At 71.8% G+C, this 57671-nt stretch carries 37 protein-coding genes and 3 tRNA genes (1 of these 40 cut by a window edge); 14 read left to right on the forward strand and 26 right to left on the reverse strand.

The features are described from left to right. The 8 genes from ASE27_RS16025 to ASE27_RS16060 all read right to left on the reverse strand — a co-directional run. Nucleotides 1–552, reverse strand: partial view of a Na+/H+ antiporter subunit E gene (locus ASE27_RS16025; protein ID WP_082609021.1) — the 5' portion only. Its footprint begins 141 nt before the window's first position; only the first 552 of its 693 coding nucleotides appear in the window; it begins with the start codon at nt 550–552; the stop codon falls past the left edge of the window. Further along, entirely contained in the window at nt 549–2123 is a 1575-nt protein-coding gene (locus ASE27_RS16030) for a Na+/H+ antiporter subunit D (RefSeq protein WP_056652695.1), read from the reverse strand. The genes ASE27_RS16025 and ASE27_RS16030 overlap by 4 nt, the downstream gene beginning before the upstream one ends. Then, nucleotides 2120–2674, reverse strand: coding sequence for a Na(+)/H(+) antiporter subunit C (locus tag ASE27_RS16035; RefSeq protein ID WP_056653481.1), 555 nt, complete (start codon nt 2672–2674; stop codon nt 2120–2122). Before ASE27_RS16035 ends, ASE27_RS16030 begins: the two co-directional genes overlap by 4 nt. Nucleotides 2675–2763: 89 nt before the next feature. Further along, nucleotides 2764–5802, reverse strand: a complete 3039-nt coding sequence (locus ASE27_RS16040) for a Na+/H+ antiporter subunit A (protein WP_235535459.1) — start codon at nt 5800–5802, stop codon at nt 2764–2766. A gap of 285 nt (nt 5803–6087) precedes the next feature. Beyond that, nucleotides 6088–6732 (reverse strand): PadR family transcriptional regulator, encoded by a 645-nt coding sequence (locus tag ASE27_RS16045; RefSeq protein ID WP_082609022.1) that lies wholly within the window; start codon nt 6730–6732, stop codon nt 6088–6090. Nucleotides 6733–6856: 124 nt separating this feature from the next. Beyond that, the gene (locus ASE27_RS16050; RefSeq protein WP_056652704.1) at nt 6857–7948 is read right to left on the reverse strand and encodes a hypothetical protein; all 1092 of its coding nucleotides are present in this window, start codon (nt 7946–7948) and stop codon (nt 6857–6859) included. 65 nt (nt 7949–8013) lie between these two features. After that, nucleotides 8014–8589 (reverse strand): dCTP deaminase, encoded by a 576-nt coding sequence (gene dcd, locus ASE27_RS16055; RefSeq protein ID WP_056652708.1) that lies wholly within the window; start codon nt 8587–8589, stop codon nt 8014–8016. A 196-nt stretch (nt 8590–8785) separates the two neighbouring features. Beyond that, entirely contained in the window at nt 8786–9427 is a 642-nt protein-coding gene (locus ASE27_RS16060; protein WP_056652717.1) for a TM2 domain-containing protein, read from the reverse strand. 136 nt (nt 9428–9563) lie between these two features. Here ASE27_RS16060 and ASE27_RS16065 point away from each other — a divergent pair. After that, nucleotides 9564–9634 (forward strand) — tRNA-Gly (locus ASE27_RS16065). 65 nt (nt 9635–9699) lie between these two features. On the opposite strand, the gene ASE27_RS16070 is transcribed toward ASE27_RS16065, so the two are convergent. Further along, entirely contained in the window at nt 9700–9885 is a 186-nt protein-coding gene (locus ASE27_RS16070) for a hypothetical protein (RefSeq protein ID WP_056652720.1), read from the reverse strand. 155 nt (nt 9886–10040) lie between these two features. Between ASE27_RS16070 and ASE27_RS16075 the strand changes: the two genes are divergently transcribed. From ASE27_RS16075 to ASE27_RS21200, 3 genes are all read left to right on the forward strand, one after another. After that, entirely contained in the window at nt 10041–10448 is a 408-nt protein-coding gene (locus ASE27_RS16075) for a molybdopterin-binding protein (protein ID WP_056653484.1), read from the forward strand. After that, entirely contained in the window at nt 10445–11305 is an 861-nt protein-coding gene (gene modA / locus ASE27_RS16080) for a molybdate ABC transporter substrate-binding protein (RefSeq protein WP_082609023.1), read from the forward strand. The genes ASE27_RS16075 and modA overlap by 4 nt, the downstream gene beginning before the upstream one ends. Nucleotides 11306–11393: 88 nt before the next feature. Further along, nucleotides 11394–13664: an ABC transporter permease gene (locus ASE27_RS21200; protein ID WP_056652723.1), complete on the forward strand. Its 2271-nt coding sequence runs from the start codon at nt 11394–11396 to the stop codon at nt 13662–13664. Between the two features lie 74 nt (nt 13665–13738). Here the strand turns inward: ASE27_RS21200 and ASE27_RS16090 are convergent, their stop codons facing one another. The 6 genes from ASE27_RS16090 to ASE27_RS16115 all read right to left on the reverse strand — a co-directional run bounded on the left by ASE27_RS16090 (nt 13739) and on the right by ASE27_RS16115 (nt 25947). Further along, nucleotides 13739–14986 carry an AGE family epimerase/isomerase gene (locus tag ASE27_RS16090; RefSeq protein WP_056652726.1) on the reverse strand — a complete coding sequence of 416 codons (1248 nt, stop codon included), beginning with the start codon at nt 14984–14986 and terminating at the stop codon, nt 13739–13741. Between the two features lie 98 nt (nt 14987–15084). Next, a complete protein-coding gene (locus tag ASE27_RS16095; protein ID WP_056652731.1) occupies nt 15085–20553 on the reverse strand; it encodes a GH92 family glycosyl hydrolase in 5469 nt (1822 codons plus the stop codon). Nucleotides 20554–20839: 286 nt separating this feature from the next. After that, nucleotides 20840–21754 (reverse strand): carbohydrate ABC transporter permease, encoded by a 915-nt coding sequence (locus ASE27_RS16100; RefSeq protein ID WP_082609024.1) that lies wholly within the window; start codon nt 21752–21754, stop codon nt 20840–20842. Then, the gene (locus ASE27_RS16105; RefSeq protein WP_056652734.1) at nt 21751–22656 is read right to left on the reverse strand and encodes a carbohydrate ABC transporter permease; all 906 of its coding nucleotides are present in this window, start codon (nt 22654–22656) and stop codon (nt 21751–21753) included. Before ASE27_RS16105 ends, ASE27_RS16100 begins: the two co-directional genes overlap by 4 nt. Nucleotides 22657–22851: 195 nt before the next feature. Beyond that, nucleotides 22852–24141: an ABC transporter substrate-binding protein gene (locus ASE27_RS16110; RefSeq protein WP_056652737.1), complete on the reverse strand. Its 1290-nt coding sequence runs from the start codon at nt 24139–24141 to the stop codon at nt 22852–22854. 594 nt (nt 24142–24735) lie between these two features. After that, the gene (locus tag ASE27_RS16115) at nt 24736–25947 is read right to left on the reverse strand and encodes a LacI family DNA-binding transcriptional regulator (protein WP_082609025.1); all 1212 of its coding nucleotides are present in this window, start codon (nt 25945–25947) and stop codon (nt 24736–24738) included. A 205-nt stretch (nt 25948–26152) separates the two neighbouring features. Here ASE27_RS16115 and ASE27_RS16120 point away from each other — a divergent pair, with 205 nt between their 5' ends. The 5 genes from ASE27_RS16120 (at nt 26153) to ASE27_RS16140 (ending at nt 36407) form a co-directional block, all read left to right on the forward strand. After that, nucleotides 26153–29395 (forward strand): GH92 family glycosyl hydrolase, encoded by a 3243-nt coding sequence (locus tag ASE27_RS16120; protein ID WP_200955966.1) that lies wholly within the window; start codon nt 26153–26155, stop codon nt 29393–29395. Between the two features lie 86 nt (nt 29396–29481). Further along, nucleotides 29482–33480, forward strand: a complete 3999-nt coding sequence (locus ASE27_RS16125; RefSeq protein ID WP_056652740.1) for a discoidin domain-containing protein — start codon at nt 29482–29484, stop codon at nt 33478–33480. Nucleotides 33481–33547: 67 nt separating this feature from the next. Next, complete coding sequence (locus tag ASE27_RS16130) at nt 33548–33916, forward strand: helix-turn-helix transcriptional regulator (RefSeq protein ID WP_056652743.1); 369 nt, start codon at nt 33548–33550, stop codon at nt 33914–33916. 168 nt (nt 33917–34084) lie between these two features. After that, nucleotides 34085–35623, forward strand: a complete 1539-nt coding sequence (locus ASE27_RS16135) for a DUF1524 domain-containing protein (protein ID WP_056652746.1) — start codon at nt 34085–34087, stop codon at nt 35621–35623. A 76-nt stretch (nt 35624–35699) separates the two neighbouring features. After that, nucleotides 35700–36407 carry a hypothetical protein gene (locus ASE27_RS16140; protein WP_056652749.1) on the forward strand — a complete coding sequence of 236 codons (708 nt, stop codon included), beginning with the start codon at nt 35700–35702 and terminating at the stop codon, nt 36405–36407. A 486-nt stretch (nt 36408–36893) separates the two neighbouring features. Here ASE27_RS16140 and ASE27_RS20970 read toward each other — a convergent pair whose 3' ends face one another. From ASE27_RS20970 to ASE27_RS16155, 4 genes are all read right to left on the reverse strand, one after another. Continuing rightward, nucleotides 36894–37472, reverse strand: a complete 579-nt coding sequence (locus ASE27_RS20970) for a substrate-binding domain-containing protein (RefSeq protein ID WP_235535461.1) — start codon at nt 37470–37472, stop codon at nt 36894–36896. Beyond that, nucleotides 37430–37870 carry a substrate-binding domain-containing protein gene (locus ASE27_RS20975; protein WP_235535462.1) on the reverse strand — a complete coding sequence of 147 codons (441 nt, stop codon included), beginning with the start codon at nt 37868–37870 and terminating at the stop codon, nt 37430–37432. The genes ASE27_RS20970 and ASE27_RS20975 overlap by 43 nt, the downstream gene beginning before the upstream one ends. Nucleotides 37871–38312: 442 nt before the next feature. Further along, on the reverse strand, nt 38313–38939 hold the full coding sequence (locus tag ASE27_RS16150; protein WP_056652752.1) for a TetR/AcrR family transcriptional regulator: 627 nt from the start codon (nt 38937–38939) through the stop codon (nt 38313–38315). A gap of 85 nt (nt 38940–39024) precedes the next feature. Continuing rightward, entirely contained in the window at nt 39025–39918 is an 894-nt protein-coding gene (locus tag ASE27_RS16155; protein WP_056652756.1) for a sugar phosphate isomerase/epimerase, read from the reverse strand. A 254-nt stretch (nt 39919–40172) separates the two neighbouring features. On the opposite strand from ASE27_RS16155, the gene ASE27_RS16160 reads away from it, so the two are divergent. Next, nucleotides 40173–44087: a ThuA domain-containing protein gene (locus tag ASE27_RS16160; protein ID WP_082609029.1), complete on the forward strand. Its 3915-nt coding sequence runs from the start codon at nt 40173–40175 to the stop codon at nt 44085–44087. Nucleotides 44088–44357: 270 nt separating this feature from the next. Next, nucleotides 44358–46988: a family 20 glycosylhydrolase gene (locus tag ASE27_RS16165; RefSeq protein WP_162259237.1), complete on the forward strand. Its 2631-nt coding sequence runs from the start codon at nt 44358–44360 to the stop codon at nt 46986–46988. Nucleotides 46989–47050: 62 nt separating this feature from the next. Here ASE27_RS16165 and ASE27_RS16170 read toward each other — a convergent pair. Continuing rightward, a tRNA-Arg gene (locus ASE27_RS16170) sits at nt 47051–47123 on the reverse strand. A gap of 255 nt (nt 47124–47378) precedes the next feature. Here ASE27_RS16170 and ASE27_RS16175 point away from each other — a divergent pair. Then, nucleotides 47379–48122: a fumarylacetoacetate hydrolase family protein gene (locus tag ASE27_RS16175; RefSeq protein WP_056652765.1), complete on the forward strand. Its 744-nt coding sequence runs from the start codon at nt 47379–47381 to the stop codon at nt 48120–48122. A gap of 97 nt (nt 48123–48219) precedes the next feature. Here the strand turns inward: ASE27_RS16175 and ASE27_RS16180 are convergent, their stop codons facing one another. Further along, complete coding sequence (locus ASE27_RS16180; RefSeq protein WP_082609031.1) at nt 48220–49473, reverse strand: DUF418 domain-containing protein; 1254 nt, start codon at nt 49471–49473, stop codon at nt 48220–48222. After that, nucleotides 49470–50069, reverse strand: a complete 600-nt coding sequence (locus ASE27_RS16185) for a TetR/AcrR family transcriptional regulator (RefSeq protein ID WP_056652769.1) — start codon at nt 50067–50069, stop codon at nt 49470–49472. Before ASE27_RS16185 ends, ASE27_RS16180 begins: the two co-directional genes overlap by 4 nt. 177 nt (nt 50070–50246) lie before the next feature. On the opposite strand from ASE27_RS16185, the gene ASE27_RS16190 reads away from it, so the two are divergent. Both ASE27_RS16190 and ASE27_RS16195 read left to right on the forward strand, forming a co-directional pair. Beyond that, the gene (locus ASE27_RS16190) at nt 50247–51092 is read left to right on the forward strand and encodes an ABC transporter ATP-binding protein (RefSeq protein ID WP_157257671.1); all 846 of its coding nucleotides are present in this window, start codon (nt 50247–50249) and stop codon (nt 51090–51092) included. After that, nucleotides 51089–52453, forward strand: a complete 1365-nt coding sequence (locus tag ASE27_RS16195; protein ID WP_056652772.1) for an FtsX-like permease family protein — start codon at nt 51089–51091, stop codon at nt 52451–52453. Before ASE27_RS16190 ends, ASE27_RS16195 begins: the two co-directional genes overlap by 4 nt. Nucleotides 52454–52633: 180 nt before the next feature. On the opposite strand, the gene ASE27_RS16200 is transcribed toward ASE27_RS16195, so the two are convergent. The 4 genes from ASE27_RS16200 to ASE27_RS16215 all read right to left on the reverse strand — a co-directional run bounded on the left by ASE27_RS16200 (nt 52634) and on the right by ASE27_RS16215 (nt 57607). Beyond that, a tRNA-Ser gene (locus ASE27_RS16200) sits at nt 52634–52722 on the reverse strand. A 193-nt stretch (nt 52723–52915) separates the two neighbouring features. Beyond that, nucleotides 52916–55555 (reverse strand): MMPL family transporter, encoded by a 2640-nt coding sequence (locus tag ASE27_RS16205; RefSeq protein ID WP_056652776.1) that lies wholly within the window; start codon nt 55553–55555, stop codon nt 52916–52918. A gap of 41 nt (nt 55556–55596) precedes the next feature. After that, complete coding sequence (locus tag ASE27_RS16210) at nt 55597–56253, reverse strand: TetR/AcrR family transcriptional regulator (RefSeq protein ID WP_056652778.1); 657 nt, start codon at nt 56251–56253, stop codon at nt 55597–55599. Nucleotides 56254–56335: 82 nt separating this feature from the next. Next, on the reverse strand, nt 56336–57607 hold the full coding sequence (locus ASE27_RS16215; protein WP_082609033.1) for a threonine/serine exporter ThrE family protein: 1272 nt from the start codon (nt 57605–57607) through the stop codon (nt 56336–56338). Nucleotides 57608–57671: the final 64 nt, after the last annotated feature.

Raw genomic sequence — 57671 nt, forward strand, 5'->3', positions numbered from 1 at the left:
GGCCTTGAGCTCCTCGTTGGACGCGAACGCGCGCAGCACCCGCGCCTCGAGGTCGAGCGTGTCCTGGCGGACCTTGTCGGCGCCGCCCGCGGCGTCGAGGTCGAGCACGTGCAGGTAGAGCATGCCCGTGAGCCGGTGCGCCTCGATGACGAGCGATCCGGGCACGAGCGAGCTGAGCTCGGCCGTGATGGTCATGTAGATGTCCGAGGGGTTGCGGAGCCTGACACCGACCACGGCCCCGTGCGGGGTGTGGTGGAAGCGGAAGGCCTGCATGCTCACCTGGAACGAGGCGACCACGAGGTCGGCGACGAACCGGGAGACCAGCACGAGCAGGGGCCAAGGACGGACCGTCCCGCTCGTCGCGATCGACGGCAGCGGCATGAAGGTGATGAGCAGGCTCGCGATGATCACGCCCGCGATGAGGTTGCCCCACGAGAGGTCGCCCCAGAGCATGACCCACACGACCGTCAGCCAGGCAACGGTCCGCCACTGCGCGGTGAGCCGGCCGAACCAGCCGCCCGCGAGCGGTCCTCTCCGACGGTGCAGGCTCATGAGTCCTCACCTCCCTGCTGCTCTTCCTCGACGAGGTCGCTCGACACTCCCTGCCCACGCCCCGAGTCGTCGGGGAACACCGCGTCGACGTACGTCGAGGGCTGCATGAGATTCCCTGCAGCGCGCTCGGCGTACGAGTAGAGGGGGCCCGCGGCGAACGTGAGGGCCAGACCGAACGCGACGAGCGCCGTCGTGGGCCCGACCATGCCGCGCGGGGTGCCCGTCGACGGAAGCTCGACCGGTGCCGTCTGCCAGAACGCCTTGTTCCATGCCTTGACGATCGCGTAGAGCGTCAGGAGCGAGGTCACGACGCTGCCCACGACGAGCGCCCACGTGAGCGGCGTGCCCTGGGCGACGCCCTCCTGGAGGAGGCCGACCTTGCCGAGGAATCCGGACAGCGGCGGGATGCCCGCGAGGTTCATCGCGGGGACGAAGAACAGGATCGCGAGCCCCGGCGCGATCTTCGCGAGGCCGCCCAGCTTGTCGAGCGACGTGGATCCGCCCCGCCGCTCGATGAGCCCGACCACGAGGAACAACGTCGTCTGCACGGTGATGTGGTGCACGACGTAGAAGATCGACGCCGCCATCCCGGCCTCGGACGCCATCGCGATGCCGAAGATCATGTAGCCGATGTGGCTGACCAGGGTGAACGACAGCAGACGTTTGATGTCGTTCTGCGCCACGGCGCCCAGGATCCCGATCACCATGGTCAGCAGCGCGAGCCACATGAGCACGGTGTCGAGGCGGTTGTCGGGGAACAGGAGCGTCTGGGTGCGGATGATCGCGTAGACGCCGACCTTGGTGAGCAGCCCCGCGAACACCGCCGTGACCGGGGCGGGCGCCGTCGGGTACGAGTCGGGGAGCCAGGCCGAGAGCGGGAAGATCGCCGCCTTGATCCCGAACGCGAGCAGCAGCAGGAGCTGCAGCGTCATGCGGACCCCGGGGTCCACGTCCGGGAGCCTCTCGGCGAGCTGGGCCAGGTTGACCGTGCCCGTCGCGGCATAGGTCAGCGCGATCGCGACGAGGAAGATGACCGACGAGAGGAGCGCGACGACCACGTAGATGGACCCGGCGCGGATGCGCTCGCCCGTCCCGCCGAGCGTCAGCAGGACGTAGGACGCGGCGAGCAGGATCTCGAAGCCCACGTACAGGTTGAACAGGTCGCCCGAGAGGAACGCGTTGGCGACGCCCGCGGCCAGGACCAGGTAGGTCGGGTGGTAGATCGAGACGGGGGCCTTGTCGTGCCCGTCGGCCACGCCCTGCCCCAGCGAGTAGAGCAGGACGCACAGCAGCACGAAGCTCGAGACCGTGAGCATGAGCGCCGAGAGCCGGTCCGCGACCAGGTCGATGCCGACGGGCGCGGCCCACTCCCCGACGTCGACCACGATCGGGCCGCTGTCGGCGCCGATGAGCAGCCCGATCGAGGCGGCCAGGACCAGCGTCAGCGCGGCGACCGAGATGATGTGCTGGGCGCGCGGGTGACGCCACAGCGCAAGGGCGAGGCCCGCCGCGAAGAGCGGCAGGACGACGGGCAGCGGGACGAGGGTCGCGAAGCTGTCGGGGAAGGTCATCGGCCCTCACCTCCTCCGGTGCCCGGTCTGCCCTGTCTGCGTGCCGCCTTGTCCGGCCCAGGACGGTTCCCGTCGCGCGCGTCGGTCTCCCCGTCCCCGTCGCCGTCGGTCTCGTCGTAGACCTCGGCGGCCTCGTCGTCCAGGGTGGCTCCGCTCTCCTCGGTGTCGCTGTCCTCGAACGCCGGGGCGTTGCGCGCGGCGTGGCGCGCGACGCGGCGGTCCTCGAGGTCGTCCTGCACCTCGTCGTGGCCGTGCAGCTGCCACGACCGGTAGGCCATGGCGAGCACGAAGGCCGTGAGGCCCAGGGTGATGACGATCGCGGTCAGGACCATGGCCTGGACGAGCGGGTCGCTCATCTGGGCCGGCTCCGTCTTCCCGATGATCGGTGCGCCCCCGGCCCGCCCTCCGGCGACGAGGAACATGAGGTTCGCGCCGTTGCCGATGAGGATGAAGCCGATGAGCACGCGCGTCAGGCTGCGCTCGAGGAGCAGGTAGACACCCGTGGCGAACAGGACGCCGATCGCCAGGACCAGGACGAGGCTCGGGGTCATGTCGATGCTGTCGGTGGTCCGCGCGACCTCTGCGGGGTCGATGTCGGCTGCCGGCAGCAGGAGCGGCGCGAGCAGGTGGTTCGTCGGGTTCATCGTCGCCCCCCTCCGATCTGGTCCGGTTCCATCGCTTCCATGGGGCCCGCGTCCTCCCGGGCCGCGGCCTCACCGTGCCGGTCGATCTCGGCACCGAGCGTGCGCAGGATGTCGAGGACCAGGCCGACGACCACGAGGAACACCCCGATGTCGAAGAACAGCGACGTGACCAGGTGGATCGTCCCGACGAGCGGGAGGGTCAGGTCGATCGCGACGCTCTGCAGCACGCTCCCGCCCATGATCAGGCCGATCAACCCGACCCCGACGGACAGGAACAGCCCCGTGCCCAGCAGCAGACCGGGGTGGACCGGAGCGGCCTCGCCGAGCTCGTAGCGTCCGCCCGCGAGGTAGCGAACGATCAGCGCGATCCCGACCACGAGCCCGGCCGCGAAGCCGCCACCGGGGGCGTTGTGCCCCGAGAAGAGCAGGAAGATCGCGAACACGATCATCGAGTGGAAGAGCACGCGCGTGACGACCTCGAAGATGACCGAGCGTCGCTGCGGGGCGAGCGTGCGCCCCGCGCTCAGCCACACGAGCATGCGAGGCTGCTTGCCCTCCGCGGTCGCCTCGTCGACGCCTCGGCGGCGCAGCGCGGCGCCCGGGTCCTCCTCGTTGGCCCAGATCCCGGGGGTCGCGGCGCCCGACGACGTCGCGTTGCGCTCGCGCAGGATCTCGCCGCTGCGGGTCCGCAGGAAGACCAGGGACGCGACACCGGTCGCCGCGACGAGCAGCACCGAGATCTCGCCCATGGTGTCCCAGGCGCGGATGTCCACGAGGGTCACGTTGACGATGTTCTTGCCGTACCCGTGGATGAACGCCTCGGCCGGGAAGTCGAGCGAGATGGGGCTGGCCACGCGGGCGAGCGGGACCGTGAGGGCGAAGCCCATCATGACCACGCCCACCGCGACGCCCAGGACGAGCCGCACCCAGCGCGACGTCGCGAGCGGCCGGTTGGAGAAGTACGGAGGGAGCCTGCGGAGCACCAGGACCATGACCACGAGGGTGATGGTCTCGACGAGGACCTGCGTGAGCGCGAGGTCCGGGGCGCCGTGCAGCAGGAACAGCATGGCGTTGCCGTAGCCCGCGATGCCCACGAGGATCACGGCCTTGAGGCGACGGCGCGAGCGGGCCGCGAGGACGGACGCGACGCAGATGGCCGCGACCGCGGCGATCTGCGCCGGGCGGTCCCACGCCTTGACCTGCTCGGGCCACTGCCCGCCGATGAACATCAGGAGGCCGGGCCCGACGACGAGCACGACGAGGATCGCGCCGAGGTAGAACGGCAGCGAACCACGCTGCGTGACCGCGGTGACGTCGGCAGCGACGTCGTCGAGGCGGCGCATGATCCGGCGGTAGGTGCGGTCGGCCTCCGGGCCGGTCCAGAGCGAGGCCTGGAACCGCTCGACGGCCTTGCGCTGCCAGAACAGCAGCGCGCCGACGGCGAGGATCAGGACCGTGAGCCCCAGGGCCGGCGTGAACCCGGCCCAGAGCGTCAGGTGCCCGGGCTCGCCGGTCGGGTAGGTGTCGGCGTAGGGCGCGAGCAGGTTCTCGCCGAAGTGCGGGACGAGCGCGGCCGCGAGGCCGAGCAGCGCCAGGACGAGCGCAGGCCACACGAGGAGGACGGGCTGGCGGTGGATGCGGGCCGGGTCGATCGGGGCCTCGTCGGGCAGCGGCAGCCCCGCGCCGCGCTGGGCGACGAGCTGCTTGCCGGTCGCGTTGAGGCGGACGTGCTCGTTGGCCCGGGCCACGGCCGCCGCGACGTGCTTCTTGGTCGCGAACGCGCCCCAGAAGAAGCGGGCACCGTAGGCGACCGTGAACATCGAGCCCACGACGACGCCGATCAGCACCACGGCGTCGACCCAGGTGGGTCCCTCGCCGTGCAGGAGCGCCTCGAGCGCGGCCTCCTTGGCGACGTAGCCCGCGAGCGGGGGCAGGCCGATCATGGACGCGGTCGCGAGGCCGCCCGCGAGCGCGGTCAGCGGCAGCGCGCGCCCGACGCCCGTCAGCCGGCGCAGGTCACGGGTGCCCGTCGCGGCGTCGACCACGCCGACCACGAGGAAGAGCGAGGCCTTGAACATGGCGTGCGCGCCGATCATCGCCAGGCCCGCGAGGGCGGCGGACCGCGTCCCGAGCCCGACGAGCAGGACGATCAGGCCGAGCTGGCTCACGGTCCCGAACGCCAGGACGAGCTTGAGGTCGTGCTGGCGCAGCGCGCGGTAGCCGCCCACGAGCAGCGTGCCCACGCCCAGGACGATGACGATCGTGCGCCAGACCGTGGTGTCGGAGTAGGCGGGGGCGAACCGCGCCACGAGGTAGACGCCGGCCTTGACCATGGCCGCGGCGTGCAGGTAGGCGCTGACCGGGGTGGGCGCGGCCATGGCCGCGGGGAGCCAGAAGTGCAGCGGGATGAGGGCGGCCTTGCTGGCGGCCCCGGCCAGCAGGCACACGGTCGCGGCCGTCACGGCCCCGCCCGTCGGAGGGTCGGCGACGATCTCCGAGAGACGGAAGGTGCCGCCCTGGACCCCCAGGATCACGACGCCCACGAGCATCGCCAGACCGCCTGCGGTCGTGACGATGATGGCCTGCATCGCGGCTCGCCGGCTCGCCTTGCGATCGGCGTAGTGGCCGATCAGCAGGTAGGAGAAGACGGTCGTGAGCTCCCAGAAGATGAACAGGAGCAGCATGTCGTCGGCCGTGACCAGGCCGACCATGGCCCCCGCGAACGCCGTGAGCACGGCACCGAAGCGCCCGAGGCCGGACGCGGTGGGAGAGAAGTAGGCCGAGCAGTAGACGAGGACCAGGGCCCCCACGCCGCCGACGAGCAGCAGCATGAGCCAGGACAGGGTGTCCATGCGGAAGGCGAGCTCGAGCCCCAGCCCGGGCACCCACTGGGTGACCTCGGTGGGGTGCACGCCGTCCATGACGCGTGTGGTCCAGCTGAGGGCGTAGACAGCGGCGGAGGCGGGCGCGAGGGCCATCACCAAGAACGCCTTGCGGCCCAGCACCGACACGAGTGCGGGCGCGCCGAGTGCCATTGCCAGATGCGCAACGAGCAGATAGAGCACGTCCGCTCCGTCCTGGTCGGGGGCGGGTGGGCGAGAACGTGGACCAGGGGCTGCCGTCAGGACCGACCAGGACGACGCGACAGCGCGCATGCAGAGGACGGCCCGGAGACACACCGGGTCCGGTAGGTATTTTACCGTTCAACGAGGCCCTGGTGACCACTCGGCGCCCCGAGGATCGGTGGGTGATGTCACAGGTTCAGCGGGAACACACGAGCGGGCCACGACGTGGCGAGGCGTCGGTGCCCGCGGAGGGCGTCAGCGGACGGCCGACCGCCACGCCTCGATCCCCCCGAGGGTCCCGTCGACGATGCGTCGCGCCAGCACGTCGGTGTACGCGAGCTCGGCGCGCAGGATCGCGAGCTCGTACCGCGAACCCGCGACCGCGAGCTCGGACGTCTCGCCCCGCGCCCCGTCGGCGGCGTCGTCGTCGTCCAGGTCCTCCAGGTCGTCCTCGATCCTGCGGACCTTGACCCGCAGAGCGACGAGGCGGGTGCGCAGGAGGTCCGCGACGTCGTCGGGCTCCAGCAGCGGGAGGAAGCTGAGCGCCGCCATGAACTGCGGGTACTCCTTGACGGGCGCGCCCAGCAGGGCGCGCATCCAGTCGTCGAGCTCGGTGCGCCCCGCGGAAGTCAGCCGGTAGACGGTGCGCTGCGGGCGGTTCCCGTCCTGCTCGGTGCCCGCAGGCTCGATGAACCCGTCGCGCACGAGCGCCGTGATGACCGAGTAGAGCGAGCCGTAGTTGAGCCGCACGGACTCGTCCTTGCGGCGGTCCTTGAGCGTGCGGGCGATCTCGTACGGGTGCATGGGCCGCTCTGCGAGCTGCGCGAGGACCGCGAGCGCCAGGGCGTTCGCGCGGCGCCGCACTGTGGCCGCGTCGCCGGACGCTGCGTCGTCAACCATGTCCGCCTCGCCCGTTCTCGCCCGTCTTCGACTACTCGGCACAGAGTATTTCGCGGGCCCCTGGGAGCGCAACCACGCCCCCGGGCCGGCGGGTGCGGACCGCGGGCCGGCCCGCACCCGTCGCTCAGATGTCCTGCGGGTCGACGAGGAAGTCGGCCTCGTCGGCGATCTCGCCACCGACCGCGGCGTAGAGCGCCCGCGTGACGGTCGCGATGAGCTCGGCCGCACGCTTGCGCGCGATCTTCAGCTCGAACGACGGCGACTCCATCTGTGCCTCGACCAGGTCGCGCGGCTCCCAGCGCAACCGGTAGGCGACCGCGCCCTGCGAGGCCCACGGGAGGTTGCGCAGCAGGAGCGGGAGCTGCTCCTCGCCGCCGATCTCCACGGCCACCAGGCCGTCGACCCCCATGTCGAGGATCAGGCCGTAGCCGTCGAGCACCTTGCCGCTCGTCAGTGCGGCGATGTCGATGTCGTCGGCCTGGGCGTGCAGGGCGCGCCTCAGCTCGGGGTCCATCTTCTCGCCCCGGTACAGCGGCAGCTCGCCGATGCCCTGGGGCGGGCCCCCGTACGAGCGCCCCTCGGTCGCGAGCACCACGCGCGGGTGGACGTTCGAGACGACCGACAGCGCGGCCTCCGGGTCGAGCCACACGTCCGAGAACACCGACATGTCGACCGCGACGCCCGGGTCCGGGGTGAGCACGACCGCAGGTGCGGCCGGGTTGCCCGCGTCCACCCGGATCGAGCCGCCCAGGCGGCGCGCGACCTCGACGAGCCACGCGATGACGCGCTCCTCCTCGCGCGTGGGCAGGCCCGCGGGGAAAGCTCGCCCGACGCCGTCGCGGTCCCCACCACCGGGGAACGGGACGTCGCCTCGCTCGCGCGGGCACACGACGTCGTACACCTGCTCCGTGCCGGGCGGCAGGCCCGGGTTGGTGCCGTCCGCCGACCACGGCGAGTACGGCCCCGTGAGCGTCGAGTGGCGCGAGGTGCGCAGGACCCCGGGTTCGCCCGGCTTGGCCGTGCGGGGCGCCGGGGTCAGGGGATCCGTGCCCGACGGCGCCACGTCCCACCGCGCCCCGGCGAACCTGGACACGGCGAGGGTCTCGACCTCGTCGATCTCGACGTCCCCCGGCAGCGCGAGCAGGTGCCGCGCCTGGTGGCCCTGCGCCGACGACGCGGGGAACGGCTGGAGGGTCGAGCTGGGCGCCTGGGACACGGTGGTGTCAGCCTCTCTGCGGTGAGAACGTCCGATCTGGCGGGCTCGGGTGAGCCGGCTGGGGATCACACGTCGGTGCGGTGGAAGTTCTGCCAGGAGCGCGAGGCCGTCGGGCCCCGCTGACCCTGGTACCGAGAACCATAGATCGACGAGCCGTACGGGTGCTCCGACGCCGACGACAGCCGGAAGAAGCACAGCTGGCCGATCTTCATCCCGGGCCACAGCGTGATGGGGAGCGTCGCGACGTTGCTCAGCTCGAGCGTCACGTGGCCGCTGAACCCGGGGTCGATGAAGCCGGCGGTCGAGTGGGTGAGGAGCCCGAGGCGCCCCAGGGAGGACTTGCCCTCGAGGCGGGCCGCGACGTCGTCGGGCAGCGAGACCTGCTCGTAGGTGGCGCCCAGGACGAACTCGCCCGGGTGCAGGATGAACGGCTCGCCCGGCTCGACCTCGACGAGGCGCGTCAGGTCCGGCTGGTCCGTCGACGGGTCGATGAACGGGTACTTGTGGTTGTCGAACAGCCGGAAGAACTTGTCCAGGCGCACGTCGATGCTCGACGGCTGGAGCATCGCGGGGTCGTAGGGGTCGAGGCGGACCCGCTGGGCGTCGATCTCGGCAGTGATGTCGCGGTCGGAGAGGAGCACGGGGCAACGGTACTCCGCGCCGGGTCGCCGCCGGGAGGCGGTCCGGGGCGGCCTGCGGGAGCACTGCCTCCGCGGCGGTTGCCCCCGCGAGCCGGGCGTGAGCCGGTGTCCCGAGGCGCCGGTCCCGAGGCAGGTCAGGCAGGTAGGCTCGGACGCCTGACCGGCCTCGGGTCCGACGCTCGCGGAGCCGGTTGCGTCAGCTGCGCAGCGGGCGGCCCGTCGAGTCGACCGCGTACTGACCCGACTTGGACGTCAGGTAGAGGATGCCCTCGACGAGCCCCCAGATGGCGACGGCCCAGCTGAGCATCCCCAGCGACAGCACCGAGATGAGCAGCATGGTCACGCCGACCCCGGTGTACCCCAGGTAGAACCGGTGGATCCCCAGGCTGCCCAGGAAGATGCCGAGCAGACCTGCCGCGAGCCGCGACTTGGCGTTCGGGTCCTCGTAGTAGCCGGTCTGCTGGGCTCCGTACGCGCCGTAGGGCTGCTGGTAGCCGGGCTGGCCCTGCTGGCCGTACGGGTCCGCGGGGGCACCGTAGCCGTAGCCGGGCTGCTGGCCGTACGGGTCCGCGGGGGCGCCGTAGCCGGGCTGAGCCTGCTGGGCGTAGGGGTCCGCCGGGGCGGCGTACCCATAACCGGCCTGCTCGCCGTAGCCGCCCTGCTGGCCCGCAGACGGGTCGACGGGCGGGTAGCCCTGAACCCCCGGGGCCGCGGGCGAACCGGCGGGCGTGCCGTAGCCGGGCTGGGCCGGCTGGCCGTACGCGGGCTGCTGCGCCGCGTACGGGTCCGCTCCAGCCGCAGGATCAGTGGGCTGCTGCTGGTACGGGTTCTCGGACAAGGCGCCTCCTCAGGCGTAGTGCAGGCTCGGATGCTGGCATCATGGCCCGTGTTGGGTATGATCGTGGACGCACGCCGGTTCCTGACCGGTTCGCACCGGCCGGAGACGGCCTGCGAGCTGCAGGGTTCCACGTCATGCGGATGTAGTTCAATGGTAGAACTTCAGCTTCCCAAGCTGATAGCGCGGGTTCGATTCCCGTCATCCGCTCCGCTCGAGAGGCCCCGCACCGACACGGTGCGGGGCCTCTCGCGTCCCTGAGGCGTGAGGGTTCGTCAGACGTCGCGCCGAGCACGCACCACGTAGCTCGCGACCCCGGCGACGACCGCGACCACGCCCAGCACGACCCAGAGCATCGGCGACCCGGGTTCGTCACCTCCCGCGATCACCGTGACGACTCCTCCGACGGCCCAGATCGCACCGATCACGACCAGGGCCAGCGAGCTCCAGTACCGACTCACGACAAGCACCCCTCCCCGTTCCCCGGCGCGCGCCCCGCACGCCTCTCGGAGCATGCCACGCACGACCCGCGGAATCAGGCATATCACCGCCAACCCGTTCGTATCGTGACATCGTGTCGCAACGTTTCCGCATCTGCGGCACTATGCTCGCTCTCATGCCGCACTATCGGATTCGCGAAGCTGCCGACCTGCTCGGTGTCAGCGACGACACCGTCCGCCGCTGGGTCGACGCCGGAGACCTCGACGTCACCCTCGACGACTCCGGGCGCAAGGTCGTCGACGGTGCGCAGCTCGCGCGCTTCGCGACCCGGAACGCCCAGTCCCCCACGAGCGACCCCTCGGGCGTGGCCCGCTCGGCCCGGAACCGGTTCGTCGGGATCGTGACCCACGTCGTGAGCGACACCGTCATGTCCCAGGTCGAGATGCTGTGCGGCGGGCAGCGCGTCGTGTCGCTCATGAGCACCGAGGCCGTGCGCGAGCTCGGGCTCGAGCCCGGCAGCCTCGCGGTCGCCGTCGTCAAGGCCACCACCGTGATCGTCGAGACGCCAGGAGGCATCGCGTGAACCGCACCACCCCCGCTCCCCGGACCGCACGGTCGTCCACCGCTCCCCGCCGGCGAGCCACGCGGCGCGCGCTCGCCATTGCGACCACCGCCCTGCTGACGGCTGCCCTCGCAGCGTGCGGGACGTCGTCGGGCAGCGAGGCCCCCGCCGCCGGCGCCACCTCATCACCCGACGCGGCCGTCGAGGAGCAGACCCTCACGGTGCTCGCCGCCGCGTCGCTGCGCGACGTGTTCGCCGAGCTCGCCGAGGGCTTCGAGACCGAGCACGACGGCGTGAGCGTCGCCCTGTCGTTCGCCGGGTCGGCCGACCTCGCCGACCAGCTCCTCGCCGGCAGCCCCGGCGACGTGTTCGCGTCGGCCGACACCAAGAACATGGACCGCGTCGTCGAGGGCGGCGACGCGGCCGACCCCGTGGTGTTCGCGACCAACACGCTCACGGTCGTCGTCCCCGCCGGGAACCCCGGCGGCGTCACGTCGTTCGCCGACCTGTCGCGCGAGGACCTCAAGGTCGTCGTGTGCGCGGCCGAGGTGCCCTGCGGGTCCGCGACCGCCAAGGTCGAGGCCGCTGCCGGCACCGCCGTCCACCGCGTGAGCGAGGAGGCGAGCGTGACCGACGTCCTCGCCAAGGTCACCGCCGGGGAGGCCGACGCCGGGATCGTCTACGTGACCGACGCGACCCTCGCGGGCGACGACGTCGAGGTGATCGACGTGCCCGAGACCAGGACCGTCGTCAACACCTACCCGATCGCCATGACGTCGGGCGCCGCGGACGCCGCACTGGCACAGGAGTGGCTCGACCTCGTGACCGGCCCCGTCGGCCAGGCCGCGCTCGCGAAGGCGGGCTTCGGGGCACCGTGAGGCCAGGACGCGGGGGCGGGACCGGTCTCGGCTCGATCCTCGGGCGCGCCCGGGGCCGGGGCCTCGGGCGGCAGCGGGAGGCCGACTGATGCGCGGCCTGCCGCGCTGGGTGCTCGCGCCCGCGCTGCTCGGCGCCCTGTTCGTCGTCGTGCCCGTGGTCGCGATGGTCGCGCGCCTCGACGTGTCCGGGGGGCTCGGCGGGATCTGGGACCTGCTCACCTCGCCCACCGCGACCGACGCCCTGTGGCTCTCGGTACGGACCTCGCTCGTCGCGACCGCGTGCTGCGTGCTGCTCGGCGCACCCATGGCCCTGGTCCTCGCACGGACCACGTTCCCCGGGCAGCGCGTGGCCCGTGCGCTCGTGCTGCTCCCCCTCGTCCTGCCGCCCGTCGTGGGCGGGATCGCGCTGCTCTACACGTTCGGGCGGCGCGGGCTGATCGGCCAGCACCTGTCCGTCCTGGGGATCGAGGTCGCGTTCACGACCACCGCGGTGGTCATGGCGCAGACCTTCGTCGCGCTGCCGTTCCTCGTGCTGAGCCTCGAGGGGTCGCTGCGGACCCACGACGCGCGCTACGAGGAGGTCGCCGCGACGCTCGGTGCCTCCCCCACGACCGTGCTGCGCCGCGTGACCCTGCCGCTCGTCCTTCCCGGGTTCGTGTCCGGGGCGGTGCTCGCGTTCGCGCGCGCCCTCGGGGAGTTCGGCGCGACCATCACGTTCGCCGGGGCGCTCCAGGGCGTCACGCAGACCCTGCCGCTCGAGATCTACCTGCAGCGCAGCGCCGACCCCGACGCAGCGGTAGCGCTCTCGCTCCTGCTCGTGGTCGTGGCCGTGGTCGTCACGGCGGCCGTGCACGGCGGGCCGTTCGGGAGCACGGAGCCTCGCGTCCGAGAGGCGGGGCCGTCCGCCGAGGACGACCGGGGTCTCGACCCCGACCGGGGCACCGGGCGTGACCGGGGGCTCACCGGGGCCGACGAGCATCCTGGCGACGACGACCGGCCCGGTCACCCCCGGCAGCCGGGCACGAGCCCCATAGCGGGCGAGCCCGTCACCCTCGGCGTGCGCGTGCGCCTCGCCGAACGCGGCGTCGACCTCGACCTCACGGTCGAGCCCGGCCAGGTCGTCGCGATCCTCGGGCCCAACGGCGCCGGGAAGTCGACCGTCCTCCAGGCCGTCACGGGCCTGCTCCCCCACCGCGCGCACCACCCGCGTCGCGCGGGATCCCGCCGCGCGCGGCGCTCCCTGCCCGACGGCGCCGCTCCCGGCTCGCGGACGAACGCACCCGCGCCGGGGTCCCCGCCCGACGAGCTCCGCGTCACGGTCGACGGCGAGGTCCTGACCGACACCTCGCGCGGCCTCTCGGTCCCGCCGCGCCGCCGCGGGGTCGGCTGGCTGACCCAGCGGCCGCTGCTGTTCGGGCACCTCGACGCGGCGGACAACGTCGCGTTCGGCCTACGGGCTCGGGGTGTGCCCCGCCGTGCCGCACGGGTCGACGCCCGTGAGCGCCTCGACGGGCTCGGTGCCGGACCGCTCGCGGCACGTCGCCCCGGCGCGCTCTCGGGTGGCCAGGCCCAGCGGGTCTCGATCACGCGGGCGCTCGCGACCGACCCGCGCGTCCTGCTGCTCGACGAGCCGCTGGCCTCGCTCGACGTCGGGGTCGCGCAGCAGGTGCGCCGGGTCCTGCACGACGCGCAGCGCGCCGCTCCGCGCACGACGCTGCTCGTGACGCACGACCTGCTCGACGTCCTCCTGCTCGCCGACCGGGCGGTCGTGCTCGAGGAGGGCCGGGTCGTGGAGGACGGCCCGGCACGCGAGGTCCTGACCCGTCCCCGGTCCCGCTTCGCGGCGCGCCTCGCGGGCATCAACCTCCTCGCGGGCGTCGCGACCGACGGCGGGCTGCTGCTCACGACCAGCGACGGACCCGTCGGCGGTCCGACCGTCACCACGAGCCCGGTCCAGGACACCGTGCCACGCGGCGGCACCGGCACCGACCTCGGCACCGGCCAGCTGGGCCGCGGACCGGCGCTCACGGTCGCGGGCGTCGTCGCCGACGCGGCCGACCTGGTCCCCGGCGATCCCGCGGTCGCGGTGTTCGAGCCCCGCGCGGTCGCCATCCACCGTGAGGCGCCGTCGGGCAGCCCGCGGAACGCCTTCGCGGTGACCATCACCTCGATCGAGCCGCACGGGCAGCTCTTCCGGGCCTGGGGCGAGGTGCCGGGTCCGCGCGAGGTGCGTGACGCCGTCGGGCACCTGGCCGCCGACCTGACCCCCCGCTCGGTCGCCGACCTGCGCCTCGCCCCGGGCGAGCGCGTGTGGTTCGCCGTCAAGGCCGCCGAGGTGCAGATCTACGGCACGCGCTGAGTGCGGAGCCCGTGCGCGACGCGCCCGGCGTGCCGCGCACGGGCTCCGCAGCCGGCTGGGGGCCGGCAGGAGGCTCAGCGCGAGACGGCAGCCTTGACCGACTCCGCGAGGCTCCCCGTCACGGGCACGTCGGCCAGGAGCAGGGTCTGCCCCGCGTGGTAGATGTCGGGCTTGCCGTCCCACACGACGCCCGACGGGCGGTTGTGGACGTCGAGCTCGTGGTGCCACGAGCCGTGCTCGACGTCGACCAGGTGAGCCTGCGCGTACGCCCACCACTCCTGGGCGAGCCGCGCGTACCGCTCCTCCCCCGTGGCCTTGGCGAGCACCTCGGCGGCACCGATCGCCTCGGCCGCGACCCAGTGGAAGCGACGCCGCTCGATGGGGCGGCCGTGCCAGTTGACGGTGTAGACGAACCCGCCCTCGTCCGGGTCCCAGCCGTCGGCGAGCGCCCGGTCGAACAGGTGGCGGGCCGCCTCGAGGTGCGGTCCCGGGATGCCCGCGGACGCGCCCGCACCCGCGGAGTCGCTCGCGGCGTCGAGCTGCACCAGCAGCCGCGCCCACTCGAAGCCGTGCCCCGGGGTCGAGCCGTAGGGCTTGAACTGGTCGTTGGGGCGCTCGGCGTTGAGCTCGGGCTCGGGGTTCCAGGACTCGTCGAAGTGCTCGACGACGCGCCACTCCCACTCGGCGGCCACCGCGACGACCCGGTCGGCGACGGCCGTCGCGTGAGCGAGCCAGAGCGGGTCACCGGTCGCCGAGTGCGCCGCGAGCATCGCCTCGACCCCGTGCATGTTCGCGTTCGCACCACGATAAGGAGCGCAGGTCGTCCAGGCGCGGTCCCACTCGTCGCACAGCATCTGCTCCGCCTCCCAGAACTCCTGCTCCAGGATCCGGAGGGCGACGTCGAGCAGCTCGCGTGCGCCCGGCCGCTCGGCCACGGTCCCGCTCGCGGCCGCGAGGACCACGAACGCGTGCGCGTAGGCGCTCTTGGTGTCGTCCACCGCGTCCCCCGGCCCTCGCGAGGCGAACCAGCCGCCGTCCACGGGGTCGGCGAGGTAGGTCCGCAGGCCCTCGAGCGCCAGGTCGGCGTGCTCGTCCGCCCTAGGGACGCCCAGCAAGGAGCCGAGCGAGTACATGTGCGCCATGCGCGCCGTGATCCACGTGTGCACGGGCTCGCGGGGGTCCGGCGCGCCCTTGTCGTCGAGCCAGCGAGCCCCGCCGTCCGCTCCCAGCGACGCCTCCGCGAAGGTGAGCAGCCCGTCGAGCTGGCTCCGGCGCCACGTGGCAGCGTCCGGTGCTCCGGCTGCGTCGTCCCTGGTGGTCATGGTTCCCCGTTCCTCGTACCTGTCAATGATGTTCCCCCGGGTGGGTGCCCCGCCGCCGGACGTCCGGCGGCGGGGCACCCGCTCAGGTACTTCTGCGGCTAGCCGCAGGTGGCCGCGCCGTAGGCGACCTCGCTGGTGACGACGACCTCCTCACCGTCGACCGTCGCCGTCGCGGTCACCGTCGCGGTGCCCGCCTCGATCGAGCCCGCACGCGTCGCGAACGACTGGTGCGCGCTCTTGCCCGACCCGACGTTCGTGAACGTCTTGGTGCCGAACGGGGTGACGACCTTGATCGTCACGGGGAAGGACTCCCCGTTGACCGCGGTGACGGACAGCGTGACCTTCTTGGCCGTGCACTGCGTCTTGACGGTCGTCGCGACGTCGAGCGTCGGAGCGGCCTCGGTGACCGTGACGGTCACCGGGGTGCTCTTGCTCGCGTACCCGTCGTCGACGGTCACGTACGCGGTGTAGGTCCCGGGCTGCGCGTAGGTGTGCGCACCCGTGACCGTGCCGGCGACGTCACCCGGGACGACCGTCCCGGGGGTCACGTCGCTGCCGTCGCCCCACGTGATCGCCGCCCGCAGCGGCGAACCGGCCGTCGCGCGTCCACCGGTCACGGTGGCGAGCGTCGCCTCGAGCGAGGCACCGGCCGCGACGCTCACGCCCGCTGCCGCCTCGACGACCAGCGGAGCGTGCTCCACCGGGGTGCCGTCGGAGGCGACCGTGAAGACGTGGATGCGTCCGTCGCTCGAGAGCGACCCCGGCTGGTCCGGGAGCGTGAGGCTCACGGGCCGCTTGCCCTCGGGGAGCGTGACAGGCGCCGTCGCGAAGATCGCGGCGGGGGTGCCGGTCTGCGGGCTGCCACCGCGCAGGCGGTGGTCGGTCACCGCGACGGGGATGTTGCCGTACACCGGGTTGCGGGCAGCGCCCGACCAGTCGCCGAAGCTCAGGTCGATGGGCTGCGACGAGCCGTCGTCGAACGTCAGCGTCCCGGAGGCCACCTGGTTCTTCTCCGTGCCCGTACCGATCACCGAGAGCTGCTCGGCGTCCGCGGGGACGTCGATCTCGATGGTCTGGCCGTCGCCCGTCGCGTTGTCGGGCTGCGCCACCGGGACCGCCGGGACGTCGAACGCGAGGTCCGTGCCCGGCACCGTGCCGCGCTGGCCCTGCACGAAGCCCTTCGCCGCGAGCTGGGCCCGGTCGAAGAACACGCCCTGGCCGTCGCAGCTGCCGAACGTGGTCCCGACGTCGCCGATGCACACGTTGTCGTAGGCCGCGAGGAGCGAGCCCTCCCGGACCAGCTCGACGGACACGTCGAGCGAGGCCGTGACGGTCTTGTCGCCGCGCGTGACCGTGACCGTGACCGGGTAGACGCCCGGTGCGGCGAAGGTGTGCGGTGCGGTGACGGTGTACCCGCCGAGCTGGACCTTGGTGAGGATCCCGGTGGCGGGCTCGCTGCCGTCCCCGAAGGTCACGGTCGTGGAGACGTCGCCTGCGGCGATCTCCTCGGGCGTGACCCCGACGAGCGTCGCGAGCGACGCCTTGACCTCGGTGCCGGTGGTGGTCGCCACATCCTGGCCGGCCGTGAGCGTGAGCTCGGCGCCGGTCGAGGCCTTGGGGTCGGCGAGCAGCTCGAGCTCGGCGAGCGCGAGCGCCCCCTCGCCCGAGGTCGCCGTGATCGCCACGCGGTACTGCGAGTACGCGGCGGGCTCGGCGAGCGTGAACGGCCGCGTCTGGACTGCCCAGCGGAACTGCTGGTCGGTGCGCTCGTCGAGCGTCGTCCAGGTCTGGCCGTCGTTCGAGCCCTCGACCTTCCAGGCCTTGGGTGCGGCCGTGCCGGTCGCGCCCGAGGTCAGGGTGTAGGACGTGACCGTCGGCTGGAGGCCTGCGGCCTTCCAGGTGACGACGGGCGTGCCCGTCGTGAAGGTCGTGCGGGTCTGCGACGTGTTGTCGGTGAGCGACGCGAGCTGAGCGGCCGGCGTGCCGTCGGAGACGGTCACCGTCCCCAGGCCCGACGTCGTCACGTCCGTGTCGGACTCGGGCGCCTCGTCACCGGTGGTCAAGGACGGCGGTGCGTCGTCCTCGCCCGTGCCCCACGCGGAGGGCTCGGGGCCCATCTCGAAGTCGAGCGTGGTGCCGCCGACCAGGTCGGAGTGCTTGATCGACGTCGAGGTGTGCGCCTCGCCGTCGACCGTGAGCGACTGGACGTAGACGTTGTCGACGCTGTTCTGCGGGGCGTTGACGACCAGGTCGCCGCTCTCGAGGTGCACGGTCGCCTTGGTGAACTGCGGCGAGCCGATCGCGTACTCCTCCGAGCCGACCTGCAAGGGGTAGATGCCGAGCGAGGACAGGATCCACCACGACGACATCTCGCCGTTGTCCTCGTCGCCGGGGTAGCCCTGGCCGATGTCGCTGCCCACGAACAGGCGGCGCAGCGACTCGCGGACCTTCTCCTGCGCCTTGGACGGGGCGCCGGCCGCGTCGTAGAGGTAGGGGATGTGGTGCGAGACCTGGTTGCTCATGCCCCACTGGCCCATGCGGACGTCACGTGCCTCGAGACGCTCGTGGATGCCGCCGTTGGGGGCCTTCTCCGGGGTGCTGAAGAACAGGTCGAGCTTGGCCTCGAGGCCGTCCTGACCGCCGTAGAGGTTGGCGAGGCCCTGACCGTCCTGGGGGGCGTGGAACGCGAAGTTCCAGCCGCTGGTCTCGGTGAAGGGACCGCCCCAGTCCTCGGGGTTGAACGTCTCGGGCGACTTCTCGAACGTCCCGTCGGCGTTGCGGCCCTGGAAGAAGCCCGTGGCCGGGTCGAACAGGTTGACGTAGTGCGTCGCACGCTCGAGGAAGTACTCGGACTCCTCGCGCAGCTGCTCGCGGCGCTCGTCGGGCGTGGCGGGGTCCTCGGCGAGGGCCGCGGCCATGTTGCCGATGCCGAAGTCGTTGATGAGTCCCTCGAGGCCCCACGACACGGACTCGTGCGTGGACGCCTGGGTGTAGCCGAGGAACTGCGACGTGTCGAGGCCCTTGCGGCCCACGGCGTTGTTCGGCGGCAGGACGGTCGCGTTCTTGAGCGCGGCGTCGTACGTCGCGAGCGGGTCCGCGAGCGGCACGCCCTTGAGGTACGCGTCGGCGAAGGCCACGTCCGAGCTGGTGCCGGTCATGAGGTCCGCGTAGCCCGGGGAGGACCAGCGGGCGACCCAGCCGCCGTCACGGTACTGCTGGACGAACCCGTCGACGAGCTCGGCCGCCAGCTCCGGGTACAGGAGCGAGTAGGCGGGCCAGGCCGTGCGGTAGGTGTCCCAGAAACCGTTGTTGACGTAGATCTTGCCGTCGACGATCTTGGCGTTCGTCGTGGTGTCGCTCGCGCTGCCCGTCTTGGCGGCGACGGGGCTCGCGTACTGGAACTTCGGCGCCTCGGCCGTGCCCGTGTTCTCGAACTGCGAGTTGGGGTAGAGGTTGAGGCGGTAGAGGTTGGAGTAGAGCGTCGTGAGCTTGTCCTCGTTGGCACCCTCGACCTCGACGACCTTCAGTCGGTCGTTCCAGGCGGACTGCGCCGCGGAGCGCACGTCCTCGAAGGACCTGCCCGTGACCTCGAGGTCGAGGTTCTTGCGGGCCTGCGCCTGGCTGATGAAGGACGTGGCCACGCGGAGCTCGACGGTCTTGTCCGACGAGGTGTCGAACGTCGCGAACCGGGCGTTGGCGCGGTTGCCCGCGGCCGTCCCGACCGCGCTGGGCAGGCGGTCGAACGTCCCGGAGATGAACATGCGCGAGCGTCCGGCGGAGAGTCCGCTGCCGCCGTCGACCCAGCCGGAGAGCGTGCCGCTCGCGGCGTCGTAGGCGAGCTTGGCGTCGCCGCTCACGCTGTCGACGAGGACCTGGCCCTGGTCGGTCGCGTAGGAGAAGCGGAGCACCGCGCCGTGGTCGGTCGGGGTCACCTCGGCCTGGATGCCGTTGGTGAACCTCACGCCGTAGTAGTCGGGCTGCGCGGTCTCGTCGTCGTGCGTGAACTCGAGCGCGCGCGTGCCGAGAGTGGCGTTGGGCGTGCCGCCGCCGGCCGCGGGCAGGAACGCGAGCTGGTTGCGGTCACCCATCCAGGGGCTGGGCTCGTGCGAGACCCCGATGCCCTGGAGCTGGGGCTTGTTGTTCGCGTTGTTCTGCTGCTGGTACGCGTAGAGCCAGCTCTGGGACGCCGCGTCGGTCATGGGCGTCCAGAAGTTGAAGCCGTTGGGCACCGCGGACGCGGGGATGTTGTTGCCGCGCGAGAACCCGCCGGTCGCGAACGTGCCGCGGCGCGTGTCGACGTAGTTGGTCAGGCTCGACCCGTCGATCCGCTCGGGGCTCGCGGTGAACGCGATGTCGTCGACCCAGCCCTGGAAGCGCGTGCCGGCCTTGCCCGTGGGGTTGTCGTAGCCGAGCAGGACCTCGTCGACCGTCTTGCCGGTCGCGACGCCGCCCAGGTCCACCTGGATGGAGTTCCACTGGTTGGCGTAGAGGATCTTGCCCGTGCCCTGGCCCTCGGGCGAGAACGGGGTGTCGTGCTGGTCGCGCGCGCCGAGCTCGGACAGGTACGTCCCGTCGGTGAACCGCACGTCGACCGACGCGTACGTCGAGGGGTACGCGAGGTCGTTGAGGAGCTCGGGGAAGATCGTGTAGCTCAGGCGCGTGTCCTCGCCCACGGCGACGTCGACGTCGTCGTACAGGATGTTGGTCGCGCTCGACGGCCCGTCGGCGAGCTGGCTGCCCGCGTAGCGCAGGGCCTTGGTGCCCGTGAAGCCGACGTTGGTCTTGATGGTCGGGCCGCTCGACGGGCCGGCACCGACCTTGGTGACCATGGGCGTCTGCGCGGGCGCAGCGTTCAGGTCGGTCGAGAGGTTCCAGTCCGCGAGCTGGAGGAGCGGCTCGCCCGAGTTCGCGGTGACGTTGAGGCGGTAGTGCTGGTAGGTGCCGGGCGTCGCGACCTCGAAGACCCGGGCCTGCTTGCGCTGGGGGAAGTCCTCGTTGGTCCGCTGGTCGAGCGGGACCCACGTGGTGCCGTCCGTGGACCCCTCCAGGGTCCAGCTCTTGGGGTCGCGCCCCTCGGCGTCGTCGCCCGACGTCATCGAGTAGCCCGTGATCCGCACGGGCTCGGTGAACGCGTAGGCGACCCAGCCGGTCGTGGTCCGGGTGAGCCACTTGGTGCCGGAGTTGTCGTCGGCGAGCTTGGCCGCGCCCTCGTTGGGGAGGTTCTCGCCGCTCGCGGTCACGCCCGCGAGCTTGCCGAGCGCGCTGCCGGGCAGCGTGCTGACGGGTCCGGTGACGTTGGACTGCCAGGGTGCGCCGTCGCGCTGGGCGACGGTCGTGTCGAGCGCCGCGGCGTCACCGGTCTCGAACGACGTCGAGAAGTCGCCGGGCTCGGGCGCGGCCGAGGCCGTCCCGACGCCGAGCGGGAGCATGGGCAGGGCGAGGCCGGCCGCGAGGACGCCCGCGATGCGGCGCCGGCCCTTGCCCGCGGGTGTGCCGGGAGAGGTGGGCTTGCTGCCCGACGGCGCATCCGCCGTCGGGCGTTCGTGCGTGGGTGGGTACCAGCTCATGTCGTGCGATCTCCTTCGATCGTTCCGGCCACAGTTGGTGCAGCGGGGTCTTCTTCCGTGCGGTGCGGGCCACCGGGTGGTGGTCCGCGGGTCTCGGCCTCCCGTCCCCCCGGGAAGCCGACAGCGCTGTCAAGTTGGTGCAAGCAACTCCCTCGTCGACCCTTCTCAGAGGGTCGACGAGGGAGCGCCGTTCCCCGGTGCACAGCGTCGGACACCGGAAGTCTGGGGCTCGGCGCGGCTGCCGGTCCGCCCCGGGGGTTCCCCGGGACGGACCGGCAGCCAGGCGTCAGCCCTTCACGGAGCCGGACATGAGGCCGCCCATGAAGTACTTGCCGAGCAGGATGTAGACGATGAGCGTCGGGAGCGAGGCGAACAGGGCCCCCGCCATCGAGACGCCGTAGTTCTGGAGCAGGGCACCGTTCGCGAGGTTGTTGAGCGCGAGCGTGACCGGGCCGTTCTGGCTCGAGGAGAAGAACACCGCGAAGAGGAAGTCGTTCCACGCCGAGGTGAACTGCCAGATGAGCACGACCACGAAGCTCGGGATCGAGATCGGCAGGACGATCGACCAGTACGTGCGCAGCATGCCCGCGCCGTCGACGCGGGCGGCCTCGATGAGCTCGTTCGGGACGGTCTGGTAGTAGTTGCGGAAGATCAGGGTCGTGATCGGCAGGCCGTAGATCACGTGCAGCAGGATCAGCGTGGGGATGCCGCTCGGCAGGTTGAGGTCCTGGACCAGCTGGTTGAGCGGGATGATCACCGCCTGGTACGGGATGAACATGCCGAACAGGATGAGCGTGAAGACGAGGTTCGCCCCGCGGAAGGTCCAGCGCGAGAGCACGAACCCGTTGAGCGACCCGAGGAACGCCGCGATGATCGCCGAGGGGATCACCATCTGCAGCGTGCGCAGGATCGCCGGGGACAGCGCGGTCCAGGCCGCCTGCCAGTTCTCCGTGGTCCACACCTGGGGAAGGTTCCACGCGCGGCTCGGGGCCGCGTCGCCCGCTCCCTTGAAGCTCGTCACGAACAGGACGTAGACGGGCACGAGGACGATCAGCACGAACAGGATGAGGATCGCGTAGCGGAGCGTGCGCCCCACGGAGAAGCGCTGGACGGGCTTCTTCTGCCGGCGCGAGCCTGCCGCTCCGGAGCCCGATCCCGAGCCGGGGGTCTGCGCCTCGACGGGCGTGGCGACGGCGGTCATCGGATCTTCTCCTTGCGGTTCAGGGAGATCAGGTAGGGCACGATCACGAAGGCCACGATGACCAGCAGGATCGCACCGACGGCCGCAGCGTTCGCGTAGTCGAAGCTGGACTTGAAGACGTACATGTCGACGGCCGGAACCTTGGTCTGGTAGTTCGAGGGCTTGGAGATCGACATGATGAGGTCGAACGCCTTGAGGGACATGTGGCCCACGATGATGAGGGCCGAGAGGGCGATCGGCGTGAGCTGCGGGAACAGCACGTGACGGTACAGCTTCCACTCGTTGGCGCCGTCCATGCGGGCCGCCTCGCGCAGCTCCTCGGGGATCCCGCGGAAGCCGGCGAGGAACAGTGCCATGACGTAGCCCGAGAGCTGCCAGATCGCGGGGATCGCGATGGCCGCGATGCCGAACGTGACGTTGTTCCACCAGTTGTTCTGGAGGGCGTCCAGACCGATCATCTGGAACAGCCGGTTGAGGCCGCTCGCGTTCTCGCCCTGGTTGGAGTTGAGGAGCCAGCGCCACACGACACCCGAGGCGACGAACGAGACCGCCATGGGGAAGAGGTAGACGGCGCGGAAGAAGCCCTCGCCCTTGATGGGCTTGTCGAGGAGCCAGGCCCAGACGAAGCCGACGACCATGGTGCCGACCAGGAAGACCACGGTGTAGATCAGGAGGTTCATCAGCGAGTGCTGGAACTCCGGGCTCGCGAGCAGGTCGAGGTAGTTCTGGAAGCCGACCCGCGAGACAGGGGCCTGCCCCGTGGACTGCGCGGCCTTGTGCATGTCCGTGGTCGAGGTGGAGAAGTTGATCCCGATGAGGCCGTAGACGAAGACCCCCACCAAGATCAGTGACGGGGCGACGAGGAGCAGTGGCGGGCCCCATCGTCGAGCGGACTGGATCACCGGTGATCCTCCCAAGGTGTGGGCACCTCCCGACGGCTCTCACGGCGCACGGAGGTGCGACGGGGCCCTGCCGGGGACGGTGCGGTGGAAACGAGCTGCGGGTACGGCGGGGTGGGGCGGACCGTCCGGGGCCCGTCGCGGAGCTGCGCGAGCAGCTCCGCGACGGACGACCCCGGTCGGCCGGGTCGGGCGTCCTTACTCGGCGGCAGCGGCGGCCAGGTCGGCCTGGTACTGCGCGAGGTCGGAGGCGCCGGAGGTGAACTTGCTCGTCGCGTCCGAGATGCCGTTCAGGACGGCGATCGAGGCAGCCGCACCGTGAGCGAGCGACGGGACGATCGTGTCGTCCGCGAAGGACGTGATCGCGGTCTGCTGGTACTCGGAGAAGTCAGCAGGGTTCGCGTCGGTACGGGCCGGGATGGAGCCCTTGGCCTTGTTGAACGCGGTCTGGCCCTCGAGGCTGGACACGGTCTCGATCCAGGCCTTGGCGCCGTCGGCGTTCTTGGCACCCACGGGGAGCGTGAACGAGTCGGCGAGGAAGCCGAACATGCCGTCCGTCCCGGGGACCGGGAAGTACGTGAAGTCGGTGCCGGCGGTCTTGCCGGCCTCTTCGAACGCCGCCACGGCCCAGTCGCCCATGACGTTGAACGCTGCCTGGCCGTCCATGACGAGCTGCGTCGCCTCGGGCCAGTCCAGACCGTCACGGTCGGTGTTGGTGTAGCTCATGAGCTTCTCGAAGTCCTCGAGAGCAGCCGTGACCTCGGGGCTCTCCCAGTCGGTCGAACCGTCCCACAGGCCGTTGTATGCCTCGGCGCCCAGGTCGGCCATGAGGACCGTCTCGAGCAGGTTGACCTGGGTCCACGTCGTGGCGACCGAGAGCGGGGTCTTGCCCGTGGCCTTGACGGCGTCGAGGGCGACGAACCAGTCGTCCATGGTCTCGTACGTGGCGGCCGGGTCGAGGCCCGCCTCCGTCAGCACGGCAGGGTTGGCCCAGACCATGTTGGAGCGGTGGATGTTGGAGGGCATCGAGTAGATCTTGCCGTCCACCGTGAGGAGGTCGATCAGGTCCGCGGGGAAGACGTCCTTGACGCCGTACTCGTCGTACAGGTCCGAGATGTCCTCGAGCTGCGCGGCGTCGATGTAGTCCGTGAGCTCCTTGCCGGCGTGCGCCTGGAACGTGTCCGGCGGGTCGTTGGCCTGGAGGCGGGTCTGGAGGAGGTCCTTCGCGGCCGAACCGGCACCGCCGGCGACCGCGCCGTTCTCGAAGGTGAAGTCAGGGTGCTGCTCGTCGAAGACGGTGACGAGGGCGTCGAGCCCTGCCTTCTCCGAACCGGCTGCCCACCAGGTGAAGACCTCGACGTTGCCGCCCGAGGCAGCGTCCGTGCCACCTTCGGTCGAGTCGTTGCCGGTGTCTCCGCTGCAAGCTGCGAGGGCCAGGAGGGCAGCGGTGCCCACCAGTGCCCCAGCGACACGCAATCCGTTACGCATGGGATCCTACTTTCGTGTTGACAGCGCTGTCAGGAACAGGACGAACGTACGGCGGCCCGACGGCACTTGTCAAAGAGCTGCGCCGAATCGTTACCTGGGGGAGACCTCAGGGCGGCCCGAAGAGGACGTCGGCGACAAAGCGGCCTCCCCCACGAACCCCGACATCCCGCGGTTCCTCACCGCCCGAGGGGCGGCAGGGCAGGCTCCGTGGATCACCCGGTGGCGCCCCTGACTCCCGACAGCACGGGTTGCGCTGATCGAATCCACGTTGCGCTGGGCGGGACCCAGTCCCGCTCAGCCGACGCCGCCGCGCACGACCTCCACCAGGCACCAGGGCGTGAATGCGCCGCGGGAGCAGGCACTGGCGGGCACAGGAGCAGGCACCGGCGGGCAGCGGCGGGCACCGGCGGGCACCGGCGGGCACCGGCGGGCACGGGCGGGCACGGGCGGGCACGGGAGCAGGCACCAGCGGGCACGGGAGCGGGCAGCGGTGCCGGGGGGCGGCGGCGCAGCACCGCGCGGACGCGGCGCCCTGCGGGAGCACGGATAGCCCGGTGCCCCGAAGATCGAGACGTCACCGCCGACGGGTGCGCCTCAGCCGACTGCCGGCACGCCCTCCAGGGGCGCCGCCAGGGCGATCTCGCCCGACCCGCGCGGGATGAGGACCGTGGGCACGACGCGCAGGTGCGCGGGCTCCCCGGGCGACTCGATGCGCGCCACGGCGAGCCGCGCGGCCTCCTGGCCCATCGCGGAGACCTCGTAGCCGACGACGCTGACCTCGAGGATGTCCGCGAGCTCGAAGTCGTCGAACCCGACGAGCGCGACGTCGCGCCGCGCCCCACGAGCCGCGGGGTGCAGCGCCCGGAGCGCTCCCTGGGTGATCTTGTTGTTGGCCGTCAGGATCGCGGTGGGCGGCTCGTCGAGCGCCAGCAGCTCCTCGACCGCGACGCGTGCCGTCTCGGCGTCGTGCAGCCCGTCGCGCACGTAGCGCTCGGGGTCGTCGATGCCCGCGTCCCGCAGGGCGTTGACGAAGCCTTCACGACGCTCGCGGAACGTCCAGAGCCGCGGGAGGTCCCCCGCGAGCGCGATCCTGCGGTGCCCCTGGTCGACGAGGTGGCGCGCGGCGGCCGCGGCCCCGGCCCGGTTGTCGAGCACCACGGTGTCAGCGTCGATCCCGCCCGGCGGGCGGTCGAGGAAGACGATCGGCACGCCGTCGGCGAGCTCGGAGCGCAGGTACGAGTGGTCGTCGGCCGTCGGGGCGATGAAGAGAGCCGCGACCCGGCGCTCGATGAGCGCGTCGATCAGCTCGCGCTCACGGTCCACGTCCTCGTCGGAGCTCGCCGTGATGAGCTGGAGCCCGTGCTTGCGCAGCTCGCGCTCGATCCCGCTCGCGAGGTCCGAGTAGAACGGGTTGGCGATGTCACCGGTGACGAAGCCGACGAGCCGCGAGACGCCTCCGCGCGCGAGGTCGGCCGCCACGGCGTTGCGACGGAAGCCGAGCGCGTCGGCCGCTGCGCGGACCTTGAGGCGGGTCGACTCGGAGACGCTGGGTTCGTTGTTGAGCACGCGGGAGGCGGTCTTGAGACTCACTCCTGCGGCCTCGGCCACCGCGGCGAGGGTCGGTCGACCTCCACCGCGTGCAGCTCGGCCGTCCTTGGCCACCACATCCACCCCCGCACGATTGACTGGCGGGGATTCTTCCACACCCCAGCGCGCCCCGGCCCGGAGTGCCACCTGACCGACTCGTCGCAACGAGGGGCTGGTCAGGACGACCCCGGTGTGTATAGGGTGAGTACACCCGACCATGACAGCGCTGTCAAGTCGAGACGAGCACACAGACAGGACAGCGGACCAGCCCGCCGCCCAACCCGCGGCGACAGACCCGACACCCGCCCGACCCTCGCACCACCTGCCCCACCCCGAACCTGCCCGACGGCGCCGCGCACCCCACGCGCGACGCCGCTCCCGGGCGCGCCCCGGGGTGGGCAGCACCCCCGAGAGGACACGTCCCTTGCCCGTCCCAGCCTCCCCCTCCCGCACCCGCGGCCGTCTGCCCGCGCTGGTCGCGGCGGCGGCCCTCGTCACGGGCCTCGGCCTCACGGCCCCGAGCGCCGCCACGGCCCAGCCCGCCGCCGGCGCCGACCTCGTGAACCTCGACCCCTTCGCTGCCGTCGATCCCTGGATCGGTACCGCCGAGGACTTCTCCCAGAACAAGGGGAACGCGGCGTACGGCAACACCTGGCCGGGCGCGACGGTGCCCTTCGGCATGGTGCAGTCGAGCCCCACGACCTTCCGCAGCCGCGACGGCGACATGCGTGGCGGCTACGAGTACAGCGCCGACAAGATCCGCGGGTTCGGCATGAACCGCCTGTCCGGGACGGGATGCGTCAACCGCAACGGCGCGTTCGACTTTCCCGTCCTGCCCTACGCGGGCCCCCTCACCTCCCAGGGCGCTCTCCCGTCCTCCCCCGGCACCGACGTCAAGCCCTACTACCTCGCGTTCGACCACGCGGACGAGGTCGGCGAGCCCGGGTACTACTCGGTCGACCTCGCGAACGGCGTGTCCACCGAGCTCACCGCGACGACCCGCACCGCGATCAGCCGCTTCGACTTCCCCTCGGACGCCGACTCGTCGACCCTGATCTTCAACACCACGGGTTCGAACAACAGCGTCTTCGGCAGCGGGGTGACCATCGAGGGCAGCACGATCTCCGGCTGGGTCGAGACCGCGCCGGTCTGCGAGGGCGGCGGGCGCTACAAGGCGTACTACTCGGCGACGTTCGACCAGCCGATCGTCTCGTCCGGCACCTGGACCGGCGGGGACGTCACGGTCGGCTCGACCAGCGCGTCCGCACAGAAGCGGCACGGCGCGGGCGTCTTCGTGACCTTCCCCGACGGGGCCGAGGTCACGGTCAAGGCGGGCCTGTCCTACGTGAGCATCGAGAACGCCGCGGAGAACGCCGCCACGGAGGCGGGCCACGTGACGTTCGACGAGGCGCGCACCTCGGCGGAGACCACCTGGCGCGACGCCCTGAGCACGATCGACGTCGCGGGGGGCACCGAGGCCGAGCAGGTGACCCTCTACACGGCGCTCTACCACTCGCTGCTGCACCCGAACACCTACGACGACGTCAACGGCGAGTACTTCGGCTACGACGGCACGGTCCGCCAGGTGGAACCCGGGCGTCACCACTACGCGACGTACTCCGGCTGGGACATGTACCGCGGCCAGGCACAGCTCGTCGCGATGCTCTTCCCCGACGTCGCGTCCGACATCAACCAGTCGATCGTCGACCTGGTGGACCAGTCGGGCTACTGGCCCAACTGGCCGCACCTCGGCGTGGCGCAGCAGAAGATGAGCGGAGACTCCCTGCCGACCGTCCTCTCGGTCATCGACGCGTTCGGCAGCACCGACTACGACCGCGAGGCGGCGCTCGCGCACCTCGTCTCCTCGCAGGCCCTTCCTCTCGACCCCGCGCGGAACAAGCGCGACAACGGGTACCAGTTCGCGGGCCTCGGGTTCGTCGAGAACGCGAAGAACGCCGTCTCGACCTCGACGACGCTCGAGTACGCGACCAACGACTTCTCGATCGCCCAGCTCGCCCAGCGTCTGGGCGACGACGCGGCGTACGACCGGTTCATGCAGCGCGCACAGAACTGGCAGAACGTCTTCGACCCGGTCACCCGCGAGATCCGTCCCCGCGGTCGCAACGGCTTCGACCGCGCGTTCAACCTCGGTGAGCGGGGCAACCAGTTCGACCAGGCGACCGGATACCAGTACGGCTGGGCCGTCCCGCAGAACATGAGCACGCTCATCGCCAAGCGTGGCGGGGTGGAGAAGGTCACGGCCGATCTCGACACGCACCTCACGCGGCTCGACGCAGGCGTCTACAACACCCCGTACGCCTACATGAGCAACCAGCCCAGCACCTCGACGCCCTGGGTCTACCACTGGCTCCAGCAGCCCGCGAAGACCACGGACGCCCTGGACCGGGCTCGGGCCGAGCTCTTCACGACCGCTCCCACGGGCGTTCCCGGCAACGACGACCTGGGCTCGCTCTCGTCCTGGTTCGTCTGGTCCAACCTCGGCCTCTACCCGGCGATCTTCGGCCGCGCCGAGCTGCTCGTGTCCTCGCCCGCGTTCGACCAGGTCACCATCACGAGCCGGGTCGCCGACGGTGCGCCCCGGGTCATCTCGCTCACGGCGCCCGGCGCGTCGAGCGGATCGCGCTACGTGGACTCGCTCCGGGTCGACGGCGTCACGTCCTCGGCCTCGTGGCTCCCGGAGTCCTTCACCCAGCAGGGCGGCACGCTCGACCTCACCATGCGCTCGACCCCGGGCACCTGGGGCACCGGGAAGGCCGACGTCCCGCCGTCGTTCACCGACGGGAGCGACGTCTTCAACAACATCGGCACGACGACGGACGGCAAGGGCGCGACGGGTTCGATCGACGCGTCCGACAACACCCTGTCCCGCGCCGACCTCGCCGCGGCCGGCGCGACTCCCGGCGCTCGCCTCCCCCTGGGCACGACGGGAGTCACCTACACCTGGCCGGATGCCGCGCCGGGTGCGCCCGACAACTGGATCCCCCACGGCCAGAGCGTCCCGATGGGCGTCCGGGTCGAGAAGATCTCGTTCCTCGGCCTGGCCACCAACGGGCCGGCCAAGGGCACGGCGACGGTCGTCTACACCGACGGCACCCGGCAGGACGTCCAGGTCGAGCTGACGGACTGGACCCCGGGGACCACCTACCAGTTCGGCAACGTCCCGGTCGTGACCACGACGGGTCGCAACAAGGCCAACGGCACCAAGGACACGACCCAGGCCAAGGTCTTCGGGACGGTGCCGGTGTCGGTCGACCCGACCCGCACGATCGAGTCGGTGATCCTGCCGCAGGGGACCGACAAGGGCGTGATGCACCTGTTCGCGGTCGGCACCTCCGAGCCGATCGTCGACCGGGGGGTCGAGGTCGTCGCGAGCGCCAGGGCGCAGTGCACGGGCCGGACCGGGGCCGTCGTGGTCCGCGTGGTCAACGACGACTCGGTCCCCCTCGACGTCGTCGTGGCGACGGCGTGGGGCACCAAGACCTTCTCGCAGGTCGCCCCCGGCAGGTCCGCCGCGCAGACCTTCTCGACCCGGTCCGCCGACGTCGAGGCCGGAAGCGTCACCGTGACCGCGCGGCCGAGCGACGCGCAGGACGTGCGCGAGACCGTCACCGACGTCGAGCACGCGGCGGTGACCTGCGGACAGTGAGCACGACCCTGGGGGCGGGACCGCCCTCCCGCCCCCGGGGCTCCACCCCTCCGATGCGTCGACGACGACGCAGGAAGCAGCCGACCATGCACCGCACGCCCCTCCGTCCCCGGGCGGACCGCGCTCCCGAGCCACGGCCCTCGCGCCGACCCGGTCGACGCGCGCTCCGGACCGCCGTCGTCGCCCTGACCTCGGGCTCGCTCCTCCTCGCGGGCCTCACGACCACGGCATCCGCGACCGGGGTGCCCGCGACCGCCGGCGCGAGCACCGCATCCACGGCCCCGGCCTACGGCGCCCCCGACGAGACGGCCGCCAAGTACTACGAGGCGCTGCTGCGCCACACCCGCTGGGTCGAGTCGGTCTACGACCCTGCCGCAGGCGTCTACCAGCTCAAGGACATGAACTTCGCCGTCGTGCTCGGCAACGCCGTGCTCGTGACCCAGGGCGAGTACGACGCCGAGCTCGCCGGCATCTCGCGCGAGGACCTCAAGGCGCACACGCTCTCGACGATCACGCACTACGCGGCGTCGAACCGCCTCGTGAACCCCCAGGGCACCTGGGGGCGCAAGCTGTTCTGGGAGTCGACCTTCCAGTCGTACTTCCTCGCCGCGGGCCGCCTCCTGTGGGACGACCTCGACGCGACGACGCGTGCGAACCTCACGACGATCGCGACCGAGCAGTCGCGCTACGCGGCCGACCTGAACTTCGCCCAGGACCCGCTGTCGGGTGGCTGGAACGCCCACTGGCCCACGGGCGGGTACAAGGGCGACACCGCGCAGGAGGAGGTCGGCGTCTACACGCAGGCCCTCGCACCGGGCCTCGCCTGGGCGCCCGACGACCCCGACGCCGGCCGCTGGGCCGACCAGCTCGCGACCTGGGGGCGCAACGCCGCGGGCCAGCCGACGGCCGACAAGAACAACCCCGCGGTCGTGGCGGGCGCTCCTGTCTCGGACAACACGATGCAGAACATCTACGACACCTACATCGTGGAGAACCACGGGTCGTTCGGGCCGCACTACCAGTCGGACGTGTGGCGCTCGGGGGCGCGCAACGCGATCCACTTCCTCCTGGCCGGCGAGCCGATCCCGGAGATCCTGCTCGAGCAGCCCAACTCCGCGGAGCTGTGGCGGTCCATCCAGCTCGTCATGTCGGAGCAGGGCGAGCCGTTCATGCCCATGGTCAACGACCGCGAGTTCCTCTACGGCCGCGACGTGCTGCCCGTGGCGTTCCTCGGTCAGGTCCTGCGCGACCCTGACGCGGCACGCGCCGAGGCGAGCCTCGCGGACGCTCTCGCGGACTACCAGATGTACGCGCCGGTCTACCGCCTGACGAAGTTCTCGGGCGAGGCCAAGTACGAGCCCGAGGCGCGCGCCGAGATCGCGATCTCCTACCTCCTGCACGTCGCGAGCGCCGAGTCCCCCGAGGGTCCGGTCGTCCCGACCCCTTCCGACGAGCTCTTCGAGCGCCTCGCGGGAGTCCGCGACTTCGGCGCGGGCCCAGGCCTCGTCGTCCAGCAGTCCGCGAACGCCTGGGCCGGCGCGGTCAGCCGCCAGGGCTTCGTCAAGTTCCCCTGGGTCCCCGAGCAGGACTCGTGGCTCTTCCACCTCTCGGGCAGCTCGCCCTTCCTCTACCCGAACGCATCGGCCCAGGTGAGCGCCCGGTCGGTCGACGTCTCGACCGCTGCCAGGGACGGGTTCGACGGGACCGCCTCGGTCTTCCGGATCGGGGACGGGTACGCGGGCCAGGTGACGCTCCCGACGGGGTCGGCGATCTACGCCTCGACGGGCGCGGGTCCCACCGACGGGACCGTGACGGTCCGCAACCTCGACATGGGCGGGTACGACGGGCTCGACGGGTCGCGCACCTACAGGACGTCCGACGGAGAGGTCACCGCGGCCAACCCCGTCGTCCCGGCCACGGACCCGGCCGACGCCAACGCGGCGCGCGTCGACGACCTGCCGTTCGACCAGGTCCAGGCCCGCTACGTGCGGATGAAGGGCATCCGTGGCAACGCGACCTACGGGTACTCGATGTACGCGTTCCACGCCTACGGCCCGGACGGGGCGGCCGACCTGGCCGCGAAGAAGCCCGCGACCGCGTCGAGCCAGGACGCCGAGGGTGGCCGCACGGCCGCACGCGTCACGGACGGCAGCCCCACGACGCGGTGGGCGGTCTCCAAGGCCGACCGCACCCGCCCCGACTCCTGGGTCCAGGTGGACCTGGGCGAGGAGCGGACCCTGGCCTCGGTGCGCCTCGCGTGGGAGGCCTCGGCCGGCGCCGAGTACACCGTGGAGACCTCGCTCGACGGCACGACCTGGACCGTCGCGACCCGCTACGGGAAGTCGGCCCAGGACGCCAACGTCGCGCGCCTCGACACCGTGGAGCTCACGGCAGCGGACGGGTCCTCCCCCGCCCCCGCGCGCTTCGTCCGGATGCAGGGCGTCCGCGGCAACGCCGACTACGGGTACTCGCTCTACCACCTGCGCGCGTTCGGCCCGCAGGGGTCGACGAACCTCGCGGCGGGCAGGCCCGCCACCGCGTCGAGCGCCGACGACGGCAAGCCCGCGACCGCGGTCACCGACGGCAAGGCCGACACCCGCTGGGCCGTCTCGCGCACGGACCGCACCCGGCCCGACTCCTGGGTGCAGATCGATCTCGGCACCGTCCAGGACGTGTCCCGGGTCGAGCTGGGCTGGGAGGCGTCGGCCGGAGACGTGTACGTGATCCAGACCTCGACCGACGGCACGACCTGGCACGACGCGGGGCGGCACGAGGAGAAGGGCAACGAGGTCCTGCGCTCGCAGGGCGGCTGGATCAACATCGAGGGCAAGGGCGGGTTCGTGGTCCGCGGCACGGACGCCCCGGTCACCGTCTCGCGCTCGGGCGACGCCAAGCACGTCGTGCGCCTGGCCGACGGCGCGACGGGCCCCCGGCTCGTCGAGGCCGTGGTCGGCGACGCGGCGGCGACCGCGCAGCAGGCCGCGCGCGCCGTCCCGACGAGCAGCGCGCCCGGGACGCTCGTGAGCAGCCTGGACGGCTACCTGTCGGTCTTCAACCTCACCGGCGCGCCGGTCACCACGACGGTCGCGGTGGCTCATGACGGTTCGACGGCGGCCCTGTACCCGGGCACGCAGCGCGTGACCGCCGCCAGGTCCCAGGTCGAGGTGAGCGTCCCGGCCGGCAGCGCGGTCGTCCTGGCACCCCGTGCGACGCTCGACGTCTCGCAGGTCACCGCGTCGTTCGAGGCCGACGTCACCGACGCACGCACCGTGGTCCTCACCTCGGCGGCCCCCGTCTCGCTCGTCGTCCGCAACGCCGAGACGGGCGACGCCCGCGAGGTCGCGGTCCCGGGCACGGCGACGCCCACCACGCTCCGATTCCGGGGAGCGACCCCGTTCCCCGTGGCGGACCACGCCCTGAGCACCCTCACGTTCCCGGCCTCGGTGCTCCCGTCGGGCATGACGTCACCGTCGCTCGCGGTCGACGGCGACCCGTCGACCGCCTGGTCGCCGGGTTCCGCCACGGGACGCATGGTCACCGACCTCGGCGCCGCGCAGGAGGTCGGCCGGGTCGTCACGCGCTGGGACGGGGACGCCCCGGCGGCGACGGTCTCGGTCAGCGACGACGGTCTGACGTTCACGGACGTCGGCCGGATCGAGGGTGGATCCGTCCGCGGCTCGCTCGACGTCGGAGCCACCACGCGCTACGTCGCCCTGACCGTCGACGGGTGGGCTGCCGGCGGGCCGGGGCTCTCGAGCCTCCAGGCCCTCGCGCCGGGCGCCGCGGACCCCGGGCTCGCGACCGACCTGTCGATCGGCACGACGGTCACCACGAAGTGCACGGCCGGGGTCCAGTACCTGTCCGTCCGCGTCGTGAACGGCGAGCAGGTACCGCTCGACGTGGTCGTCCGGACTCCCGTGGGCACCAAGACGTTCGTCGGGGTCGCGCCGGGACGGTCCGCGTCGCAGACCTTCCGGGTCCGCGAGGCCGGTGACGCCACCGGGATCGTCGAGACCACCGCCACGGGGTCAGGCGGCGGCACCACCGTCGTCGAGTCCCCCTTCCAGCCGGCCGCCTGCGGGTAGCCCATCGCCGCCGCCGCGTCGCCCGTCCCCCCGGGCGGCGCGGCGGCCCCACCCCGAGGAGAAGTCCATGTCGCGCTACGCCTACGTCCCCGACCCGGAGAACGACGCGGTCCAGTCCGTCATCGACGAGCTCACGAGCCCGTTGACCCGCGCGGTGCTGCGGCAGCTCACGACCCACGGCGGTCTCATGAGCGGTCAGCTCGCCCTCGCGACGGGGGCCCACCAGCAGTCCGTCCTGCACGTCCTGGGTCGGCTCGAACGGCACGGCCTGGTCCGCGCCGACCAACCGCGCGAGGCCCGCCAGGGACGGCGCGTGCGGTACTCCGCGGACGTCGAGAAGGTCGACCGGATGCTCGCCACGCTCCGCCGGTACCTGCTGGCACCGGAGCCGGTGGCCTCGCCGCGCGGCCCCGTCCAGGTGTCGGCCACGGCCTGAGCATCGGCGCCCGTGCGACCGGGGCGAGACGACCGCCCGGGCGCGCTCCGCCGTCGGGCCGGACGGATTCGTCGCCGTGCTCCACCCTCGGTTAATCTTCGATCGCCCTGCCGGTCCAGGACGCCGCCGGAGGGTTGCTCGCAGGCGGCCAGAGCAGCAGGAGGCCTGATGGGTCGCACCGCTCCCGGGTGGTACCCGGATCCTTCGGCCGCCGGCACCGAGCGGTGGTTCGACGGCGACCGCTGGTCCCAGCACACGCGCCCCACGGCCCTGCCCGCGAGCACGCAGCGCCTGCCTCTCGGAGTGGGCGCCGCGCTCCCCCGCGAGGACCAGCCCGCGACCCCGTTCGCCGAGGTCAGGCCATCGGTCGAGGAGCAGCCCGCGACGTACGCGCCGGCGTCCTCGGTGCGTGCGCTGCCCCCCGTGCCGCCTCCGCCGGCGGCGGGGACCGTGAGGTCGGCGCACGCCGCAAGCCCGCACCCGTCCGGCCCGACGGCGCAGCGCACCCGAGCGCGTCGGCCCGCCCCCCAGCGGGGGCTTCTCTCCAGGCCCGCGCTCTGGGTCGGGGCCGCCGTGCTGGTCGTCGCGGTCGTCGGCAGCGCAGCTGCCCTCGCAGGACAGGGTGAAGACCCGGCACCGCCGGCCGTGGTCGCCAAGCCGTCGAGCGCCCCGACGCCCGTCGAGGAGCCGCCCGAGGACAGCACCCCGGACTACATCGAGGTCGCGAACTCGGCCGTCCTCGAGCTCGCGGCCCTCGACGTCGCGAAGGTGACGGCAGCGGCACCGTCGCAGAGCGCTCTCGCGACGGTCGCGCTCCTCGAGGTCGAGGAGCCGAACCCTGTCGCAGGGTACTCGTCCGACGCGTTCGGCACACGCTTCGCGGACACCGACGGCAACGGCTGCGACACGCGCAACGACGCGCTCGCGCGGTCCTTGTCCGGGGTCTCTTTCAAGCCCGGGACGCGAGACTGCGTGGTCATGACCGGGCTCCTGACCGACCCGTACAGCGGCAAGGACATCGCGTTCGAGCGCGGGCCGCTGTCGTCGGGCGCGGTCCAGGTGGACCACGTCGTACCCCTGACCGACGCCTGGCGTCACGGCGCACAGTCCTGGGACGTACCGCGCCGCGAGGCGTTCGCCAACGACCCGCTCAACCTCCTGGTCGTCGACGGCACGCTCAACCAGCAGAAGGGCGACGGGAGCGCATCGGCCTGGCTCCCGCCGGCCGAGCCCTACCGGTGCGCCTACGTCGCCCGCCAGGTCGCGGTCAAGTACACGTACGGCCTGCGGGTCTCGGCCGCCGAGCAGGCGGCCATGGTCGCGGTCCTCTCGACGTGCCCCGGCGAGGCGCTCCCCACCGGGTCGACGCTGCCCCCGCCCCGCGACCCCGTCGTCCCCGCACCGGTCAAGCCCAAGCCCACGCCGAGCCCGACGCCGACCCCGACGCAGGAGGCGCCGCCCGTCGCGGCCGAGCCCGCGCCTCCCGAGACGCCTGCACCGACGCCCGCTCCGACTCCGGCTCCGACGACCAAGCCGATCCCCAAAGACTGCAAGGTCAAGGGTCTCTTCCTGCGCACGACCGACGGCGCCACGAACGTCTACTACGTGCGGGGTGAGGAGTGGAACTTCAAGGAGGTCGTCGCCGACGTGTGCTTCGACAACCGCAAGGAGGCCGAGGCCGCAGGGTTCAAGCGGGCCTGGTGGTGACCTGAGGACCGGCGAGCCGCCGCACGCCTCCTCAATTGCCTTGCCGCCGTTGCGCCGGTTCGGGTGCACTGATCCGATGGACACCACCTCACGGGAGCTCTTCCCCGACTTCACCGTGGTCGAGCGCCTCGACACCTCACCCGAGGTCCTCGACCACGCGGGGATCGTCCTCGCGGAGGGACGACACTCCTGGTACAGCGGCCACTACCACCGAGAGAGCTTTGCCGACCGCGCGCGGTACCTCTTCGCCGACTCCCCCACCTACCACGGTGTCCCGACCGACAAGCTCGTGATCGGCAACTTCTGCCAGTTCGCGTCGGGGACGACCTTCCTGCTGGGCGGCAACCAAGGGCACGACATGGACGCGGTCACCGCGTACGGGTTCAACTTCGTCGACGGCGCAGCCGACGCCTGGAAGCCGATCGGTGACACCGTCGTGGGGCACGAGGTCTGGACCGGGTACGAGTCGACCATCCTGGGCGGCGTGCAGATCGGGGTGGGTGCGATCATCGGGGCGCGCGCCGTCGTCGCGAAGGACGTCGCTCCTTTCGCTGTGGTCGTGGGTGACGGGCGCGTGGTGCGCCATCGTTTCGACGCGCTGCGGCGCAAGCTGCTCTGGCGGGCCCGGTGGTGGACCTGGGACGACGAGCACGTCCGGGAGTCGCTGCCGCTCCTGCAGGGCAGCGACGTCGAGGCGCTCGCCAGGTCGGTGGGGGTCACGCCCGACGACGTCGCGCTCGATCCGGACCCCGCCCACCTCACGGGCGCACAGGCGGTCCTCTGATCCGGCCCGCCCCCCCTCCAGACCCGCCGCACAGCGGGCCGCCCCGTCCCTCGACGTCGGTCGAGGGACGGGGCGGCCCGGTGTGCTCCGTTCGAGAGGTGACGGCTCAGCGGTCGGTCCAGGCCTCGGGGTAGCCGGGCAGGTCCTCGCCACCGAACTTGGCGTAGTGCAGCGACGGCATGTCCTTGTTGGCCTCGAGGTAGGCGTCCAGGTCCTCGCCCGTGATGGGCGACTGCGGCAGGACCCACTCGGCCGGGACCTGCTCGCCGTTCCAGATCTTCTGGGCTGCGAGGNTGTCCTTGTTGGCCTCGAGGTAGGCGTCCAGGTCCTCGCCCGTGATGGGCGACTGCGGCAGGACCCACTCGGCCGGGACCTGCTCGCCGTTCCAGATCTTCTGGGCTGCGAGCACGGGCGTACGCCACTGGAACGTCGAGTAGACCGTCCCGAGCGCGGTCATGTCCGTCTCCTGCCACTTGCGCATGAAGCTCAGCTCGTCCTCGCCCATGAACACGGGGTAGGGCTTGCCGGCGTCCTCGAACGCCTCGACCGCCGCGACGATGGATCTGGCGGAACTCGTCGGCCTCTCAGCTCGTCCTCGCCCATGAACACGGGGTAGGGCTTGCCGGCGTCCTCGAACGCCTCGACCGCCGCGACGGCGCCGTCACCGGCGTCCATCCAGATGCCATCCACGTCACCGCGCTGCAGGTACTGCGTCACGATGTCCTTGATCTTGGCGCCGTCACCACCGGTGAACTCCTGGCCCACGACCTCGATCTCGCTCTCGGAGAAGATCTTGTCCGCGGCGGCCCAACGGTTCTCGAGCACGTCGACGCCCGGCAGCACGCGCAGCGCCAGGACCTTCGAGCCGGGCTCGAGGTTGTCCACGAGGAACTCGGCGCCGTCGGCGCCGTAGGCGTAGCCACCGATCGGGTGGATGTAGGTGACCATGCAGTCGGTGTTGACGCCGCGGTCGAACACGATCACGGGCTTGCCGCTCTCGCACGCCGCCTCGACCGCCGGGGTCAGGGTCGCGGTGGTCGAGGGCGAGATGATGATCGCTCGCACGCCGCCTCGACCGCCGGGGTCAGGGTCGCGGTGGTCGAGGGCGAGATGATGATCGCGTCGCAGTCACCGGCCTCGACGAACGCCTGGATGTCGGTGATCTGCTTGTTGTCGTCGTCGGCCGCGTCCGAGACGCGGAACTCTGAGATCTCGCCCGAGGCCTTGAGGACCTCGACCTGCTGCTGCATCGTGATGAAGGCGGTCACCCGCCAGGGGTTGGACAGCGAGGCGTTGGAGAAGCAGAGCTTCTTGCCCCCCTCCTTGGCGTACTGCGCGGTGTCCACGAACTCGGGGTCGATCGCCTGCAGCCACGGCTGGTCGGCCGGGCCCTCGGGGACCGCCGAGCGCTGCGCGAGCTGGCGCTCGTAGTCGGCCTGCACGAACCACTCGCCTGCAGCCACGGCTGGTCGGCCGGGCCCTCGGGGACCGCCGAGCGCTGCGCGAGCTGGCGCTCGTAGTCGGCCTGCACGAACCACTGGCTGTTCGCACCGGACTCGTCGGCCCCGGCCTCCTCCGAGGCCGTGCCCCCCGCCTCGGGGACCGCGTCGGTGGGGGCGTCGGTGGTGCACGCAGCGGTGAACAGCAGTGCCGCGGTCGCGACCCCTGCCATGAGAACTCGAGAAGAACGCATTTCCTGCTCCTGATGATCGAGACGTCGTCGTCTGATGGATGCGCTGAACGGTGGTGCTGAACGGGGTGATGACGGCAGCGGCGAGCCGCCCGGCAGGAAACGGGTACGCCGCGTCGAACGGGGTGTTCGAGGGTGCTCCCGGGCCACGGGCTCGACACCGAGCCCGGCCGGGAGAAGGTGCAGGTCCTGTTCTCAGGGCCTGCGGGGGGACGCTAAGCCTTCGGGGCCTTCCCGGGACGCCCCGGGACGGGCGTGCCGAGGAGCGACAGGAGCTGGGCCCTGATCCGGAGCTCGCTCTCCGGCGCACAGGACTGCGGCCGGAACAACGAGATCTGCTTGATGCCCTCCATCGCGGAGAACATCACGCTGACCGCGCTGTCCACGTCGTCGCACTCGAGCTCTCCGGCACCGACCGCGCGATGGGCCAGTCCCAGGAAGTACCGCTCGGCCTCGTCCAGGAAGCCCGCCCAGCTCACCCGGACGTCCTGGTCGTAGAGCGCCTGCGCGACGATCTCCATCGTGAAGACACGGTTCGCATCGTCCAGCAGGCAGCTGCGCACCGAGTACTCCACGGCGGCCTCGACCTTCGCGAACGCGCCGGTCGACTGCTCCGTCGCGGCGGTGATCGCCTCTCGCCACTGGCGGTAGTACACCCCGCACGCTGCGAGCACGACCTCCTTCTTCGAGGAGTAGTGCCAGTACAGGCTGCCCTTGGTCACCCCGGCGCCCGCCGCGATCGCGTCCATGTTGACCCCGGCGATGCCTCGCGTCGAGAACAGCGTGAACGCTGCGAGCGCGAGCTCGTCGGGCTTGGCAACAGTGGGCGAGGACGTCGGCATGACGCCACCCTACCTCCTTCCATACTCGTCGGTACTGAACAGGCCGGTCCCCGTCGCGCACCTGCCGACGCGCGACCGGGGGAACTCAGGCGAACGCGGGCACGCGCTCGGTGAACCCGGCCGCCGCGATCTCCTTGCGGAGCCACGACAACGAGTCCGCGAGCATCGGCCCGCCCTGCCCTTCGCACTCGATGCTCAGGACGCCGTCGAACCCGTTGTCGCTGAGCTTCGCGAGGATCTGCCGGATGTTCTCGGCGTTCACGCCGTCCCCTGCTGCCACGTGGCTGATCGCGATGCCCGTCGCGCCCCCGCGGACCGAGTCGGCGAGCGACTGCGAGACGTCCTTGATGTGCACGTGGTCGATCTTGTCGAGGAACCGGTCGGCGAACCGGACCGGGTCGTTGCCGGCGATGAAGGTGTTCCCGGTGTCCAGGTTCAGGCGCAGCCACGGCGAGTCCCCGCAGAACGCGAGCATCTCCGCGAGCCAGTCGGCCCTGGTCGTGAAGTACCCGTGGACCTCGATCGTCACGACGACCTCGTGCGCCTCGGCGACCCGGATGATCTCGCCGTAGCTGCGCTTCATGAGGTCGAGGGCCTCGCGGTCCTCGAGCCCCTCGGGCTTGTGGAGCCCGTCGGTCGTCGCGACGCGGGGAGAGCCCGCGAGGGCGGCCCAGGCGATGGCCTTCTGGACGTACGGGACGCCGACCGTGAGCCCGTCCCGGCCGGACAGCGGGTAGGCCGCGTCGATCTGGGAGAACTCGACGCCGTACCGCTCCATCTTCTTGCGGAGCAGCGCCGGGTCCTCGAGGAGCGAGATGTGCGGGAAGTAGCCGAGCCCGTGGATCCAGCAGGCGCCCTCGATCACGCCCGGCTCGATGTAGTGGACGTCGTTCTCCTGCGCCCAGGCCAACGCCTGCTCGAACGACTTGTGGCTGGAGTTGAAGGCGTCGGTGTGGAAACCGATTCCGATCTGTGGCATGGGACCCCTCCATCGGGATAGGAACGTACTGGTCGGTGCGGTTCTGAGATCCGGTTCTGCGGGCCTCATCGTTGAGATTCCCTCGGGCCATGCAGCCTTGCACGTCTTCACCATACTGACCAGTATTGCAATGTGGTGCCGCTGACACTAGCATCACGATCACGTTCTGACGACCATCGATCAAAAGTTGCCAGATCGCCGTATGAACAGATCGCAGGGGCCCGACGCAACGGAGCGGACATGAGGGAGCACAGATGAGAACGCGCAGAGGGGCAGCCATCGCGGCCTGCCTGGCACTGTCGACAGGACTGGCCGGGGTGCTGACCGCGCCGGCCGTCGCCCACGAGGGGCACGAGCACCCCGAGAACCCGGAGTTCAAGGCGCTGATCTTCTCGGAGACGGCCGGGTTCGTGCACGACTCGGTCCCCGAGGCCAAGGCCATGTGGGACGAGCTCGCGGCGGCGGGCGGATTCGAGGTCGTCCAGGCGACCGACTCGACGCTCTTCACCGACGAGGGCCTCGCGGACTTCGACGTAATCGTGCTGGCCCAGGCGTCCGGGGACGTCTGGAACCCGGCCGAGGAGAAGGCCTTCGAGAAGTACGTGCGCGGGGGCGGCGGCGTCGTCGCCATGCACAACCCGCTCGACATGGAGCCGGGCTTCCCGTTCTACCGCGCGCTCATCGGCACCGAGTTCACCGCGCACTCCGCCGCCGGGACGCCGGGCGAGATGACCGTGGTCGACCGCGAGCACCCGTCGACCGCCGACCTGCCCGAGCGCTGGGAGCGCAACGAGGAGTGGTACGGCTTCACCAAGTCGGTCCGCGGGGACAAGCACGTCCTGGCCCAGCTCGACCCGACGAGCGTCCCCACCTCGACCCCCGGACGCATGCTCGACCACCCCGTGACGTGGTGCTCGGACTACGAGGGCGGCCGGACCTGGGTCACCTCGGTCGGCCACGCCAAGTCGTCGTACAGCGAGGAGAACGTGCGCAAGCACGCCCTCGGCGGCATCCGCTACGCGGCGGGCGTCGAGCCCGGTGCGTGCGGCGGCACGGTGTGGGACAACTTCGACAAGGTGCCGCTCGACACCAACACCTCGGCCCCCTGGGGCATCGCGGTCGCGGGTGACGGCCGGGTCTTCTTCACCGAGCTCGTCCGCGGCCAGGTCCGGATCTACGACCCGGAGCTCAAGAGCACCGTGACGGCCGCGACGATCCCCGTGTACGGGGGCGGCGAGGACGGCATGCTCGGCCTGGCGCTCGACCCGCAGTTCGAGCAGAACGACTGGGTCTACCTCTACTACTCCCCCCAGGACGGCGGCTCGGTCAACCGGCTCTCCCGCTTCACCATGGAGGGCAACACCATGAAGCTCGACTCCGAGGTCGTGATGCTGGAGATCCCCGCCGGCCGTGACGACAAGGAGATCGGGCACACGGGCGGCACGCTGCGCTTCGACGGCCAGGGCAACCTGTGGCTGTCGGTCGGCGACGACGTGGTGCCGTTCGAGTCCTCGGGCTACACCCCGATCGACGAGCGTCCGGGCCGCGCGCACTTCGACGCCCAGGGCACGTCGGCCAACAGCAACGACCTGCGCGGCAAGCTCCTGCGCATCACGCCCGAGCCGGACGGCACCTACTCGGTCCCCGAGGGCAACCTCTTCCCCGAGGCCGAGGACACCGCGGACAAGACCCGTCCCGAGATCTACGCGATGGGCTTCCGCAACCCGTTCCGCTTCACGGTCGACGTCGACGGCACGGTCTACCTCGCCGACTACGGGCCCGACGCCGGCAGCGCCAACCCGAACCGTGGCCCCGCGGGCTACGTCGAGTGGCAGTCGATCAAGGCCCCGGGGAACTACGGCTGGCCGTACTGCCACGCGAACAACATCGCGTACAACGACTTCGACTTCGTGACGAGCACGTCGGGTGCGAAGTTCGACTGCGCCAACCCGGTCAACACGTCCCCGAACAACACCGGCCTGACCGCGCTCCCGCCGTCGGTCCCCGCCGAGGTCTACTACTCGTACGGCGCCTCGGCCGAGTTCCCGCAGCTCGGCAGCGGCGCGGGCGCGCCCATGGCCGGGCCGGTCTACCACTTCGACGAGGCGCTCGACTCGGACCGCAAGTGGCCCGAGTACTTCAGCGGCACGCCCTTGTTCTTCGAGTGGGGGCGCAACTTCATCAAGGAGTTCCCGCTGGCCGCGGACGGTTCGCTGCTCGCGATCAACCCGGTGCTCTCGAGCCAGCAGTTCCTCTCGCCGCTCGACCTGCAGTTCGGGCCCGACGGCGCGCTGTACCTCCTCGAGTGGGGCGGCGGCTTCGGCCGTGACAACCCCAACTCGGGCCTGTACCGCGTCGACTACGCGGCTGACGGCAGGGCCCCCACGGCCCAGGCCACGGCCGACGTCACGACCGGTCTCGCCCCGCTGTCCGTGACGTTCTCGAGCGAGGGGACCGTCGACCGCGACGGCGACGAGCTCGAGTTCGCCTGGGACTTCGGCGACGGCAGCACCTCGACCGAGCAGAACCCGACCCACGTCTACACGACCAACGGCAACTTCGAGGCGCGCCTGACGGTCACGGAGAAGACGGAGTCCGCCAAGACGGGTACCGCCACGGTCCCGATCGTGGTGGGCAACACGAGCCCGGTCGTGACGATCACGGCTCCGCCGAACGGCAGCTTCTTCCGCTGGAACGACGTCCTGCCGTGGAAGGTCGAGGTGAGCGACGCCGAGGACGGCCAGATCGACTGCAAGGACGTCACGGTCCAGCCGGCCCTGGGCCACGACGAGCACGCGCACCCCACGCTGCCCGTCAACGCGTGCGAGGGCGAGGCCTCGACGATCCTCGACGAGGGACACCTCGAGGCGGACGCGTTCTGGGTCATCGACGCGCGCTACACCGACAAGGGCGGGGCCGCGGGCGTCCAGCCGATCACGACGAGCGCGACCAACGTCTACCGCCCCACGCGCTTCCAGGCGCACTACTGGGACGAGGTCAAGGGGGTCGCGGTCGAGAACAACGCGGCGGCCGAGCTCGGTCAGTACGTGGGCGACATCCAGGACGACGACTGGCTGCGCTACGAGGACATGAACTTCCAGGGGATCGACGCCGTGCGCTACCGCGTGTCGGCCGGTCCCGAGGGAGGCGGGCGGATCGAGATGCGTCTGGGCTCGCCGACCGGTCAGCTCGTGGCCACGACGCCCGTGAACAGCACGGGCGGATGGTTCACGTTCAAGGAGACGGACCCGACGCCGATCACCGCCCCCGCCGGGACGCACGACGTCTACCTGGTCTTCCGCTCGAACCCCGGGGTCAACTGGTCGATGACGCTCGACGTGTTCGAGGCCGTCGGGTCCGGCGTCGGCGTCCCGCCCGAGGGCGCACCTCGTCAGGACACCTCAACCCAGGGTGACTGGATCGGGAAGTACGGCACGGCGGGCTACGCGATCCCTCAGATCGGGACGCAGCTGCCCCAGGGCGTCACGGTGGCTCCGGTCACGGGGACGCAGGCCTGGACGTGGGAGCAGAGCACCAGCAAGCGCTCGGCGCTCCAGGTCCCGCCCGACGGCGCCGCGCGTCGCGCATCGACGTGGTTCGGTGCCGGGGCGGCGGTCGACGTCACGGTCCCCGAGGGCTCGGTCTACGACCTGTCGGTCTACGTCAACAGCCACGACACGGCGAGGACGCAGGACGTCCAGGTCCTGCGGGCCGACGGCTCGGTCCTCTACCCGGCGTTCTCGGTCGCGGACAACGCGGCGGGCGTGTGGCTCACCTACCGCATCGAGTCCTCGGTCCGGGTCAAGGCCGACAAGGCCACGGGCCCGAACGCCGTGATCGGCGGCATCTTCCTCGACGTGCCCGACGTCGAGCAGCCCGAGCTCGCCGTCACGGCGACGGTCACCGCCAAGTGCGTCGCGGGGCGTACGACGCTCACGGTTCGGGCGGTCAACGGTGAGGACGTCCCCGTGGACGTCGTCGTCGAGACCCCCCACGGCCGCAAGACCTTCGCGGGCGTGGCTCCCGAGAAGTCGGCCCAGCAGTCCTTCGCGACCCGTGCCGCGAGCATCCCGGCCGGCGAGGTCACCGTGACCGCGACGGGCGACACAGGATCCGGTCCGATCACCACGCAGATCGTGACCGGCTACGAGGCGGTCGACTGCGGTTGACGCTTCACGAGGCCGCGCGCGTCTTCCACTCCTGAGGCGCGCGAGGCCCCACCCGAGGTCGAGGTCGGCGTCGTTCTTCTGTCGGACAGCGACGCCGACCTCGTCCTCAGCCCCGCCCCCGACTCCCCGGGGGCGGGGCGCTCTGCCGTGCCCTCGGCAGGGCTCGGTGCACTTTCATGCTTGTTTGAACTGGTAATCCGTCAGATATTGACATACTGGTCGGGATGGCTGAGGCTCGAAGGGTTCCCGACCGCTCAATGAGGAGTGCCCGTGAGAATCCCGCACCGTGGTCGCGGCGTCGCAGCCGTCGCCGTGACCCTTGCCCTGATCTGTCCTGCCGTGGCGACGACCGCCTGGTCGTCCGCCGCCCCCGCCGCCGCCTCCGAGGACGAGGCACCCCTCGCGCTCGTCCCGAGGCCCGTGAGCCTCGAGCGAGGGCCCGGGTCCGGGTTCCGGCTCGGCCCGACGAGCGTGATCGTCGCTCCCGACGACGCCGCGCCGGTCGGCGAGTACCTCGCCGACCTGCTCCGACCATCCACGGGGTTCTCGTTGCCGGTCTCCGACGTGTCGGCCGCGACCGGCGCGATCACGCTCACCCTGACCGACGCCGCCTCGACGGACCCCGAGGGCTACGAGCTCACCGTCTCCGAGGGGGCCGTCGCGATCGACGCACCTACGGCGGCCGGGCTCTTCCACGGTGTGCAGTCGCTCCGTCAGCTCCTCCCCGCAGCGGTCGAGGCGACCCAGGTGCAGGACGCGGACTGGGTCGTCCCCGCAGTCACCATCGAGGACGAGCCCCGGTTCGAGTACCGCAGCGCGATGCTCGACGTCGCCCGCCGCTTCTACCCCGTCGATGCGGTCAAGCGCTACATCGACCAGATCGCGCTCTACAAGCTCAACACCCTGCACCTGCACCTCACGGACGACCAGGGCTGGCGCATAGCGATCGACGGGCTCCCCGCCCTGACGGAGATCGGTGCCTCGACGCAGAGCGGCTGGGCCCCGGGCAGCAACACGGGTGATCCGTGGTTCTACACCCCTGCGGACTACGCGGAGATCGTCGAGTACGCGGCCTCGCGCTACATCGAGGTCGTCCCCGAGATCGACGGCCCGGGACACACCCTCGCGGCACAGGCGTCCGTCCCGGGCCTCACGTGCGACGGGGTGCCGACCGCGCCGTACTACGGGTTCGACGTGAACCTGCCGATGGTCTGCGCGACCGAGGCCAACTCGGCGAACATCCGCGACTACCTCGAGAAGGTCATCTCCTCGGTCGCCGCGCAGAACCCCGGCCAGTACATCCACCTCGGCGGCGACGAGGTCCCCAACCCGCCGGCGGGCTGGTACGAGGCGTACACGGCCATGGCCAACGAGATCGCGACCGAGCACGGCAAGACGATCGTCGGATGGCACCAGTGGGCACAGGGGGCGACCCTGCCCGCAGGCAGCCTGGTCCAGTACTGGGCCGAGGGGCGCGTCAACCGTCCCAAGATCGGCGTGGGCGCCGAGAGCGCGGACATCCGTGAGGTCCGCGCGGCCCTGGCGGCCGGGGCGCGTGTCGTCGTGTCGCCGGCCGACCGGTCCTACACCGACATGAAGTACAGCTCCTCGACGGCCTACGGCCTCTCGTGGGCCGGCCTCGTCAACCTGCGACGCGCCTACGACTGGGACCCCGTGACGGAGCTCTCGAGCACCGACGGCACGGTCAAGGTCGTGACCGAGGAGCAGGTCGCGGGGGTCGAGGCCTCGCTGTGGGCCGACCGGGCCTACCGCGGGAGCACGAGCCTGCCCACGAGCCACTCCCAGTTCATCCCGGTCGAGCAGTACACCGACCACATGATCTTCCCGCGCATGCCCGCGATCGCCGAGATCGCCTGGTCACCGGCGCAGGACAAGGACTACACCGAGTTCCTCTCCCGCCTCACGCAGCACGACGACCGCTGGGACGCCCTGGGGTACGAGTGGTTCCGCGCGCCCGACGTCGAGTGGGAGCCCGTCGTCCCCGTGGAGCCCGAGCTGGTCCACCACTGGGCCTTCGACGAGACGAGCGGACAGTCGGCCCTGGACGTCGTGACCGGCGTGCGGGCCGCGGTGGACGGCGGCACCTGGACCCCCGGCCAGCTGGGCGGTGCGGTCAGCCTCGACGGCGTGGACGACGGGGTGGCACTCAGCGCCGCTCCCGTGAGCGGACCGTGGACGGTCGCGTCCTGGGTCCGTCGCACGGGCGCCAGGAGCAGCTCCGCCCTGCTCTCGGACACCTCGTCCGGGGTGCGCACCGCGATCAAGCTCGAGCAGTACAAGGCCACGGCCAAGGTCGGGTTCACGCAGCTCGGCGTCGCCGACCATCGGTCCGAGTACGCCACCCCGCTCGACGAGTGGGTGCACCTGACGCTGGTCTCGGACGGCGCGACCATCACGGTCTACGCGGACGGTGCGCAGGTCTCGACCGTCCCGGGTACGGCGACGCTCGGGCTGGCCCAGCTCGGACGGCTCATGAACGCCCCGGGGTGGCCGGGTGCGAGCGACGCGGCGGCCGTCGACGTCGACGACCTGCGGGTCTACACCGGTGCCCTCGACCGGGCCGCGGTCGGTGCGCTCTGGGACGAGGTCTCCCCGGCCCCCGCGACGGTCGAGGTCGACGCGACCACGCGCTGCGTCGCCGGCAGGGTGGTGATCAGCGTCCGTGCGGTCAACGTCGGTGACGTGGCGGTCGACCTCCAGGTCGTGACCGCGGCCGGCAAGAAGTCGTTCAGCGCGGTCGCCCCCGGGGCCGGCGCGCACCAGTCCTTCGCGACCCGTGCCTCGACGATCGAGGCCGGGACCGTGACGGTCACGACGGGCGGGGCGGGGGGCACCGAGAGCGAGGTCACGGCCGGCCACCCGGCGCTGAGCTGCGGCTGACCGAGAGACCAGCGAAAAGCACGAAGGCCAGGAACCTTGCGGTTCCTGGCCTTCGTGTTCTGTGCGCCCGGAGGGATTCGAACCCCCAACCTTCTGATCCGTAGTCAGATGCTCTATCCGTTGAGCTACGGGCGCCTGGCTGTTCGTGATTTCTCTTGAGCAGCCGTCGAGAAGACTACAACGGTTTTCGCTGGATACTCAAACCGATACGCCCTGACCAGCCCCTTCGTGACGCACGACACCTTCCGACGAGGCGCTCGGGCACGCGATCACCGCCCTCGAGTCCCCTCGCGATACGGACGCCCCGTCAGCACATCGGACGTCATACCTCCTGTAGTCTCACGCTCAGCCGGCACGACCGCGCCGACACCGCAGACGGAGGAAACCACCGTGAGACTCGCTCGGATCGCCACCCCCACCGGCCCGCGTCCCGTCGTCCAGGACGGCGACGTCTGGGCCGTGGTCGTCGACCACCACGCCCCCGACCTCGAGCGCACGGGCGAGACCCACCCCGTCGACGGCGCTCGCCTCCTTGCCCCGTGCGAACCGCGCGTCGTGCTCGGCATGGCCCACAACAGCGGTCCCGCAGACCGCCTCGTCCCGCCGCAGGCGTTCACCAAGTCGGCGCGCACCGTGGTCGGCCCGGGCGAGCCAGTCCGCCTCGACCCCGCCGCGGGCAAGGTCGTGGTCGAGGGCGAGCTCGCGCTCGTCATCGCCCGCACGGCCCGTCACCTCACACCCGAGCAGGTCCCCGGCGTGATCCTCGGCTGGACCGTCGGCAACGACGTCACGGCGTACGAGCAGAGCGCGATCGACGACAAGTTCACGCAGTCCAAGAACGGCGACGGCTTCACGCCGCTCGGCCCCTGGATCGAGACCGACCTCGCGGTAGCAGGCGTCGCGGACCTCGCGATCGACGTCCAGGTCGACGGCGCCACGCAGGCCGAGGCGTCGACGTCGGGTCTCGCGTGGGACGTCGTCGAGCAGCTCGTCTACCTGACCTCGCACCTGACGCTCGGTCCGGGCGACGTGGTCCTCACGGGGTCGCCCGGCACGTCGGCGCACGTCGTCCCGGGCCAGACCTCCGCGATCACGATCGAGGGCATCGGGACCCTGACCAACCCGATCGTCTGAGCCGCGAGCCGCGCGGCGGCCCCCGACGGGGGCCGCCACGCGGTGCCACCACGGTGGCCGCCCGCCAAGCCGCCCCCGGCAGCGCCCGCTGCCGACCTCAGCCCCGGGCGCTGAACCACCGTGGCCGCCGGCCGTTCGTGACCCAGCGCAGCCCCCACTCGAGGGGCCCGTACGCGTGCCGTCCGAGCCACCACCGGCTCGCCACGAGCTGGGCCGCGAAGATCGCCGCCACGATCCCGACGACCGCGACGGTCGCCACCCGGTCGACGAGCCCCAGCCCGTAGCCCGTGAAGACGAGGGCGAGCACGAGCGACTGCCCCAGGTAGTTCGTGAGCGCCATGCGCCCGGCCGGGGCGAGCGCGTCACGGACGCTCGCCGCGCGCCGGAACAGCGCCAGGCACCCGACGACGTACGTGGCGGTCAGGAGCGGGGCGGTGAGCTGCCCGACGCCGAACGCGAGCGTCTCGATCCCTCCGCCCGGCGCGTACGTCGCGGCCCAGGCGTAGAAGACCCCGCCCGCGAGCCCTGCCGTGAGCCCGAGCCCCAGCACCCACCGGACTGCCCTGCGCGGAAGCTCGCGAGCGAACAGCTCGCGCCGCCCGGCGGCGAGCCCGAACAGGAACATCGCGAGCGCGCTCGGCCCCTGGAGCAGGACGAGCGACACGAGGATCTCCGTACGGTGTCCCGCGGTGAACGCGAACGTCGCCCCTGCCTCCCCGCCGAACGCCGCCAGCTTCGCGAGCGCCTCGCCCGCCCCTGCACCGGCGGGAGCCGACGGGTAGCCGGACGCGAGCTGGAGGGCTCCGAGCCCGACCCACAGGATCCCCACGGCCGCGAGCAGCACGCTCCCCAGGACCACGGCCCGTCGCGGGGCCAGGTTGCGCGCCACGAGCAGCACGAGGGCGAGCCCCGCGTACACCACCAGGATCTCGCCGTAGTAGAGCGCGACACCATGGACCGCCCCCAGCACCGCGAGCCCCAGGATCCTCCGCAGCATCCGACCCACGAAGGACGCGCCGTCGCGCTCGGCCGAGGCCATCTGGAGCGTGAACGAGTAGCCGAAGAGGAACGAGAACAGCAGGTAGAACTTGGTCTCGAACAGCGCGGCCACCACGAACCGCACGGCGTGATCGAGCGGACCGGCGAACGCGGGGTTGCTGCTCGCCGTCGCGTAGTACGGGTCGGCGAAGGCCCAGACGTTGACCGCGAGGATCCCCAGCAGCGCGAAGGCCCGCAGCGCGTCGACATCGGTGAGCCGTCTCCCCCGAGCCGCACGACCGGCCGGGCTCTCGGCCTCCGGGCCCGCCGACCGGCCCTCGATCGTGCCCCGAGACCCTCGCTCCGGGCTCACGACTCGTCCGCGAGCAGCGCGGTCGCCACGCGCCGCAACGTGGAGCGTTGTGCCAGGGCGTCGAACCCCGGGTCCGCGGCGACGCGCGCGAAGACCCCGTCGACCAGCGCCGCGAGCCACGTCGCCCCCTCCTCGATCGACAGCCTCGTGGCCACCTGCCCGGTCCGGACCCCCGCGGCCAGGAGCTCGGCGAGCGCGTCCCGGAAGGCGCGGTCCCCGGCCTGGAGCCGCTGCTGCACGTCCTCGTCGCGATGGGCCAGCGCGGAGAGCTCGAGCGCGAGACCGGCCGCGGCGGGGTCGGAGGCGAGCCGGCAGACCTCGTCGAGGAGCGCGAGCAACGCGTCCCACGGGTCGTCGGCATGCGCCAGCTCGCCCACCTCGGTCGCGGTGCGCTCGGCGTCCCGGTCGACGACGGCGAGCAGCACGTCGTGCTTGGACGGGAAGTAGTGGAAGAGGTTGCCCGCACTCATGCCCGCCGCTGCGCAGATGTCCGCCGTGCGGGTCGCGTCGTATCCGCGCTCGGCGAAGCAGACCTCCGCGGCGTCCAGCAGCGCAGTCCGCCGAGCGGCGCGCTGCTCCTCGTCGACCGTCCTCATACGTCCCGCCCTTTCTTTGATTGAGTACTCACTCAACAATAACCGGACGCCGAGGAGTCCGGCAACCCCGTACGCCGCGAGGACGGCGACCGGTCCCCCCAGGGCATGACACGCCGTCGGGCAGGTCCCCACCGTGGCCGGACGCGGCGCGCCCCGTCCCCGCCGAAGGATGGGAGCATGACGAACCTCGGCCCTGCCCCCTCGACCGGCTCGCCCCTCGTCGCCTCCGGGCTGACGAAGGTCTACGGCACCGACCACACCGCCACGCACGCCCTCGCGGGCGTCTCCCTCACAGTCTCGCCCGGCGAGTCCGTGGCCATCATGGGCCCCTCGGGCTCGGGCAAGACGACCCTGCTGCACTGCCTCGCGGGCATCATCAAGCCCACGTCGGGCACGGTGTCCTGGCGGGGCGAGGACCTCACGACGCTCAGCGAGGGCCGCCGCACGGCCCTGCGACGCCAGGACTTCGGCTTCGTCTTCCAGTCGGGCCAGCTCCTTCCAGAGCTCCCCGCGGTCGAGAACGCGGCCCTGCCCCTCATGCTCGCCGGCACGCCGCGGGCCGAGGCCACGCAGGTCGCCGCTCGCTGGCTCGCGCACCTGGGTCTGGCCGGCATGGAGCAGCGCCGCCCGGGCGAGCTCTCGGGCGGGCAGGCGCAGCGCGTCGCGATCGCGCGCGCCCTCGTCGGGTCGCCCGGCGTCGTCTTCGCCGACGAGCCGACCGGTGCGCTGGACCAGGCCACGGGCGCCGAGGTCCTCTCGGTCCTCACAGGTGCGGTCCAGGCGTCCGGCGCGGCCCTCGTGGTCGTGACCCACGACGCGGGCGTGGCCCGCTACTGCTCGCGCACGGTCACCATGCGCGACGGGCTCGTGTCGGGCGAGTTCCTCGCGGGAGCCCCCGCGCAGCAGGCGTCTCCGCAGACGCCCGTGCCCGACGCCGCCACGCAGGCAGCCATGGCCGCTCACCCCGCGAACGGGGCCCCGTCCGCAGCGCAGCCCGGACAGGGCCACGAGGCGACGCGATGAGGGCCACGCTCGACCTGTGGTGGCTCCTGCGCCGCCGCAGCTCCGACAGCCGCGACCCCCAGGGCCTGACCAACGTCCTGGCGATCATCGCGTTCGCGACGACGACCGCGATCCTGCTCGTCGTCGTCGGGGGCGTGGGCGCCTTCCTGGGGCGCGCGGGCGGCCTCGACGGCATGACCCGGGGGGTCGAGGCCGACGTGACGTCCTACGACACCCAGTACCCGCTCTTCGCGGCCATCGCCGCGCTCCTGCTCCTCATCCCGCTCGTCACGCTGGGAGGCGCAGCCGCCCGCCTCGCGGTCGCCCGCCGCGACGCGCGCCTCGCGTCGCTGCGCCTCGCGGGAGCGACCACGGGGCAGGTCGCGACCCTCACGGTCCTCGACGCGGCCGCACAGGCCCTCGTGGGGGCCCTCGCGGGCCTGGTCGGCTACGCAGCCCTGCTGCCCCTCGTGGCCCAGCTCCGCTTCCAGGGCCGGACGTTCGCGCTGTCCGAGCTCTGGGTGGGGGTCCCGGCGATGCTGATCGCGGTCGTCGGGGTCGTGCTCGTCGCGCTGGTCTCGGCGGCCGTGTCGCTGCGCCGCGTCGCCATCACGCCGCTCGGCGTCGCCGCGCGCGTGACCCCTCCGGGCCTCAAGGCCGTGCGCCTGGTCAGCACGGGCGTCGCGTTCCTCGCCATGATCGTCGTGACCAACGTGTCGCTCGGGAGCGCGGCCGTGGCGATCACGGTCCTGGTGCTCGTGCTCGTCGCGGGGTTCGCGACGCTCAACGTCGTCGGACCGTTCGTCATCTGGGTCGTCGGTCGGATCACCGCGCACCGCGCTCGGACCGTCCCCACGCTCCTCGCGGGCCGCCGCATCGTCGACTCGCCCAAGACCGCGTGGCGCTCGGTCGGCGGCGTCGCCCTCGCGACGTTCATCGCCGGCATGACGAGCATCTTCGCGCTGTTCGACCCCGGCATGGGAGCCGACCCGGGCGAGGTCCAGTTCCTCACCGACCTCACGACCGGCGGCTTCCTGACGCTCGCGATCGCGGGCGTGCTCGCCGCGGTCTCGACCGGTGTCATGCAGGCTGGCCGCGTGATCGACCAGCGTGGCGAGTACCGCACGCTCACCCTCGCGGGCACCGACCTCAAGACCCTCGACAAGGCGCGGCTGCGCGAGACGGTCATCCCGCTCGTCGCGAGCGTGGGCGTGGCCACGACGGGCGCCCTGATGTTCATGGCGCCGATCGTGGGCCTCAACGCGTTCGCGAACGTGGACGTCGTGCTGCAGTTCCTGCTGTGCGTCGCCGGGGCGTCGGCACTTGTCCTGGCCGGCGCGGCCGCGTCGCGGTTCGTGGTCCGCTCGGCGATGGCGGCCTGAGGCGGGCTGCACCTGAGGGTGCCCGACGGCGGGGCGTACGCTCCGTCGTCGGGCGTTCCGCACGAGCGGGGTGGGGTGGGCGCGCGGGCCGCGCCGGTGGGCCCCTGCGCGCTGGGCGCCCGGTCGCGTCACGGGCGACAGAAAAGGCCCCGGGCCTGACGCAGCCGGGACCTTCCTGAGCGGAGACGGAGGGATTCGAACCCTCGAACGGGTTGCCCCGTTACCACCTTAGCAGGGTGGCGCACTAGACCTGGCTATGCGACGTCTCCTTGCTCGGATGCTAGGCACCGAGCGTCGCAAGGCTACCTTCTCCCGGCACCGTGGAGCAAAACGCGGTCGCCGAGACCCCGCCCGGCGCGTCCTGGCCGCCCGGCCGGGACAGCTCTGACCGAGGCTCGGGAACGAACGGAGCCGCCCTCCTCGTCGCGAGGAGAGCGGCTCCGGTGCCCTGGTCGCGAGGCGTCAGCCCCGCGCGGGTACCTCGTCCTTCTCGACGTCACCGTCCCGCTCGGTGCCCTCGGCGGGGTCGACAGCGCCCTCGGCCGGGTCCTCCGTCGCGGGGTGCGCGTGCGGGTGGCGCCGCTCGAGCGAGGCCCCCTCGACGTCGACGTCGGGCAGGATCTTGTCGAGCCAGCGCGGCAGCCACCACGCCTTGTCGCCCGCGAGGTGCATGAGCGCGGGCACGAGCATCATCCGCACGACGAACGCGTCCACGAGCACGCCGAACGCGAGCGCGAACCCGATCGGCCGGATCATCGCGCTGTGCGAGAAGATGAACCCGCCGAACACCGCGATCATGATGATCGCCGCCGCGGTCACGACCGAGCGCCCTGCCCGGACGCCCTGCACGACCGCGATCCGCGCGGGCGCACCGTGGGCGTACGCCTCACGCATGCCCGAGCCGAGGAAGAGCATGTAGTCCATCGCGAGCCCGAACAGGATCCCGACCAGGATGGTCGGCAGGAAGTTCAGGATCGGGCCCGGGCTCTCGACGCCGAACACACCGCTCAGCCAGCCCCACTGGTAGATCGCGACGACCCCACCGAGCGCCGCGAAGTACGACAGGATGAAGCCGAGCGTCGCGATGACCGGCACGAAGATCGACCGGAACACCAGGACCAGGATGATGAGCGAGAGGCCGACGACCACCGCGAGGTAGACCGGCAGCGCGGACTCGAGCTTCTCCGAGATGTCGACGTTGCCGCTCGCCGAGCCGGCCACCCCGATCTCGTACGTCCCGTCGATGGGCGACATGTCGCGCAGCGTGTGCACGAGCTCCTCGGTCGACTCGCTCGTGGGTCCCTCGCGGGGCACCACCTGGAACGCGGCGACCGTGCCGTCCTCGGACGTGCCGATCGGCGCGACCGCCACGACGTCCTCCTGGTCGAACAGCACCTGGGCGATCTCCACCTGGGCCGTCATCGAGTCGACCGCAGCCTCGGCCTCAGACCCTGCCTCGACGGCCGGCAGGTCGGCCACCACGAGCAGCGTCCCGTTCTGGCCCTCGCCGAACTTCTCGGCCAGGGTCGCGTACGCCTGGTACTGCGACGAGTCGTGCGGCTCGGTCGAGCCGTCGGGCAGGTTCACCCGGAGGTCGAGCGCCGGCAGCGCGACGAGCAGGAGCCCTGCGACGCCGACGACGACGCGCACGACGGCCCACCCGGTCGACATGGGACGGACGGGGGTCGCAGAGGCTGCGGCAGGGGCTGCGACAGCCGCTCCCCCGGTCCCCGTGCTCGACTCGAGCTGTGCGCGCTCCTTCGTGCTGAGGATCCGCAGACCCACGAGGCCCAGCAGGGCGGGCGTGAGCGTGACTGCGATGAGGACCGCGATCGCGATGCACAGCGCGCCGACCGTGCCCATGAGCCCCAGGAACGGGATGCCGGTGACGTTGAGGGCCAGCAGCGCGACGAGCACCGTGGTCCCCGCGAACACCACGGCGTTGCCCGAGGTCCCGTTCGCGAGCGCGATCGACTCGTGCAGCTCGTCGCCCGCCTTGAGCTGGCGGCGGTGCCGGTTGACGATGAAGAGCGAGTAGTCGATACCGACGGCCAGGCCCAGCATGAGCCCGAGCACGGGGGTCACGGACGCCATCTCGACGACGCCGGACAGGGACAGCGCCCCCAGCGCGCCGATGCCCACGCCGATGAGGGCCGTGAGGATCGGCAGGCCCGCACCGATGAGCGTGCCCAGCATGATGACCAGGACGACCGCGGCGACCAGGAGGCCCACGATCTCGCCGGCGCCGATGATGCTCGGCGCGCCCATGGTCATGTCGGACGAGAGGTCGATCTGCAGCCCCTCGGGAGCGTCCGCGAAGACGTCGACGAGCGCGTCCTTGGTCTCCTGCGGGATCTCCATCTGCGGGTCGGTGAACGAGACCATGACGATCGCCGCGCTGCCGTCCTCCGAGACCATGCGGATCTCCGAGGCCATGTCGAGGAGCGTGGCCCCCTGCTCGAGCTGGGCCTCCTGCTCCTCGAGCGTCGCGCGGCCGTCGTCGAGCGTCGTCTGCTGCGTGGCGAGCGCCGCGAGCCCCTCGTCGAGAGCGGACTGCTGGGCGTCGAGCTGCGGCTGGACCTGCGCGAGCATGCCCGCAGCCTCGGCCTGGGCGCGCGCGGCGTCGAGCTGGGCCTGGCCCGCCTCGAGCTGCTCACGACCCGCGTCGAGCTGCGCCTGCCCGGCGTCGAGCTGCGCTCGGCCGTCCTCGATCTGGGTGCGGCCCGACTCGACCTGCTGCGCCTGGGCCGCGCGGTCCGCCTCGGTCTGGAAGGGGTCCATGACCGTGGTGACGCCGTCGACCGCAGCGGCCTCGGCGACCAGTCCGGCGACGGCCTCTTCCTGCTCGGCCGTGAAGGGCTCACCGTCCTCGGTCTGGACGACGACGGTGCCCGTGCCGCCCGAGGCGTCGGGGAAGTCGCTCTGGAGCCGGTCGGTGACCTCGGCCGTCGGGGTGCCGGGGATCGAGAACGTGGTCGCGAGCGTGCCCGCGCCGAGCGCGAAAGCGACGCCCGCCGCGACGAGGACCGCGAGCCACGCGACGAGGACCGTCCGTGCTCGGCGCGCCGACCAGCGGCCGACGCGATAGAGGAATTCAGCCATGGGAGTCCTTCGGTTGCGCGCGAGTACGCGGTGAACAGGAGTCAGCGGGTGCGGCGCGACGACGCGACCGAGGCGTGCCCGGTCCGTGTCGCGTCGAGGAGCCGTTCGAGAAGGGCCGACCAGGTCTCGCGGGAGTCGACGTCGTCGACCGCCCCCGTGACCTCGACCCAGTGGAGATAGATCACGATGAGCCCGCTCATGACCGAGCCGACGAGCAGCTCGACGTCGAACGGGTCGGCCTCGGGATGGCTCGAGGCCAGTCCCGTCGTGAGGCGCGTGCTGACCTCGGCGAACACCTTGATGAGGGTCAACGCGCGGCGGGGAGAGGGGCCGCCCTCGTCCCCGAGCACCCGCGTCAGGTAGGTCAGCGGGGTCACGAAGTCGGTCGCCCGCAGGGCGTCGGCGACCTCGTCGAGCAGCGCCGCGTCCGCGTGGGCGGGGTCCGCGCTCGTCGAGAGCGCGTCGAGGCGGCCGAGCGCCGCACCGACGACCTCGCTGCAGACCTCGGTCACGACGTCGTCGAGCGAGGCGAAGTGGTTGAACACCGTGCGTCGCGAGACGTCCGCCCGTGCCGCGAGCTCGTCGACCGAGAAGGCCGTGCCGCCCGACTCGCCGATCAGGGCCGCCGCTGCGTCCACGATCGCGCGCCGGTGGCGCGCCTTGAGAGCAGCACGACGATCTCCGGTGGCGATGGACATGCTCCTACGCTAAGTGCATCGATGCACTCGGTGCAACGAGCCCGGTGAGGGACCTGTGAAGCAATCGGGCCGACTCGGGCCCCTACCGCTCGAACGTCCAGTTCTTGTCGGTGAGCATGCGCGCGACCGCGAGCCCGATCGACAGCGCGATGATGACGAGCCCGGCCTCCACGGTCGAGGCCAGCGCGTCGACCGTGGCCCCGCTGTTGAACTGGTACACCGCCCGGTAGGCCGTGACACCAGGCACCATGATCACCACGGCGGGCACGGACAGCGTGATGCGGGGAACGTTCATCGCCGGGGCGATGTAGGCCGCGAGGACGCCGACGACGAGCGCGGTCGCCGCAGCGGCGGCCTGCGACGCGAAGCCCGCGTCGATCATCAGGAGACGACCCACGTTGGCGACCATGCCGATCGACGCCGCGCCCACTGCCATCTTCCAGGGGCTGTTGAACATCAGCGCGAAGCCGAGGACGCCCGCGAAGCTGGCCAGGAGACGGAGCGCGAGGAACAGGGTGTCGTCGAGCGCGGGCGGCGGCAGCCGGTCCGGTTGGAGGCCCGCGATCGCGGACACCGCCCATACCGCGAGTGCCGCCGACGCCAGGATCATCAGCGCGTAGGTCATGCGCGCGATCCCGGCCGAGAAGTCCAGCTTGGCCAGGTCAAGAGCCGCCGTCACGAGCGCGAACCCGGGCACCAGGAACAGGACCGCGGACACGTAGCCGGCCTCGTGCCCGCCGGAGAGCCCCAGCACGTTCTCGAAGGCCAGGACGACCAGCAGGTACGCGGACGCCGCCACGGTCGCCGCGAGCATCGTCGTGCCGAACTGGTTGATCCCCTTGTGCAGCATGGCCCGGCGCACCATCTGCCCCAGGAACGCGCCGACGAACACCGCGCCGCACTCGATCACGCCGCCGTTGTTGAGGAACGCGAACGCCGCACACGCGATCGCCGCCCACAGGGCGTTGAGGAACGCGCCGTAGAGCAGGGGCTTGGCGGCGATCCGTTGGAGCTCCGCGTCGACCTCGGCGGCCGTGACGTGCTCGGGCAGGTCTCCGACGTACGACTCGAGCTCCGACAGGCGGTCCGAGTTGATGCCGACCGCACGGACCTCGGAGACCTCGGTGCGGAAGTTCCGGTCGCGGTAGGACGTGGCGGTGATCTCGGTGAGCGTCACGTGGGCAGCGGTACGGTCCAGTCCCAGGGCCCGCCCCACCCGCGTCATGTGGGACTTCACGCGGTAGCTGCCGGTCCCCGCGGAGAGCGCGAGGCGCCCGACCCGCAGAACCGTGCCGGACTGTCGGACGAGCTCGCTCGGTCCCAGGCCCGGCTCGTCGGTCGCTTCTGCTGTCACCCCGTCATGATGTCCCGTCCGTCCCCCCGGTGCACCCACGGGCGACCCGGTGAGACGGACCGGT

The sequence above is a fragment of the Oerskovia sp. Root918 genome (genome assembly GCF_001428945.1).
Lineage (GTDB): Bacteria > Actinomycetota > Actinomycetes > Actinomycetales > Cellulomonadaceae > Oerskovia > Oerskovia enterophila.

Excerpts from the sequence above, each read along its gene's own strand:
- ASE27_RS16035 (WP_056653481.1), bottom strand. The coding sequence starts at position 2,674 with ATGACCCCGAGCCTCGTCCTGGTCCTGGCGATCGGCGTCCTGTTCGCC.
- ASE27_RS21200 (WP_056652723.1), top strand. The coding sequence starts at position 11,394 with ATGCGCGGCCTGCCGCGCTGGGTGCTCGCGCCCGCGCTGCTCGGCGCC.
- ASE27_RS16135 (WP_056652746.1), top strand. The coding sequence starts at position 34,085 with ATGGGTCGCACCGCTCCCGGGTGGTACCCGGATCCTTCGGCCGCCGGC.
- ASE27_RS16075 (WP_056653484.1), top strand. The coding sequence starts at position 10,041 with ATGCCGCACTATCGGATTCGCGAAGCTGCCGACCTGCTCGGTGTCAGC.
- ASE27_RS16110 (WP_056652737.1), bottom strand. The coding sequence starts at position 24,141 with ATGCGTAACGGATTGCGTGTCGCTGGGGCACTGGTGGGCACCGCTGCC.
- ASE27_RS16190 (WP_157257671.1), top strand. The coding sequence starts at position 50,247 with ATGACGAACCTCGGCCCTGCCCCCTCGACCGGCTCGCCCCTCGTCGCC.
- ASE27_RS16160 (WP_082609029.1), top strand. The coding sequence starts at position 40,173 with ATGAGAACGCGCAGAGGGGCAGCCATCGCGGCCTGCCTGGCACTGTCG.
- ASE27_RS16090 (WP_056652726.1), bottom strand. The coding sequence starts at position 14,986 with ATGACCACCAGGGACGACGCAGCCGGAGCACCGGACGCTGCCACGTGG.
- ASE27_RS16155 (WP_056652756.1), bottom strand. The coding sequence starts at position 39,918 with ATGCCACAGATCGGAATCGGTTTCCACACCGACGCCTTCAACTCCAGC.
- ASE27_RS16045 (WP_082609022.1), bottom strand. The coding sequence starts at position 6,732 with ATGGTTGACGACGCAGCGTCCGGCGACGCGGCCACAGTGCGGCGCCGC.
- ASE27_RS16140 (WP_056652749.1), top strand. The coding sequence starts at position 35,700 with ATGGACACCACCTCACGGGAGCTCTTCCCCGACTTCACCGTGGTCGAG.
- ASE27_RS16030 (WP_056652695.1), bottom strand. The coding sequence starts at position 2,123 with ATGACCTTCCCCGACAGCTTCGCGACCCTCGTCCCGCTGCCCGTCGTC.
- ASE27_RS16130 (WP_056652743.1), top strand. The coding sequence starts at position 33,548 with ATGTCGCGCTACGCCTACGTCCCCGACCCGGAGAACGACGCGGTCCAG.
- ASE27_RS16115 (WP_082609025.1), bottom strand. The coding sequence starts at position 25,947 with ATGGTCGGGTGTACTCACCCTATACACACCGGGGTCGTCCTGACCAGC.
- ASE27_RS16040 (WP_235535459.1), bottom strand. The coding sequence starts at position 5,802 with ATGGCACTCGGCGCGCCCGCACTCGTGTCGGTGCTGGGCCGCAAGGCG.
- ASE27_RS16205 (WP_056652776.1), bottom strand. The coding sequence starts at position 55,555 with ATGGCTGAATTCCTCTATCGCGTCGGCCGCTGGTCGGCGCGCCGAGCA.
- ASE27_RS16185 (WP_056652769.1), bottom strand. The coding sequence starts at position 50,069 with ATGAGGACGGTCGACGAGGAGCAGCGCGCCGCTCGGCGGACTGCGCTG.
- ASE27_RS16095 (WP_056652731.1), bottom strand. The coding sequence starts at position 20,553 with ATGAGCTGGTACCCACCCACGCACGAACGCCCGACGGCGGATGCGCCG.
- ASE27_RS16100 (WP_082609024.1), bottom strand. The coding sequence starts at position 21,754 with ATGACCGCCGTCGCCACGCCCGTCGAGGCGCAGACCCCCGGCTCGGGA.
- ASE27_RS16195 (WP_056652772.1), top strand. The coding sequence starts at position 51,089 with ATGAGGGCCACGCTCGACCTGTGGTGGCTCCTGCGCCGCCGCAGCTCC.
- ASE27_RS16125 (WP_056652740.1), top strand. The coding sequence starts at position 29,482 with ATGCACCGCACGCCCCTCCGTCCCCGGGCGGACCGCGCTCCCGAGCCA.
- ASE27_RS16210 (WP_056652778.1), bottom strand. The coding sequence starts at position 56,253 with ATGTCCATCGCCACCGGAGATCGTCGTGCTGCTCTCAAGGCGCGCCAC.
- ASE27_RS16150 (WP_056652752.1), bottom strand. The coding sequence starts at position 38,939 with ATGCCGACGTCCTCGCCCACTGTTGCCAAGCCCGACGAGCTCGCGCTC.